Genomic DNA, 57,671 nt, shown 5'->3' with positions numbered 1-57,671 from the left:
CCTGCTGGGGGTCTGGCAGCAGCGCGGCTATCTCGTACACCCGGTTGTTTACCAGGGTACGGGCCAGCAGGTTGGGCTGGTAGTTAAGTTCCTGCGCAATTTCCAGGACTTTTTGCCGCACGTCCTCGGCCACGCGCCCCCGCTCATGCAGCACCCGGTCTACGGTACCCGTTGAAACTCCTGCTTTTTCCGCAATATCCTTAATCCGAACGATGCCTTTCTTTACCATTGACCTTATTTTCTGATACAATCTCTGATGCCTTGCTCACCTGCTCTCATCACTGGGCAAACCAATGCGACATTAGTCACAAGTGGTCCTTTTTAGATTGAGCAAGCCGGAGGGTGATGCACTTATATATGTGTACGAACAAATATACCAATTACCAACAATCCGCTTGCCTCTCACACGAAATGCCAGACCTCTTTTCCCTTATCTCCTAAACCCTAAAGAAGATGCGCCTTTGGTACAGCCAGTAGCAGATGTACCACTCCACCGCCAGCGTAGCAAGGGAGGCCAGCACCGCCTGCACCTGATCTGGCACCCCAAACCAATCGGTAAACCCGTTGGTGAAGATAGCCACTGTTCCATTCAGCCACTGCAGCCCCACGGTTTCAAAGAACAGGTAAATGAAGATGGGGTTCATGCCCACCACCGTGAAAAACAGCACCCAGTGCCCGGCCTTTCTCACGTCAATGCTCCAGTAGCAGAACGCCAGCAGCAGGAACACCCACCCGCCCGAGGCAAGGACGAAGGAAGCGGTACAAATACGTTTGATGATAGGGTCTACGCCGGTGAAGTCCAGGGCATGTCCCACCAGTACCCCCAAGATGCCGGCCAGCACGAAAACCTTGATTTTAGAGGCCGCCGATTTGTGGGAGGCCAGCACTTTCCCGGCCAGGCTTCCCCAGATGGTGTGGGCGGCCGTGGGCAGGAAGTTCATGGCAATCCAATGGCCACTGTTCAGTTTACCCATCAGGAGCAGATCCATCCAGGAGCCGAAGTTCTTGTCTGGGGTAAAAGGCTGGTCAAACCCCGGAATGTGGGCGAACCGGTACAAGGCCTCGCTGAGGCCAATACAGAGAAATGAGACCAGCAACTGGGTTCGGGCCGAGTACGGCAGCAGCACATACGCCACCAGTAACGTAACCGACAGCTGCGCCAGCACATTCCACAGCTCACACACCAACTTACCGGCATACACGCAATGGAGCGCCACCCCCAACAGCAGAAGCTTCAGGCTTCGCTTCAGCACATGATGGGTGATCAGGCTTGGGGCATCGCCTTTCTGGAGCCGGTGCTGCACTGAGAAGTACAGAGAGGTACCCGCAATGGTCATGAAGGCCGGCTGCACCAGGTCCCAGAAATGGAGTCCCTGCCAGGGCACGTGGAAGAACTGCTGCACCAGCTGGCCCGCTATGCCCTCGGTTCCGGCCAGTTCCTGCCAGCGTACATATAATAGTGTGCTTTCGGCGGCCAGCAAAACCATGATGACGCCGCGCATGAAATCCAGAGAAAGGAGCCGGTAGGTGGTCTTCATAGGAAATGCGTCTGTTACCCCGGTTACCGTTGGGGCATGCTTAACCGAAGAGTTGCGAGTGGTATAAGAAGGATTTGCCATCTGTTTTTGGCTTGTTTTTCTTATAATAAGGTAAAATCAGGCATCCGGCGCCGCTGCCCACCCTGGCCCTGACAGGAAGATTCATCTACTTTCTTGTCCTCTGCGCTTCTCCCCTGCTCCTAGCCTACCAGAAATCGGGTGCGGAAAACCCGATATTTTCTCAAAGATGGGGATTAAAAGATAGCAAACAAGTTTTTTACCTTTCTTTCATGTGTTCGAACACATATAGGAAAAATCTTTGCGTCTACGAACACATTTTACCTAAAACTTCTTGCTTATCTAATTTATAGTAGCTATGTTTAATACACCGAGACAAGAAATCTCCACAAAAGAGAGGTAGCTATGCAGCCAGGAGATGCCCGTCTTACCGCTGCACAGCAAGGGCCAGAGGGCAGGTTGGAGAAAGAAGTACCGTTCCGTGGCGGAGTTGGCCCTAAATATGCGGCCTGGCTCCCTAACCATTATCCAAGACAGGCGCCGGCTCTATTTACTTTGCAGCTGGCCACCCGTCTGAGACATATTCTGCGCTTACAACACAACCAGAGTGATACTTAACAAACAGACCTCTATGGAACCAAATTGCAGCCCTTTGTCTCTGTTCAGGCACACCAATGTGCCTGTTCCTTCCTGACTACGGCCAGTCTCCCGTATCTATGCCCCCAATTACGGGCCAGGCCACTACCGTAACAAGCTGGCAATACCTGCTTTTCTCTCAGAGCAACTCCTTCCTATCTTTTTTTTCAGGAGGAGTTTTCCCTATACCTCATTCCGTTTTGCCCACACCTCACCCAATAAACTGCATCTACATGAAAAAATTGGTACACACATTTCTGAAGCTAACGCTACTGGTGCTTCTCCCGGTGCTGCAAGCCGCCGCCCAGGGCCGCACGGTGACGGGTACCGTTACGGCTAAAGAAGACGGCCAGGCCTTAACCGGTGTTAGCGTAGTGGTAAAAGGCACCACCACCGGAACCACCACCGACACGAACGGTGCTTTCAGCATACAGGTACCCCCTTCAGGGGCAACGCTGGTGTTCTCCTTTATTGGTTTGCTGTCACAGGAAGTGGCGGTCAGCAATGAATCTACCCTGAATGTGCAGATGGCTCAGGATAGAAAAGCCCTGGATGAGGTAGTGGTGGTGGGCTACGGCACCCAGAAGAAAAGGGACTTAACCGGAGCCATCAGTTCTGTGAAAGCAGAAGACTTGGTGGTGAACTCCGGTGCTGCGTCTATCGGGCACATGCTAAAGGGCAAAGCGGCCGGTTTAATGATCCGGGAGAACAGTGCCCAACCCGGTGGCGGACTTGACATTCTGATTCGGGGTGCCGGTTCCATCAACGCCAGCAACGCTCCTCTGATTGTAGTAGACGGCTTCCCCATCTCAGATTTACAGCAACCCGGGAGCGGCGGACGCTACCAAGCCGGCACCCAGAGCATCCTGAACTCCTTCAACCCCAATGACATTGAGTCCATTGAGGTACTCAAAGACGCCAGCGCCACCTCTATCTATGGCGCACGGGCCGCCAATGGGGTTATTCTCATCACCACCAAAAGAGGAAAAACCGGCAAAGCCGAGGTGCAATACTCCAATACCTTTTCCATTCAGAAATACAACAATCCTTTTGATGTATTGCCCCTGAACGAGTGGATGCAGGTGCGCAACGAAGCTGCCTGGGAGCGCTGGAACTTTGACAACAACGTGATTCCTTATGGTAATAGAACCTTGGAGGAAGCCCAGGCCGATCCTATTAATGGGCCGTTTCGCCGATTATACACCCAAAACGCCATCAATAACGTGGGCCGGGGCACCGACTGGATTGGTTTGGTAACCCGTGATGGCTCCATTCAGCAGCACAACCTATCCTTGACGGGCGGCACAGAATCTACCAAGTTCCTGCTTTCGGGTAATTACTACAAGCACAACGGAGTCATCAAAAACTCCGGCATTGAAAGGTTTACTGTACGGGCCAATGTAGACCAGGACGTAAACAAATACATCAAGTTCGGCCTGAACCTTACGGCCAGCCGCATCAATAATGACAACAGCCAGCTAGGAGGTGATCAATTTGAGAACTCAGGCATCATTCGGGCCGCCATGCAGATGGGGCCGCACATCAAACCCATTGATGAGAACGGCAACTACCCCGTAAACCCGCTCCTGGCTCTGCAGCCTAATCCGTACTCCCTGCTCACCATTTCAGATGAAGGCCGCATTGAGCGCATGTTGCTCAACTCATTTATAGACATTATTCCCATCCCAGACCTCACCATCCGGTTGAAAGGAGGCATGGACCGCGGCATCACCAAGCGCTGGAATTATCTTCCCAAAACCACCATCCACGGAGCACTGGAATTTGGCCGGGCTTCCATTGCCGAGATTGATAAAAACGAATACCTGATGGAGGCAACTGCCTCCTATGTCAAGACGATTGCTACCCACCACCGCATTAACCTATTGGCCGGTGCCTCGCAGCAGAATTTCTACAATGACTTTACTAACGTTGGCAACACCAACTTTATCTCAGACGCTTTCCTGTGGAACAACCTAGGGGCTGGCAGCAGCACCAAAACCGTGGGCTCTTCCCGCTCAGAAAATGTAATGGCCTCCTACTTTGGACGCTTGAACTACACCCTGAAAGACCGGTACCTGCTCACCCTGACCGTGCGGACCGATGGGGCCAGCGTGTTTGCCCGAAACAACAAGTGGGGTACTTTTCCGTCGGTAGCCGTGGGCTGGAACATAGCCGAGGAGCCGTTCTTCGGGGGCCTGGCTAACACCGTCTCGCAGTTTAAACTGAGAGCCAGTTATGGTCAAACCGGGAACGCCTCTATTGGCAGCAACGCCTTCGCGGCCTACTATGCTTACCCCGCCTGGCTTTCGGGTAATGACACCAGAGAGATCGGGGTATCCCTATCCCGCCTGGAAAACCCTGATCTGAAATGGGAAACCACCACTGAGGCCAACTTTGGTCTGGACTTCTCGCTCTTTAACGGGCGCATAGACGGCTCCTTGGAGGTGTACAACCGGGTAATTTCAGACCTGCTGGCCTTCAAACCCATCAACTCCTACCACCCCATCAACACCATCATGGCCAACGTGGGCAAGACTCAGAGCAAAGGCTTTGAATTGACCGTAAGCACCCGCAACTTCCAGCGCAATGACTTTGAGTGGAGATCCATCTTCACGTTCTCAAGGTTCAAAGACACCTGGAAAGAAAGAGCCCCAGACTGGAAGCCTGCCGTGTACGAGAACGTCAATGATCCTATCAGAGCCATTTACGCGCGGGTAGCAGACGGTATCATGCAGGTGGGCGAAGAGGTGCCTTCTCAGCCAGAATTGAGACCCGGCATGATCAAGATCAAAGACATCAACGGCTACCAGCGCGACGCCAACGGCAACCCCATGGTAGACGAGAATGGCCGTTTCCTGCGCACCGGCGCCCCAGACGGAATCATTGATGACGCCGATACCAGACTCATCGGGACCTCAGACCCCAGCCTGATTGTGGGCATGACCAACATCTTCACCTACAAAGGCTTCACCCTCAACTTTGACTTCAATGGCATGTTCGGGCGTAAAATGGCCGATCCTAACTACACCACCTACGGCATCAGCGCAGATGGTATTTACACCTACGGGTACAATGCCTTACGCACCGTGAAGAACCGCTGGACTCCGGAAAATCCATCCACTACCCAGCCCAGCTCCTTTTATGGCTGGTCTCCGTACAGCGTAGGCGATTTCTTCCTGCAGGATGCCTGGTTTGTCCGGTTGCAGAACGTTGCGCTGGCCTATACCCTGCCTACCAAGTGGACCGGCAAAGTGTTCTCCAGAGCCTCCATCCACGTGACCGCTCAAAACCTGTTCGTGATCACGCCTTATGAGGGCATTGATCCCGAGACCGATGCCTACACAGCGGCTTACCCCAATGTAAAAACGTTCACCACCGGCATTAACCTGACTTTCTAATGAACCAGCACCCATTAATTTATAAGACCATGCGCAAAGTATTTCTTTCTCTTGCACTACTCTTCCTGCTGGGCGGTTGCACAGATGATTTAGAGTCCATTGATTATTCTGAGATAAACCCCAGCATTTTCCCGCAGTCTGAGGCAGACGTAGAGGCCATGGTAAACGCCTGCTACTATCCTCTGCGTGGCTCGTGGGGCGACGGCATTCATACCACCTCTGAGAACGGCATCATGTACATCAACGATGCCACCACTGAGATCCTGAACGGTTCCTACGGTCCTCAGCTGGCGGCCTCCCTCCACAACTACAAACCCACCGATGCGGGCATTACCCGTTTCTATGATGTTTTCTACAACAAAATCAGCCTGATGACGCTCACCATTGACCTGATCACCAAATCAGAGGTGAGCGAGGCGGTGAAGAAGAAAGCCATCGCTGAGATCAGGTGCGCCCGTGGCTTGCTCGCCTACGAGCTGTTTGACATGTACGGCCCCCTGGTGATTGCCCCGCTGGAAGTATTGCAGAAACCAATGGAAGAAGTGCCCCTGGCCCGCCTGTCACACGAGGAAACGGTGGCCTTCATTGAGGCCGATCTGGTAGCCGCGGCCGAAGATCTGCCCCACCCTGCCCAGGCAGAATACGGCCGTTTTAGCAAAGGTTTAGCGAAAATGGTGCAAATACGGCTCAACCTGCACGAGAAGAAGTGGAACAGGGTAGTGGAACTGGCGAATGATATCATCGGCTATAACTACTACACCCTTACCCAGGACTACGAGAGCATGTGGGATCTGGAAGGCGCCAAGAACAGCCGCGAGGTGATCTGGGCCGTTCCGTGCGACTACGAAGGCACCAGTGAAAACCAGTGGCAATTGATGGTGCTGCCGTCTAACTATCCGGTAAAAGGCGGTTGGGGCACCATCCAAAGCACCTGGTGGTTCTATGACACATTTGAAGAAAATGATGAGCGGAAAACCATGCTGATTGCCGAATACACCGGCACAGATGGCAACACTTACAACCGGGCTAACCCGGGTACGGTCATGAACCTGGGCCCTATTCCACTGAAGATGAACCCAGACGCTAACAGAACCACCGCCGTCTCTACCGTTGACATCATCATGTACCGCTACGCCGATGTGCTGCTGTCAAAGGCTGAAGCCTTGGCAAACGCCACCGGTGCCCCAACTGCCGAAGCCATGGAACTGGTCAACGTCATCAGAAGAAGGGCTGATCTGCCGGACAAAGACTTGGCAGACTACAGTTCGCTGGCGGCCTTCAATGACCTCATCCTAACAGAGAGAAGCCATGAGTTCTGGTGCGAGAACGGCCAGTACCGCGCCGACCTTATCCGCCACGGCAAGTTCGTGGAGCGGGCCCGGGAGGTGAAAGGCTCTGTCTACACCAATGAGGACAAAGTACTTTATCCGTTCTCCTTGAGAACCGTGAGCGAAGGCAAAGGGAAATTCATTCAGAACAAAGGGTACAATTAACAACCCTTCGGGGAGAAACCAGCTTTACCGGGTTCTCCCCCGAAGTTTAGCCCAAAGCACTGCTTCCCGGCCCTTGGCTGAAAGCGGCTGCTACCCTTACTTCAAAAAAAATCAATTAAGTGAATTTGACGCAATGAGAGGAAGAAACATGCTTACGGTACTAGCCTTACATTTCCTGCTTGGGTGTTTTTCTGGTTGCTCTGGCAGCAAGGAAGAATCAGACCCAACGCCGGAAACCAAGCCCAACATCACCTATGCCGCGTCTAACGAGATCTTCCCCAATCCGGAAAGAGGTTTCATGCGCCTGTTCTCGGTTTATTCAGAAGGAGCCCCGTTAAACGTTACTACACTCGGTTCTCTCAAGAATAACAACATCACCCTCGTCCACCGAGTCTATTACCTGGAGAAGTTCAAAGACGCTCCGCTCAGTGCCGCCCAGCTTACCCTCTTCCAGACCGACATGGACTTGATCAGGCAGGCCGGCCTTAAATGCGTGCTCCGGTTTGCCTACACCGACCAGATGAACGGCACCGATGCTCCACTGGCCATCATTGAGCAGCACTTGGATCAGTTGAAACCTGCCTTTGAAGCCAACAAAGACATCATCGCCTTTGTGCAGGCCGGCTTCATTGGGGCCTGGGGCGAGTGGCACGGGTCTACCAACGGCCTCAACACCACCGAAAACGAAAGAAAGGTGCTGTTCAAACTGTTGGACGTGCTGCCCACCGAGTTGATGGTGCAGGTAAGGACTCCTACTAAAAAGCAGCAGATCTTTGGCACCACCACGCCCCTGAGCCAGGCAATGGCGTATTCTGCGGAGAAAATTGCCCGGGTAGGCCATCACAACGACTGTTTCATGTCTGGCGGCACCAATTACGGTACCTACACCAACATTCAGCCAGAGAAAAACTACATCAGCAACGAAGCCCTGTACGTGCCCACCGGTGGAGAAACCTGCCCTCCGCAGAACGGCTACAATCCTACCTGCCCCGAGGGCCGCACCGAGATGCAGCTTCTGAAGTGGACCTACCTGAACCTGGACTATTACCAGCCTACCCTCAACGCCTGGCGGAATTCGGGCTGTTTTGACGAATTCCAGCGAAATCTGGGGTACCGGTTAGCTTTGGTAGATGCCACGTTAGCCACTCAGGTGGGGCTCAACCAAGCTTATCAGGTAAAAATCAATCTCACCAATAAAGGGTACGCGCCGGTCTACAAGCAAAAGAATACCTTTCTGGTGCTCAGAAATAAGGCCTCCGGCGCTCTCCACCAAGTACCGCTCCCCGTTGATGTTCGCGCGTGCAAGCCGGGCACCAACCTTACCATTGACCAAAGCGTGAGCTTAACGGGCATTCCGGCAGGCAATTATGACCTGTACCTCAAGATTGCTGACCGGGCAGAAGCGTTGCAAAACCGACCCGAGTACAGCATCCGGCTGGCGAATCCCCAAACGTGGGAAGCGGAAACCGGCCTCAACAACCTCAAGCACCAGGTAACCATCGGGAATCTCTAGGCAGGCTCCCGCTACGGCAAATAGAATCGAACTTTTAAAGCATCAGCGACATGAAAAACAAACTTTTACTCTTCTTGGGCTTGGGCTTTTTGCTGCTGGCCACTTTCTCCTGCGAGGAAGACGACGAAAATTCAGGACCTAAAGCGGTGTTCAGTTACGTGGCCGATGGTTTTGTGGTCAATTTTACTGATTTCTCGCAAAACGCCTCTGAATACCTCTGGGACTTCGGTGACGAGAGTGAGCAGTCTTTTCAGTCCAACCCCACGCACATCTATTCCAAGAAAGGCGACTACCTGGTTACCCTCACAGTGAAGAGCAATGGCCAGACCAGCACCTTCCAGGACTCTGTGTATGTGCTGGGTCCTAACATCAAAATTGACGGCGATTTCACCGATTGGGAGCACGTTTCCTACACCCATACCAATAACGAGGGCACCGGCGGCACCCTGTTGGCTGTGAAAACTTTTGCCTCTGCCGGGCACCTCAACTTCTACCTGGAAGGTACCCAGGACTTCTCGCTGGCAGTAATGGACTTGTACCTGGATGCCGACAACAACCCCGAAACCGGATTTAAAACCTGGATGTACCCAGCTGCTTCAGGCGCCGATTTCCTCTTTGAAGGCAACCCCACTGGAGGCAGTGTCTTTGCGCACGTGGGTCCCGGCAATGGCTGGTCCTGGAACGAGGTAGCCAACTTTGGCGAGCGCATGCAGTTCTCGGCCATCAAAACCGTGGGCGGCAAAAAAGTGGTGGAGTTCTCCATCAAGCGCGAAGGTTTGGGTAGCATGAGGAATGCCGCCAATTTCGCCATCCTGGAAATGAACTCCGGCTGGACCGAGGTGGGCAACATTCCTCATAGCCAGCAGGCCAGCTCTAAGTTTGCCTCCATTGACCTATAATCTGCCCTGATTGGGATTTGGGCCTGTTTTCTGGAAAACAGGCCCAAATCCTGGTTGTGTCCGCCAGCTCCAGGGCTGACGCCCAGCGCTTCGTTCGTTTTGTTCCACCCAACTCCCCCGCTTCATGGCCTTACACTCTACTCCCCCGTCCCTCTGGAAAAGCATTGCTACGCTGTGTTTCTTGCTTACGGCGCAGCTAACCACCCCGCCCACGCTTCTTGCCCAAACCAGGAAAATCACCTACATGGAGAGCTCAGAGGATTTCGCCAACCCTGAGCGAGGCTTTTACCTGGCCGCCGGCGGCAAACCCGGAACACTCTCCGCAGAGGAACTGGTGAAACTGAGAACCCTGCCGGCCAACCAGAACATTACCAACAGCGCCAAGTACTCGGCCAAGCTCTCGTTGGTGTACCGCGGCTACCTGCTCGCTGATTTTAAGAACAAGCCGCTCAGCCCCGAATTCCTGGAAAACCTGCAGAAAGATTTTGACGCTACCAGAGCCGCAGGCATGAAAATGATTCTGCGGTTTGCGTACACCAATGACACCAAAGCCGGTGACTGCAAAGACGACTACAAAATCTGCCCACCATACGGCGATGCGCCCAAAGCCGTTGTGCTGCAGCATATCTCTCAGCTGAAACCGGTTTTCCAAAAGAACGCCGATGTCATTGCCGTACTGCAACAAGGCTTTATTGGCATCTGGGGCGAGAATTACTTTACAGATTATTTCGGGGATGCCTCTACCAACGGCCTGGGCGTAGTGGCAGACAGCAGTTGGCAAGACCGCAACGACATGCTGAAAGCCTTGCTGGATGCTTTGCCTCAGGACCGCATGGTGCAGGTAAGAACGCCCCAGATCAAGCAACGGTTTGTGTACGGCCCCAAAGCTCCGGTGACCTCGGCGGCTATCACGGAGCAGGAAGCATTTACCAACGCAGACCGTGCGCGGGTAGGCTTGCACAATGACTGCTTCCTGGCCAGCGAGGATGATTACGGTACTTTCTATGACTACGGCAACTCTTCCACTAAACGGGGTCCAGCCAACGAAACGCTCCGTAAATACTTTGAAGCCGAAAGCAAGTACGTTGCCGTAGGCGGCGAAACCTGCGACAACGCCTATAGTCCCCAAAACGATTGTGCTCCCGCCGGACGCGCCGAGCAGGAAATGGCCGCTATGCACTACAGCTATCTCAATAGTTCTTACAACAACCAAGTGAATAATGACTGGGTAACCGGCGGCTGCATGGACAACATCAAGCGCCGGTTAGGCTACCGGTTCACCTTGAAATCAGCCTCTTTACCGGAAAAGGTTAGAAAAGGAAGTTCGTTGCCAATTGCTCTACAGCTGGAAAACGTAGGTTTCGCCGCTCCCTTCAACCCACGTTCCGTGCAGGTGGTGTTGCGGCATAAGAAATCGGGGCAAACGTATGCGCTGCCCTTAAGTACAGAAATCAGGAGATGGTTTCCGGGCCAGATCACCGTTTCAGAGGAAATCCCCTTGCCCTCTAACCTGCAGAAAGGCGAGTACGATGTGCTGCTTCATCTGCCAGATGGCTACGAGAGCCTCGCCAAACGTCCTGAGTACAGCATCAGGTTTGCCAACAACGATGTCTGGGAAGAGAACACCGGCTATAACCGCTTGAATCATACCATCAAGGTAAATTAAGCGCATGTTTCGTTTTGGGGCTGTTTTGAAGAAATCAGGCCAAAAACGTAACAGCCTCTGTTATTGGGGGTGAATAGTCTCAGCGACTACCTGAAAATACGCTTCAACCAAGATTCTCCCCTTGAGGGGAGCGCAGAGGGGTGTCTACACCTGCCGGTCTGCGAATTGCTGAACAACCACTTTGACCAATATCTGGAAAGTAATATAGGTGCGCTGGAATGCGTGCTCTTCAGGGTAAACACCCCTACGCTCCTCCTGAGGGGAGAATCTGCGGTAAGCAGACGCACTTAGCGGTGCTTAACAGCATCCTTCAATTTCAGGGTTCATATTCAACATAAAGCCCGATGCCGTTTCGGGGCAGTTTTTACGAAAACTGCCCCGAAACGGCATCGGGCTTTATCGGCCTTAAATGTTTGCTACGCCTTCACGTTAGTAGTACCGCCGCCTTGCAAGGTTAGCTCTACCGGTTTGTTATGCTGCCAAGCCCCCACGGTGAAATCAGGCACGTCAATGGAGTTAGAACGGTTGGCAACTGACCACTCGCTCAACGGAGCTACGGCGCTCCACAGGGCGGCATCGTATACGTCCTGATCCAAGGGTAGACCGTTGCGCAGGCAATCTACCAGACGCCATTCCATCAAGAAATCCATGCCGCCGTGCCCGCCAATTTTCCTAGCCATTTCGCCTAGCTTCTTGGTAAGAGGCGGGGTGTATTGTTCTTCAATTTTGGCGAATTCCTCTTTGGACAGCCAATCGTGCCCGGTAGCAATGCGAGCCGGATCTGGCCACTTCTGGGCCATGGCTTTGGAACCACTGACCAGGTGAATACGGGAGTAAGGTCGCGGCGAGGACACATCGTGCTGAATCATAATGGTGCGGCCCTTTTTAGTGCGGATGGTGGTGGTATTCATGTTCCCCCGAAAATTCATCTGCGCGAAATCCTGGTAGAAGTTGTCTTTAGAGGCCAGTTCCTTCGCCTTGGCGCCCATGTTGAAATCATTGGAGGAGACAGATACCAGGTAATCCATCTGGTCGCCCCGGTTAATGTCCATCACCTGGCAGATGGGACCCAAACCGTGCGTAGGATACAAGCTTCCGTTGCGCCCGTTCTCTTTCAGGCGCCACATGTTGTAATAGGCTTCCTCAGTATCGCTGGTCTTGGCAAAATTCAAGTCTATTAGATTATGGATGTAGGCCCCCTCGCCGTGCACAATCTCCCCAAAGAATCCTTGCCGGGCCATGTTTAAAGTGAGCATCTCAAAAAAATCATAGCAGCAGTTCTCCAGCATCATGCAGTGCTTTTTGGTGCGCTCAGAGGTTTCTACCAACTGCCAGCATTCCTCCAAGGTTTTCGCGGCGGGCACTTCCACGGCCACGTGTTTGCCGTGCTCCATGGCGTACACGGCCATGGGCGTGTGCAGGTGCCAGGGCGTGGCAATGTACACCAGGTCAATGTCATTGCGGTTGCACAGCTCCTTCCAAGCGTCTTCCTTACCTGAATAGGTGGTTGGTTTATGGCTGGAGCCCTCTATCTTCTTTAAGGTAGCGGCAACCCTGTCTGGTCTTATGTCACACAAGGCATTGATCTCCACCCCATCAATATGGTTCATCCGGACCACCGAGGCCGGACCGCGCATGCCTAGCCCAATATAACCTACCCGCACTTTGTCCAGGCGGGGAGCGGCATACCCGCTCATGTTGAAGTGCTGCCGGTGCGTTTTTTTAGCCTGCGCCTGAATCTGGTCAAGCGAGGTTGCGGCTGCCGAGGAGGCACAGCCGCTCACAAAACCTGTACTGGCCAGTCCTACGCCCGCCAGACCGGCTAACTTCAAAAAGTCTCTCCTGTTAGTACTCATAGATGTGTTTCTTTATGGGGTGAAAGAGCAAAACGTGGTTCAGAAGTAAGAAAAGCGGCAGAATTGTTTGTGCCTAGCCTTGCAGGATGCTCACGGGCGGAGGACTCCCCCACCGTTTTGGGCCTGTCTTCCCTAAAGTAGCCCTAAAACGCAACAAACTGCCACCTGGCGCAGAAGCCCGCTATAGGAACTGTAATTCGCCGAAGTACTCTGGCAAGTGGAAATCTGGGGCAGCAGCCCAGATGCGGTTCCAGGTGAGGTAATGCGGGGTGGGCAGATCATCGCCGCATTTATAAAAGTTCACCCGGCACTGCTGCTCATGCAAAGAAGACCCAAACCGATGGAAGCAGAACACCTCCTCGGGTATCACCAGTGTCAGTTCCCATTTTACCGGGGTGTCTGAAGGGGCGGCCTCGCCCACCGTCATCTGGGCATACCGCTTTATCTCTCTGATTACCGCCTCTGAGAGAAACTGGCGGTTTTCTCTTTCCGGGCCGTAAGCCATCAAGCAGGAACCAAGGCTATTGAACTCCAGATTGTAGTAGGCCTTCTCCTGGTTGAAGGCAATGAAAAGCTCCACGCAACTGTCTTTGTACACCGGGTCATTGGTGCGGCGGAACACCGCCCTGATGGCCTCCTCCTCCACATAGAACTTCACAAACAGACAGTCCTTGCTGTGGGCCACCGAGAAAGACACCCGGGGTTTGTAGTTGTAAGAGGGCCACGGCACGGCATCAATGGCGTTTTTCTCCAATCTATCCAACTGCTCAGACACGTCGGGTAAGGGCGTGTCTTTCTGGAGCAAAGGCAAATACGGCACTTCCAGCTGTTTCATGGCGCTTTCAGGCTTTTGAGTCGATTTCTGTCAGGCGGGTTTCCTGCACCACCCGCTCAATGATTTCCTGGAACTGCGGAAGCTTCGCCTCCAGCTGCCGTACCAACTGAAACTGCGCCCGGCAGCGTTGCAGGTTATGCTCTGGGAAGTGGATTTTATAGTAATGGTCGCCCTCCAGGTAATCGGTCAGGAACCGTAGGCCCATGATAAAAGGCAGCAGCAGCACGCCGTGTATGAGCGAGGCGATTTCTTGGTCCGTCAATGAACTGCTGGTTTCCTCTAAGAACCCTTTGGCAAATCCTTCAAACAGCGAAACGTCTACCTGAATCTTCTCCAACTGCGGCTCATCCTCGGGAGCGGTGTTAACCGTGGTCCTGATCGCATCCCCGAAATCATAGGCCACGTAGCCGGGCATGACCGTATCCAGGTCTATCACGCACTGGGCTTTGCCGGTTTGGTCTAATAAGACGTTGTTGAATTTGGTATCATTGTGCGTGATGCGCAAGGGCAGCTCACCGCGTTCGCCCAGGTGGTAAATGGCGCTCATGGCTTCGGCTTTCTCTTCCACAAACGCTATCTCGGGCCCGGTTTCGCGCACCCGTCCCACCGCATCTTTGGCTACGGCCTCCCTGAAAAGCCGTAGCCGGTTTACTACGTTGTGGAAATTAGGGATGGTATCGTGCAGCAGGTCCACGGGTAAATCGGCCAACAGCGCCTGGAAACGGCCAAACGCCTTGCCGCCTTCGTAGGCTTGCTGCGGGGTGCTCACCAAGTCATAGCTCATGGTGCCGTACAGGAAATAGTACATGCGCCAGTAATTGCCCTGTTCATCCTGGTAAAACCATTTCTGGTCTTGGGTAGGAATGAGGGTAAGCACTTCTGCCGAAGGTTGGGTTTCTGAGGTGTTTTCCAGTTTTTGGCGCAAATGCGTGGTCACCACATGGATGTTCTCCATGAGGGCCGGCACATTCTTGAAAACGTGGTGGTTCACCCGCTGCAACAGATAATCCGGACAGTCGGGCTGGGCATTTGCCACATGGTAGGTGTCATGTATATGCCCCGAGCCGTGCGGCACAATGGAGGCGGCGGTCCCTTGCAGGTTGAACCGGGAAACGATGAACGATAACGTAGCGTCTTGTCCTGCTGTTTGTACCATCTTATTTGCTGTTAACGGGGGTGTTCCAAAGATTTTGGGGGTAGGTACCGGCCTCAATGAGTTTTTTGAGGGCTTCCACCACCAAGGGCTTGTCAGCGGGATAGGTCACCCCGAACCACTTCTCCGGGGTAGGCAGCACGTTCACCTGCGTGGCACCTTCTTTTACCAACTTATCCAACACTAGGGGCAGAAAGAATTCCGCCTTGGGCAAGTGGGCCTTTTCCCGCAGGAACTCTTCCAGGTATTTACCAAAGTAAGGCAGCAAGGAAGGCGCAAACCCCATGAGGTTCATAGACACCATCTGGTCTGGGGCCAGCGGAATGGGTTGCTGATCTGGGCCAATGGCCACAATGCCGTCCTGGGTTTTCTCTATATGGGTCTGCTCCGTGATGCTCACCAGGTTCCCGGCTGCATCCACTTCGCAGATGCCTCTTGACACCGCGCCGTGCTCAGACAGCGTGTTGGCCAGCAGATACCCCACCAAGCCGCATTCTTGCCCGCTTTTTAGAAAATCTGCCATGATCTGGAAAGACTGGTAACCGTAGAAATCGTCGCCGTTGATGACCGCAAAAGGCTCTGTGAGCTTACCTGCAGCCACCCAAACGGCGTGCGCGGTTCCCCAGGGCTTCACTCGGTCCTGAGGCACCGAAAAACCTTCCGGTAGTATATCCAGTTCCTGCAGCACAAAGTCTACTTCTACTGCCCGGCTGAACTTATCCTGCATGGCGGCTTTAAACTCGGCTTCAATTGACTTCCGGATGATGAAAACAACCTTCTTGAAACCCGCCTTGATGGCATCATAAATGGAATAGTCAATGATGGTTTCTCCGTGAGGCCCAAAGGCCACTATCTGTTTCAGGCTGCCGTACCGGGTAGCCATACCGGCCGCCAGGACCAGCAACGTTGGTTTTATCTCCATTGCAATCTGAAGTCTTAGTCTGAGTTTCTTTTATGAAAAAGCCTTTTCCCGCCCGGCCTAAAGAGTTCTAAGTGCGTCTGCCTTAGACAGTGCGCCACTTTAAGGCTGCTATGGCCTTCTATTCGGGTCACCCATGGGTACCGTAGCTTCTGGCTGCTCACCTGTTTTCGGGCTGTTTTGGGGAAAACAGGCAAGAACGGGAGCCCCGCGTTTGTTTCCTTCGGCAGGTAAATCAGGACTGACCGGATGTAATTCCAGCGCAGGAGTAGAATAGGTTCGTGTTTCCATAAGCAACCAGGAGTAGAAAAGCGTAACCAGAAGGGAGAAACCTAGAAATTTGATTTCTTATCTAAACATAAAAACATAAAAGTAGAATTACAAAGAAAATCGTCATAAATGTGTTCGAACACGCTAAATAAATTATTATTTGTGCACGTACACATAAAGAGCTACTCCAATGCTACTAGCTGTTTCTGTTTCCGGCCCGTTTTGAACAAATCTAACCTAAAACGCTCCTTAGGGAAGAACCTGCCAGAGAGCACTGCGCTCAAATTGGCTACCGCACGGCCAGGGAATGGCGCGGGTGTATGGGTGCGTAAAAACATTTCAGGCGTGGGCCTAGTATCTGTAAAAGCACAACAAACCAAGTAGACATGGAAGCAGCAAACGCGAAACGCTTACAGAATCAGGTAGCTATAGTGACCGGGGCCAGTTCGGGTATTGGGCAGGGCATTGCCATTAGGCTGGGGCAGCACGGGGCCAACGTGGTGGTCAACTACCATTCTGATGACGAAGGTGCCCAAGCCACCAAAGACCAGATTGAAGCCGCGGGCGGGAAAGCCCTGGTGATAAAAGCCGATGTCTCCAAAGAGGAAGAGGTAGAGGCCATGTTCCAGACTGCCCTGGATACGTTTGGCACCCTGGACATTCTGGTGAACAATGCCGGTATCCAAAAGGACGCCGCGCTGGTAGACATGACGCTGGACCAGTGGAACAAAGTAATAGGCACCAACCTCACCGGACCTTTCCTGTGCGCCCGGGCAGCCAGCAAGATCTTTTTAAAGCAGGGCATCAGAAAAGAGGTGTCCAGGGCCGCGGGCAAAATCATCTTCATCAGCTCGGTGCATGACATTATTCCGTGGGCGGGGCACGTTAATTACGCTACGTCTAAAGGCGGGGTGGCTATGATGATGAAAACCATGGCGCAGGAGTTGGCACCGCAGGGCATCAGGGTGAACAGCATTTCGCCGGGGGCCATCAAGACCGATATCAACAAAGAAGACTGGAGTTCCAGGGAAGGCGAAGAGAAGATGCTGTCGCAGATTCCGTACGGCCGTATTGGCGAACCAGATGATATTGCCCGCGTAGCCGCGTGGCTGGCCTCAGACGAAGCCGATTACGTGGCAGGCGCCACCATTTACGTTGACGGGGGCATGACGCTCTTCCCCTCGTTTGCGGAGTAAACCCGCTGTTTGGTCACTGCCTGGGAAAGGAGATTACTGCCGCGAGAGCGGCGGCGGGCAACAGGCTAGTGCCATACCTTTACGTAAGACCAAGGCTAAGGAAAAGCGGGACGCAGGGCGGTGGAGCTCCAAAGAGAAGCCTTCAGAGTTGGGGTACTTTTGCTGGTAAGAGGGAGGTTACAGAGAGACCTACTACAGGTTGTTGTTCTTCAGTTCTAGCTGCTCCATGGCGTCTTCTAACCACTTAACCGCTTCCTGCTCGGTGAGGAAGGCCCGGCGTTTCACATCGGGGCTGTCGGCGGAGATGGCGGTGAGGGTGGCCCCTTCCTGCAGGCGCTGCATCTGTCTGGGGTTGAGCAACCAGGCAATGACCACGTGCGAGGCCACCAGCTGCAGGGCTTTGGGATAGAACTCCTTGCTGAGCCAATCGCTTTCCTCCTGCGTGACCTCGCCCTTAGACCGGCAGTCAAACAACCAGCAACACGCGGTATGCTCTTTGGCCAGGGAAAGGATGGCCAGGCAGTTCATCTTGAACTCAGTGAACGTGACAGGCTGCTGCCAACGGATGATAACCGTCTGCATGTCCGCCCGATAGGAGATCTTGATATGTTTGCTAAATCCTATCTGCATAACGCTAGGGACTACGCACTACAAGGTAGCGCTTGGGTTTAACTCATACGTTGTTGCTTGTCTGTCTTGAATTGAATTTAGGCTATGCTTCTGGCAATTGCAAGTTCTCCACAGCATTTTCCACAGTTTCCTCTAAAATAAGGTAAAAATACGCGGGCCCAGATTAAATATCATGGCGCCGGCGGGTCTCGTGCAGGTTTTTCCGCATGGCCAGAAAAAGTTCAATACTTGCCTGCAGAAACTCCTCATCCAGCCAGGTTTTTACTTCTTCATCGCCGCCGGTTACCTCCATCTCGCTCACCTTGTAGGTCTGCTCAAAGGGGCCCAGCTCCAGTTTCAGCAGGTACTTGCCGTTCCAGGCTAGGAGGGTGATTTTAAGGTCGGGGTGAGGGATGTCGGCTACAACGCGCATGGTTCAAAGGGTATAAAGGAACAAAAACTACGGTTTGCAAAGGTAACCCCCAGCGGGACACAAATGTTTGCCGAAGGTTAAGTTTTAGCGCTGATTCGCTTTTATCCGCTAGAAAACAGGTAAACCATGGTGCTCCTTCTTAAAGGCACATTTCCCAAAGGCTTTCCTGTTTCGGGCCTGTTTTTACCTAAAAGCAGCTAAACTAGAGCTCAATGCCCATCTGGCGCATGAGCTGGCTGGCGTTGAAGCTCTGGCAGATGCCGGGGCGCAGGGTATAGTCAAAGCGCAGCTGGCCGTCTTCAAAGTAGCTGTTGAAGCTGAAGTTCTGCACGGAGCCGGGCAGTTCCTGCTCCATGTTGCCTAGCTCCAGGTCATGCGTAGACACAAACCCGGCCGCCTGCCGCTGGTGCAGTTGCCTGATGAGGGCCATGGCCCCCTGGTGGCGGTCATGCGAGTTGGTGCCTTTCAGGATCTCGTCCAGGAAGAAGTACACGGGTTGGCCGGTGGCCGTTAAGTCAATGAGCAGCTTCAGGCGCTTGAGCTCAGCGTAGAAAGACGAGGTGTTCTCGGCCAGGTTGTCCTCGGTGCGCATGCTGGTGTACACCTGGGCGGGGAACACCGTGAGACGCCGGGCGCACACGGCGGCTCCCGTGAAGGCCAGCACCATGTTCACGCCCACGGCCCGCAGAAACGTACTCTTCCCCGACATGTTGGAGCCTGTAATGAGCACCGTGTGCCCCACCCCACTGAACGCGATGCTGTTGGCCCTGCGCCCCGGGCTGAAGATGAGCGGATGACTCAGGTCTTCGGCGGAAAACTCAAACGGTTGGCTGCTGATGCGCGGCACCGCGTACCCGGGATTGGCGTACTGGAAAGCCGCCAGGCTGGCCAGCGCCTCAAACTCGGCGGCGGTGTTGAGCACCTGCCCAATGTTGCCCGACATGGTCTTCTTCCAGCGCTCCAGGCGCCACATCCAGATAAAGTCCCACATGAGCACGTGGTTGAGGATAAAGTTGAGGTAAGTGTTGAGCCGCGCCGAAAGGTACTGGATGATGGAGGCCAGCTTGCGCACGTGCGCCGAGGCCAGTTGCTCGTCTACCTTCAGTTGCTGCTGCAGGGCCCGGGCTTTGGCACTCTGGAACGTGCGGCCCTCAATGTGCACCAGCAGGTCTGTATAGCTCCGCAGGGTCTCATACATGCCGGTACTTTCATCATAGAACGCATCGCGCTCCTTCAGGTACTTGGTGGCAATGAGGAACTGCACCAGCACCAGCCCCAGAAACGGGTAGTGCGAGTGCCCCTGGCCCCAGTAGATAGCGGCGGCCAGGGTGAGCAGGGGCAACAGAAAGGTAGCCGCCACCAGCCAGGCCTTGCCCGTGAAGAAGTTGGGGCTGCGCAGCCACAAGAGAAAAGGCTGGGGCAGTTGCTGCGTCTTGCGCAGGTGGTGCATGGCCCGGGCCTCCAGGTTCTGCCGCCACTCCAGGTCGGGCACCAGCTCGGCCACGGCCTCCTGCCGGGCCAGGATCTCCTCGGCCGAAGCCGGGGCCTTCAGCCACTCGGCCAGGCGCTGCTGCCCCAGCCGGGTCACAGACCGGTTTAGCAGCTGAAAAATGGAATTGGGGCCAAAAACGTCCAGGTCGGCGGTGTAGTAGTGGTTGGGTTCCTGAAACTCCTCGCCGCCGGGGAAATCGGTGAGTTCACCGCGCAGGCGCTCGCCCTCCCGGCGGTTGATCAGGCCCAGGTAGAGCTGGTGCTTGCGGGCGTACTCAATCTTGTTGTGCCAATGGATGAGCGCCGCGAAGATAAAGTAACCACTGAGCAGCAGGCCCAGACCCGCCCCGTTCTTGCCGTAATAAAACAACAGCACGCAGCCCAACACCGACCCCACGAAGAACGCTAACCTGAGCCACCCCACCCACCGGTATTTGTTGGCCTGCCGCTCCTCGGCGGCGAAAAAGCGCTGCTCGCGTTCGGCAAACAGGGCTTCTGGAGAATTCTGTATCATTAAAATTTCAACTCAGTCTATGAAAGAACCCGCGGCAGACGTTACCGCCGGCCCCTTGGGTTCTGTACCGCAGCCAGGCAAAATAGGAAACTGCCCGCAGTTATTCCTGTTCTAAGGCTATTTTTTGGAAAACGCCGGCAAAACCCCGGCCTACCTTCAGAAAGGGAAAACGGTCAAGTTATTGCCTCGCTCACCCACATTATAACCAGAGGCGGGGCTAGGGCTCCCAAGGGCCACGGCCCTATCAAGGAACAACTCCTCAAAACAAGCCTTATCAAAAGTAACAGAACGCTGGCGCGAGCGTCCCGCTCGTGTCCGCACGCATGCCGGATGGCTCTTTCTGTGGTTCACAAAGCCGTTACGCTGCCCTATTTCAATGGTTCCCCCTTCTCTTTGTCATCTTGAAAAGATCTTGTGGGCGAACCAGACAAGCCCTGGAGAAACGCTACTGCCGTTCGCGCACAAGATCCTTTCAGGATGACAAAATAGGGGTAACCAATTTGCAAAAATGCCCCAAAGCTACTTTTATGATGGCGCGGAAGTTAATCCTTGACTTGTGCATAAAAGGCACGGAAGTAACTTTCGCGCCATAGAGGTGCAGGGTAAATGCAATCCAAATCACAGAAAGAACCAGCAATGCGTGCGGACACGAGCGGAACGCTCGCGCCAGCGTACTGGAAAGTGTTTAGGGCCTGCTTTCAGTAAAATAGCGCCTAGACGGTTTAAATAGTGGCAATGCACTTCAGTTCAATGGCGATGGGCGTGGGCAGGGCGTTCACCTCTACGGTGGTGCGGCAGGGCTGGCAGTCTTGGAAGTACTCGGCGTAAAGGCGGTTGTAGGTCGGGAAATCGGCTTTCATGTTGGTGAGGAACACCGTCACGTCTACCAGGTTTTCCCAGGCCGAGCCGGCCTCCTCCAGAATGGTGCGCACGTTCTTGAACACCGAGTGGCACTGCGCCTCTATGTCATAGCTGAGGAGGTTGCCTTCGGGGTCCAGGGTTACCCCGGGTATTTGTTTGGTGCCTTTCTCGCGGGGGCCCACGCCTGAAAGGAACAAGAGATTGCCCACGCGGCGGGCGTGCGGGTACAAGCCCACGGGCTCGGGCGCCTTGGAGGCATGCACCCTCTCGGCCTGATTCTGGTCCATAGTCTTAGTAGGTTTACGGGCTGTTTCTTCTAAATTAACCTAAAAACAGGCTAATAAAAAAAAGCAGGCCCGCCGGGGACCTGCTCTCTCTGTACACACGTTACACCAATGGATCAATAGAACTGCACGTTGCCGTACCGGCTGTTCACGCTTACGGTTCCTCTGGGCGAGGCTTTGCCGTACTTGCCCTTGTAGGAGGCAGAGGTGTTCTTTACCTCCCTGAAGCTAAAGTCTACCAGGTTCTGGTCTACCTTCAGGTTGCTGTAATCGGTGTTCACGTCAAAGTTGAAGGCGCTTTTATCGGCGAAGCCCAGTTTCACAGAGGTGTAGCCGCTGGTCACGTCTACTTTCTTGAAATTCTGGTCAATGCTGCCAATCTCAAACTTAGAGCAGTACTTCACCTCCATGCCGGCCGAGCCCTTGAGGTTATCAATCACGAAGGACGAGTAACTGCCCTTGCCATTCACCTGGTTCACGCTGCCCACCTTGAACACGCGGTCATAGCGGCTCTCCACGTTCAGGTCTTCCACGCGGTCAATGCTCACGGCGCTGTAGGCGGTGTAGGCGTTGATGGTCTCGCCCCCGTTCAGGCGCAGGGCCGAGTACTTGATGGCCAGGTCGCCTCCCCTCAGGTACCCAATCTGGCACTCGCCGCTGCTGTAATCAATGGAGATTTTATTGGCGCGGTTGTTCAGGCGGCCGGCGGTGAGCTTGCCGTAGCGGGTGCACAGTTCGGTGGGGCCGTCCAGGTCGGGGAGCTGCACGGAGCCGTACTTGTTGGTGACCCGCAACGGGTTGGCCCGGGGCATTTTCACCAGGTAATTGATCTCAAAGCTCTTCTGGGTGCTGCTTCTGATGTGCATGGGCTCGCGCTCGGTCACAAAGGAAATCAAACCACTCGCCCGCTCATCACTCACCCGCACATTAATCTTGTCCAGGATTTCCTGCGCCTTGGACTCCATTTCGGCCCGGGCAATGATGGTCACTTCCACCACCACTTCGGGGCGGGTCCAGGTCTGCACGTTCACCAGGCCAAACTGGTTGTCAATGCTCAGTTTGTCTGAGCTCTTCACCTTGAACGAGCGGTTCACGCTTTTCACTTTCTCATGCGGGAAAGCTGGTGAAGGCTGCGCCGAAGTCTGGCCCGTGCCGGAGGTGGGCTCCGGGTCTGGCTGGCCCGTAACGGGCGTATGGTCTTGCGAATACAGGGCTCCCAGCGAGGCCAGGGCGTGGCCCACGGCGGCCGAAGCCTGCACATTGACGGTACCAGGGCACCTGGCGGGGGCCTTTACCACCACCGCCACCTTAGGGGCCGGTGCAACCTCTGGCACAGGAACCATCTGGGCCTGTCCGCTTGCCGAGGAGGAAAAGAGACTGGCCGCAAACAGGAGGGTTATACTAGATAGAAGTAGTTTCATTGGGTACTTGTTTTTTCACTTGCTGTATGTTTTCAAGAACCTGTAACTGCCGGTTCAGAATGGCGATTCGCATTTTTAAGTTGTCACGCATAGCCTCTACTACCACATCTTTGTTAGGCGTGGTGTAAAGTTCTTTTTTAAGCTCTGTGTAAGCCGAGTCCAGGGTGGCTGCTTCCCGCTCCCACTCCTTGTCCATGCCCAAGGCTTTCAGGTCATACTCTCTCAGTTGGGCTTCCTTCTGTTCAATCACACTGGCAAAGCGGGTTTCAAGCTGAGGCACCTCCGGGGCTATTTTCTCCAGCGGAACGGGTTGCGTGGCAGCCACCGTTCCCGATGGCTGCGCCCCATTGTTCATGTAATAGTAGGCCGAAAAGGCTACCATAATCAGCATGGCCACGGCGGCGGCGTACCGCCAGGCATGGTGCCAATTGATGGAGATCACCCTGGCTTCTCTCTCTGGTTCAACGGCCATAGTGGGCTTCACCTCCTCCTGCTGCAGCTCGGCGGCAATGTCCTGCCAGAGATCCGGTCGAGGGGTGAAGGTGTCAAACTCGTCTCGGTGGGCCTGTACAAAATCCTTTAATCTATCTTTCATATGCACTTACTCGTTTTTGAGGTATTTTCTCTAAATCAGCTAAAAAATGACTGTTCCTGCATGAGGCTCAGCAATTTCTTGCGGGCCCTGCTGTACTGCGACTTGGAGGTAGCCTCACTTATACTCAGGATCTCGGCTATCTCGCCGTGATCGTAACCTTCCAATAGGTACAAGGTGAGCACCACCCGATAGCCATCAGGCAAGGACTGAATGGCTTTCTTGATGGTCTCCACTTTGTAATCCATGTCTTCCTGGTCATACTCCGGGGCTTCCTCGGCGAAGTCCTGGAAATCGTCCATCGGTTCTACCTGCAGGCGCCGGCTGCGCACTTTGGTGATGGACTTGTTAATGACGATGCGCTTTAGCCAACTGCCAAAGGTGGAATCTCCCTTGAAGGTGTGCAGCTCCCTGAACGCGCTCAGGAACGATTCCTGCAAGACATCCTCTGCCTCTGTATAATCATTGGTAATGCGCATGCTCACGTTGAACATGGACTTACTGTAGAGCTTGTACAGCTCATACTGCGCCTTACGGTCGCCCTCCTTGCAGCGGGCTACTATATGCGCGTTAACGTCGGTGTATTCCAGCGTCTCCAAATTGCTACCTTTTAAGGCTCATCATGATGGTAATCTAGTAACAGCAAAACCCGGAACAACACCAACCTCACGCAGAGCCTTCAGACGCTCTCTTGTTCCTAACTTCTACCCTAAAGACACCCGTTTATGCCAAGGGTTGCACGGTGCTCCAAAAAATTTATGGGGTATTTCTCTACATCAATTTATCTATTTTATTTCTCACTTTTGCCTAAAATCTAACCCTATTTGAACCTATGAAAGCTCGTTTTTCCTTTATTCTGATGTTCGTGCTGGGCATCAGTCTCTCTGCCGCCTTGGCGCAGACCAAACCAACCGCTTCTGCCCCAAAGGAAATGCGCCTGACAATGACCGACGGTACCGAACTGTATGTGAAAGTCTCGGGCAAGGGCCGGCCCTGCCTGTTCATCCACGGCGGACCGGGCGCGTGGAGCCACTCGTTTGAAGTGCTGGGCATCAACTCCCTGGAAGATTCTCTGCAGATGATTTATGTAGACCAGCGCGGCAGCGGCCGGTCTGGCAAATCGCCCAGCGGTAACTACAGCCTGCACCGCGTAGCCCAGGACTTTGACGAGGTACGCCAGCAGTTAGGCCATAGCAAATGGACGGTGCTGGCTCATTCGTTCGGGGGCATTCTGGCCACGGAGTACGCCTATTACTATCCGCAGACCATCTCCAGAATGGTTTTATTGAGCGCCACCCTGCACCTAGAGCCGTCTATGCACGCCCAGATCAACCGCGGCGTGGAACTGCTGAAACCCGAGGACACCGCTCCGTTCCTGGACACCAACAAACCAATCTTTGACCGTTTTATGGCCATTATCCAGACCTTGAACCAAAAAGACATGTACCACCAGCTCATGTACACTACCAGTGATGGATTGAAGAAGATGAACGAGGAAGACGCCAAACGCCCCGGCAACTACAGTTTTGGACAGGCCTGGTCTAATTACCCCGAGTATTTCCAGGACTTCACCGAAGTCTCAAGACACCTGAAAATGCCGGTGCTGGTGATTTCCGGCCAGCAGGATTTCTCCATCGGGCCAAACCACTACAAGAGCTTCAAATTCCCGAACCAGACCACCGTTTCCATGCCGGGTGGCCACGTGATTTACCTGGAGCAGAATGCCCAGTTCCAGAAGGTAGTGAAAGAGTTCTTGAAGAAAACCAGCCGTAAGTCTTAACCTTTTTTGGTTCTGGCTTTGTAGGACCACGTGATGCGGAAGCGGGCCACTTCCTCGCCTTGCGCATCACGGCCAATGCTGAGCGCCTGCACCTGCTGCCCCTCGCCGGTAACCTGGGCCTGGTGCACGGCGGCGGCGATGGCCGCACCATCGGTGCAGGTGAAGGTGATAGTACCCACGGCTTTTTTGGTGAACTCGGCCTCCATGTGCACCACCAGCATAGACACTGACGGATGAGCCCGGTACAAATACATCAAGCTCAACACCCCGGAGGCCATTTCGGCGGCCATGCTCAGACAAGCGAAGTAGATGGATTTGAACGGATTTTTAGTGAGATAGCCGTACTCAACGGTCACCTGCGCCTCATGGTCGGTGAGTTTCTTCATCCTGACGCCCGCCAGATACGCCATGGGTAGGTTCTTGAACAAGAACAGCCTCAGTTTCACGGGCCGGGAAATTAACCGGCGGAAAGCGGCGGTGGAAGAAACAGGCGTTGAGGTAGGCATAGGCAAAGGCTGAAGTTCAATAGTAAAATAGCGATTCTGCTGCACTTTAAGAAATTACGCCTAACTGTTAAGCAGCGTTTTCTGTCCCTTTTCTGATAAACTGCCCTAAAACAGGAAAGCCCAAGCCGTTTGCACCGACTTGGGCTTTCCTGTTTACTTCCCAGATAACTTAACAAGTAGTAGCGATCTCGGCTTGCCACAACTTTTCTGAGCTGTTTTCGCGAAAACAAGGCTAAAACAGCTTCTTTTTAGGGTGAAGCAAAAGCTTCAATTCCCGCCTTTCACCTTCATTTTCACTCCGTACACAGCTCCCATGGCCGTGATAAAGAGCGTGGAGCGGTCTTTTCCGCCGAACGTCACGTTGGCAGTCCAGTTCTCGGGAACGGGAATCTGCGCAATCTGCTGGCCCTCTTTGTCAAACACGGTCACGCCCTTGCCAGTGAGGTACACGTTGCCTTGGTTGTCAATCGTCATCCCGTCAGAACCCATATTGGCAAACAGCTTCTTGTTAGCCAGAGAACCATCGGCATTGATGGTGTACACATAGGTTTTATTGGCGTCAATATCTGCCACGTACAGCTTCTTGCCGTCAGGGGTGCCTATGATTCCGTTGGGCTTCACCAAGCTTTCTTCTACGGGGATAAACCGCGACCTATCTGGACTGAGATAGTACACGTACTCGCCATTTTGCTGACGTTCGGGATTTCGGGTCCAGTAGTCTCGTTTGTACAAGGGATCTGTGAGGTACATAGCCCCCGAGGGAGCAATCCAGAGGTCGTTGGGTCCGTTGAGCAGTTTGCCTGCATAGTCCTTCACCAGCACCGTGGGTTTACCCGCCTGGTCAAAAGACCAGAGCTGGTTGTCCATATCGGCGGCAGCGATGAGGTTGCCTTTCCGGTCAAAATACAGCCCGTTGGAACGACCCGCCTGATCTGTGAACAAGCTGATTTTCCCCGTTTCCGCCGACCATTTGAAGATCTTGTTATTCGGCTGATCGGTGAAGTACACATTTCCTTCACGGTCCACCGCCGGCCCCTCGGTAAAGGAGAAACCATCGCTCAACTTTTCCAGCTTGGCTCCCTTGGCTATTATTGAATTCTTGTCCACCATCTGGGCCGGGAGCAAGGTGGGCAGCAGCAGGATTAAGGCAGCACCCGCCAATACCAGTAAACCAGTTCGTTTCTTCATTGGGTTAGTTTAGAGTCAGTAGTACGAGAAACAAGACACGAAGGCCATTGCCCGTAAACTTTTGAAGGGATAACGGCGCCGTAACTTTTAGCCGCAGCGGGGCTGAAATGACCAAGGGGCCTCAGCAACGAATGCGAGGCCCCTTGGTTCTGGAAACAGGGCAATGGGATTGGAGAAGGGCGGCACATCCTTGCGTGCCCCTGCCTTTCGCTGCAGGATTACAGGTCAAATTTGATACCCTGCGCCAAGGGCAGTTCCCGCCCGAAATTGATGGTATTGGTTTGCCGGCGCATGTAGAACCGCCACGCATCGGAACCCGATTCGCGTCCGCCACCAGTGTCTTTTTCGCCGCCAAACGCCCCGCCAATCTCGGCCCCGGAGGTTCCGATGTTCACGTTGGCAATACCGCAGTCAGAACCCCAGTGGCTCAGGAAGGCTTCGGTTTCAAGTAAATTGGTGGAGAAGATGGACGAGGATAAGCCCTGGCGCACGCCGTTCTGGATTTCGATGGCGTCTTCCACCGAGCCGCTATATTTGATGAGGTACAGAATAGGCGCGAAGGTCTCTTCCTGCACGGTATGGTAATGGTTCTCGGCTTCCACAAGGGCCGGGGTTACGTAGGTGCCGGTGGCGTATTCCTCGCCTTCCAGCACGGTGCCGCCGGTCAACAACTTGCCTCCCTCCTGCTGCACCGTTTCCAGCGCTTTCAGGAAAGCCGCCGTAGCGTCTTTGTCAATGAGCGGGCCTACCAGAATGCCGTCTTTCAACGGGTCCCCGATGGGCAGATTTGGGTACACCTTCAACAGGCGCTCTTTTACTTCGTCATAGATATTCTCGTGGATGATCAGGCGGCGGGTAGAGGTACAGCGCTGTCCGCAGGTACCCACGGCCCCAAACACCACGGCCCGGATGGCCATTTCCAGATCAGCGTTCTCGGTAAGGATGATAGCGTTGTTTCCGCCCAGTTCCAGCAAAGACTTGCCTAAGCGGCGGCCCACGGCCTCGCCTACTTTCTTGCCCATGCGGGTAGACCCGGTAGCCGATACCAATGGTACGCGCTCATCGTGCGCCATTCTACTTCCAATGACCGCATCACCTATGATCACGTTGAACACACCCTCGGGTACCTGGTTCTGCTCCAGCACTTCCTTGATGATGTGCTGACAAGCCACGGCCGTCAAAGGCGTTTTCTCAGAGGGTTTCCACACCACCACATCGCCGCAGATAGCGGCTAGCATGGCGTTCCAGCTCCACACCGCCACCGGGAAGTTGAACGCCGAGATCACGCCCACTACGCCCAACGGATGATACTGCTCATACATGCGGTGCGTAGGGCGCTCTGAGTGCATGGTGTAGCCGTGCAGCTGCCTGGACAAGCCCACCGCGAAATCACAGATGTCAATCATTTCCTGCACTTCGCCCAAGCCTTCCTGCAGGATCTTGCCCATCTCATAGCTCACCAGTTTGCCCAATGGCTCTTTGTACTCGCGCAGCTTCTGGCCTATCTGGCGCACTACTTCGCCACGCTTGGGCGAAGGCCATTTGCGCCACTCCAGAAATGCCTTCTGCGCTACCGTAATGACCTGGTCGTAGTCTTCTTCCGTTGCCATGTTTACAGAGGCGATCAGCTCGCCGTTGGTAGGAGAATGGATGGCGCGGGTTTCAGCGTTATTTTGGCCGCCCCAGTTCAGGCCGGTACTATAGGCGGGATTGGTTTCCTGGATTCCCAATTGGGCCAGCAGGTTGGTTATTGTTTCTTGCAGCGGGGCTGCCTGGGTGAGTTGTGCCATAGTTTATCAGGATTGGAGAAATGAAAGCTCTAGTTTAGGCCTTTCCGGCAACATAAGAAAACAAAAAAGCTCCTGCCTTGGGGCAGGAGCTTTAAGAAGCCGTTTACAGGCTATTTTTCTAAAAAGAGGCCCAAATTAGCGGCCAATGGCATAGTATGCTCTGCGACCGTCTGGGTAGACCCCTTCAATGAGCAGACCGCCTCTACGGGTGCTTTTCAGGATCTTGTCTACGTCTTGCGGCGTGCTCACCGGATTACGGTCAATGCTGGTGATAATGAAACCGTCTTTCATGCCGGTCTCGGCAAAGCCGCTCTTCGCCACGCCTTCCACCTTCACCCCGCCGGTGATGTCCAGCTTGTTGAGTTCCTGCTTGCTGGCGGCCTCAAACCGGGCACCGTCAATGGTCATGGACTTGGCGGAGTTTGGATCACGCTTCACAATCTCGGTGCTGCCGCTGGCGTTGCGCAGGGTTACGTTGGCAGTTTTGGTGCTGCCGCCTCTCATGTAGGTTACCTTGATCTTATCGCCGGGGCGGTAACGGGTTACCTGCTCCTGCAGCTGGGCCCCGGTGTTTATTTTCACGCCGTTGATTTCGGTGATCACGTCGCCTTCCTCAATACCGGCGGTTTTGGCGGCACTGTTCTCAGAGAATCCTGCCACGTACACCCCGTTCAGGGTTTTCAGGCTTTTCTCCTTGGCCAGTTCGGCGTTCACTTCCTGCATCTGCACGCCTAACAGGGCGCGCTGCACTTCACCGTATTTGAGGAGGTCATCCACTACCTTGCTTACAATGGAAGAAGGTACGGCAAACGAGTATCCGGCAAAGGAACCAGTCTGCGAGGCAATGGCCGTGTTGATCCCGATAAGGTCACCGTTCAGGTTCACCAGGGCGCCGCCGCTGTTACCGGGGTTCACGGCCGCATCGGTCTGGATGAAGGATTCTACGCTGTAGCTGCCGGCTCCTTGCAAGATGCCTACGTTACGGCCTTTGGCACTCACAATACCGGCCGTTACGGTAGAGTTCAGGTTGAACGGGTTACCCACGGCCAACACCCACTCGCCTACCCGCACGTTGTCTGAGTTGCCGTAGCGCAGCGCCGGCAGGTTATCGGCGTTGATCTTCAGCAGCGCGATGTCGGTATTTGGGTCAGTGCCCACCAGGGTGGCATCAAAGGTGCGTTTGTCGTCCAGGATCACCTGGATTTTATCGGCGCGGTCAATTACGTGGTTGTTGGTCACGATGTAGCCGTTGGAGGCAATGATCACCCCGGAACCGGAGCCCATGGCCGGACCCTGCTGGCGCTGATAGCCCTCAAACTCATCGCCGAAGAAATCACGGAAGAAAGGGTGGATATCGCTTGGGGCCCGGCGGGCCTGCACTTTGTATTCAGTGGTTACGTGCACCACGGCCGGGGTCACCAGCTCCGCGGAGGTAACAAAGTTTAATCCTTCGGGTACGATCACGTTAGACTCGCGCATGGCGCTGGTGTACCGCACATTGGTGTTAGGAAGCTGTTGCCCGGTAGCGGGCGCGTCATCATCCAGCAGTTTATAACTCCCAACGGCAACACCTCCACCTACCATAGCGGAAAGCGCCAGTCCTAACATAAACTGTTTCGTTCTCATATCTTAAGTCAGCTATATAGGTTAATTACTGTAAATTATCTATCTCAGCGTTCAGGAACCCCGTGGTACCGCGTCTTCATAGGTACGTGGGAAACGCTAAAATAGTGAAACTAGTATGGTTAAATCAACAAAGACTAAGCCAAAAAGGCCCCCGAAGGCGCCTTTTTAACTTTTTTTTAACACCGCTGTTATTTCACGGAGATCTGGTGTTTCACCACTTTCTCCTCTACTTTAGGCACCGAGATATGCAGCATGCCATTGTCAAACTGCGCGTCTATGGCGGCCGCGTCTACGTTCTCGGGCAGTTGGAAAGAGCGTCTGAACTTGCCGTACAGGTTCTCTACGCGGTGGAATTTCTGGTCTTTGTTTTCCTGGTTGAACAGGCGCTCACCGCTCACGCGCAGCACGCCCTCCTCAAACTCCACGTTGATGTTTTCTTTCTTCAGGCCCGGTAAGGCCATGTCCAGTTCATAGCTTTTCTCGGTCTCCCACAGGTCTACGGCCGGGGCAAAGCCCTGCACTCTACGCGGACTTACTGCGTCCTGGAAGAAGGTATCAAGCAGGCTGCTGAAGGTCTGGGGAACTCTGTTTGGTACTACCGGATGTTGTTTTACAGTTGCCATTGTCTTTATTTCTAATGTTTTATGTTGCCATTTCAATTGGATACTTACCTATCTATAAATTCTGTACCAATTGGAAAACCAAGGCATTTACTGCCATAAAGACATATAAAAATCACATCAATTTCGCATATTAAGACATTCTGTCTTTAACAAAGCCTTTCTTCGGCACCGACCCAGGCCAGATAGGCTTCTAATGCTTAAGGCACCCTACCTAAGCAGTGCCGAGTTCACTAATTGAGCGGCGGCAAATTCTGGGTTTCTTGATTCGTTGGGTTAGGTTGAACACCAAGGATCAACCTGGCAAACGTGCGAAGGGCGAGTACTGATTTACGTAACAGGAGTTAACGGCTTGAGGTAACCGGAGGAGCAGATGGGATTGTTGGTGAGAACACCAACAACGGCGAAGATGGCGAAACGGCGAACAGAAATAAAAGATTAGAAAGGACGGCAGTAGGAAGAAATCTCGCTTTAAGTGTTCTTGAGGTTTTCGCTTCATTGATTTACAAACTTCAGCCTATGGTAGGTCCAAGTCACAGACATGAACTAGAATCAGAAGGACAAGAAAACGTCATCATCTCTCCTGCCCACTTTAAAGAGGGTCTCTGCTTTAGGAAGCGTAGTTCAGATTGTTGGTGAGAACATTTACAAGGTCAGACTACCAGACAAAAAAGACTCCTGCGTTTTCAGGCTCATTTCTGAAATAAAGCCTGAAAACGCGGGAGTCTTTTTGACCTAATTATTGACCTAAAAAAAACTATGCTTTGGAAGCCAGTTCCTGAAGTTCATGGATGGCCAGCCAGGCCATGAGGCCGCTGCCTACTTCCAGGGCAGCTTCGTCAATATTGAACGTGGGGGTGTGCACGCCCGAGGTAATGCCCTGCTCTTCGTTACGCGTACCCAGGCGGTAGAAGCAGGCATCGGTTTGCTGGGAGTAATAGGCGAAGTCCTCGGCGGCCATCCACATGTCCAGTTCCACCACGTTCTCGGGGCCCAAATACGCCTCGGCGGCGGCGCGCGCGCGGGAAACCAGGGCCGGATCGTTCTTCAGGAAGGGGTAGCCGTCCATGATGTTGATCTCGCAGGAACCGCCCATGCTTTCGCACAGCCCCTCGGCCAGCTTCCTGATCTTCTGCTTGGCCTCGGCGCGCCAGCTTTCGTCCATGGTTCTAAAGGTGCCTTCTATTTTCACCTCGCCGGGAATCACGTTGGTAGCGCCGTTGGCGATCACTTTTCCAAACGACAGCACCGATGGTACCTTTGGGTTGGCCCGGCGGCTCACAATCTGCTGCAGCGCCACCAACAGGTGCGCCGAGATCAACACCGGGTCCACCAGCTGCTCGGGCAAGCCGCCGTGGCCGCCTTTGCCTTTCACGGTGATGTAAATTTCATCGGCCGAGGCCATGTACATGCCTGAGCGGAACCCCACTTTGCCGGCGGGCAAGAACGGAAACACGTGCTGGCCCAGGATGCTCTGCGGCGCGGGGTTCTGCAGCACGCCTTCCTTGATCATGAGAGAAGCGCCTCCCGGAAATTTTTCCTCGCCGGGTTGGAAGATCAGCTTCACCGTGCCCTCAAACTCATCTTTGAGTTCCTGCAGAATGCGGGCGGTGGTCAGGAGCGAAGACGTGTGCACGTCATGGCCGCAGGCGTGCATCACGCCTTGGTTCTTAGATTTGTACGCCACGTCATTAGTCTCCAGGATGGGCAGGGCATCCAGGTCGGCGCGCAGGGCGGTGGTGGCTTTCTCGGGGTTCCGGCCTTTGACCAAGGCCACTACGCCGGTTTCGGTGAGGCGCTGCGGCTCCAGCCCGTATTCCTGCAGTTTCCGGAACACGTACGCCGAGGTCTCAAACTCCTGGAAAGAAAGCTCGGGGTGCTGGTGCAGGTGGTGCCGGGTGGCAATGGTGTCCTGGGCGTATTTTTGAGCGAGTTGCTGGATATGACGTGCAAGTTGTGGCATGGTAGAAACAAGATTCTGTGCCCGCAAAGGTACGGCTATAAACCGAAAGTGCTGTTTTTACTGGGTTTTCCTGAAAACCCCGCTAAAACAGGGAGTGCTCTGGATAGCGGTAGCATTCTGGTTCTTCAGAGCTTTTGGAGGCCTAGCGCAGTCTTCTGGCCCGGGCCACTCCCGTGATGGTTAAGTATACCAAGGGTGGGCTGCTCAGCGGACTGAGGGACAAAAAGCCTTCCTCGGCCAGCTCCTGGCAAAGCGACAGTACCTGCTCCAGGGAAAGCTGGGTATCCAGGGCCAACTGGCGGGAAGACGTAGGGTGATCTTCCGGCTCCGGGAAATCCCTCACTTTCTGAAACAAGTGTGCCAAAATCAAGTCCCTTTCGTTCATAGCGTTTCAGGCTCCCTGCCTTTGTATAAAGCTACGGGGTAACCTGCTCCGCTTCTGCACTTGGTTAGCACAATTAAGTATTTACCTCTTAATTTTCCGTATCTCCCCCCCCCCGCCATACGTACATTTCGCGGTTCTCTGGTGTATGTACCTAGCTGCATTGGCTGCGGGTGGCCATACACACCTCTGTCCGCTGCTTGAGCCCCAAAAAACACAACCGCCGTTTTAGGGCTGTTTTCTGAGAAATTGTCCTAAAACGGCGGTTGTGGCCAGGCGGCGTAGCCTTACTTGGGTATGTTGATGGTTTCCTGCACCAGCAGGGCATTGGGCAACAGGTCCTGGATCTTGGCCAGGGCGGCCTGTGCCTCCACGCGGGTAAAGAAGTCTCCTATCTTTAGCTGGTACGTGGGCTGCTTGTACGTGAGGTAGTCCTTGGCTTCGGGCAACCGCTGAATTAAGTTGTTGCGCAGGGTCATGGCCGTGTTGCGCTCAATGCCGGTGTAGGCCAGAATGCGGTACCCCGCCGCGTACTTGATGTTTTTGTTGGCCTGCGCCACGCTGTCCATGAGCACACTTACCTGCTCCCGCACGTGGTGGGTGGGCGCCGCTGGTGCCGCCGGGGCTGAGGCGTGCGAAGGGGCTGCCGGAAAGGTGGTGCGGTATTTCCTGGTGTCTATGTTGGGAGCCGTGCCGCTGCCCCGTTTCTCTGCACGCGTCTCTTCCGTCACCGACCCATTGCCGTTGGAGGTGCTGGTACTGCTGCTGGTGGCCGCGCAACTCATCATGGCGCCCAGGCAGAGGAAGGTAAAAAATCTGGCTGTCATGTTTCTCCAAGTCATAGCAATGAAACGCCGGAGGATGTTCCAATCCGGTCTGCTCCTGCGTTCACCAACGCAAGGGCGGCTTCCTTGGTTTTGATTCCGCCCGAGGCTTTGATCTTTATGTGTTTGGGTAGGTTGGCGCGCATGAGCAGCACGTCTTCAATCTGGGCACCGGCAGCAGCAAACCCGGTAGAGGTTTTCACGTAGTCTACCTCGGCCTCTACGCAAAGCCGGCAGACCTGCACAATTTCCTCCGGGGTGAGCAAGGCGGTTTCAATGATCACCTTCAGGATGGAATTGCGGAAGTGGCACAGCGTGCTGAGTTCCTGCAGTTCAGACACCACCTCCTCATGCTTGCCCGACTTGAACGCGGCGATGTTCATGACCACGTCAATCTCGTTGGCGCCTTCAGACAGGGCCTGGTGCGCCTCAAAGAACTTCACCTTGGTTAGCTGGTAGCCCAGCGGGAAACCCACTACGGTGGCCACTTTCACGCCGGTGTCCTGCAGGGCGGCTACCGCCTGCCGCACAAAGCAAGGTGGCACGCACACTGCCGCGAACCGATGCTGAATCGCTTCCTGGCAGAGTTGTGCCACCATGGCTTGGGTGGTATCAGGCCTGAGCACCGTATGGTCTATGTACGGTGCCAGGCTCTGTTCCGGAAAAATGGGTACGTTTACGTTAGTCTTCAATGAGTACGCAACGGTTGTTGAGCAAATCGTTTTCTACGTTTTTGAACTTTACGTCTTTGAGCACGCGGCCGTCTGAGTACATCACGTTCACGCGGTCGTTGCGGCCGGCATGCTTCTCTGCTCTGATGGGCATCTGCTTGGGAGCAGCGGCCTGGGGCATAGACGGCATGCCTTGCGTTGGTTCTTCCAGCGTAGAATGCACTTCTTCTTTCTGCTCATGCAGCTTAGGCATTTTAGGCGCCTGCGGCTGACGGGCTTCCTGCACCGGGGCGGGTTGCTCCTGCTGGATTGGAAGGTCTGCCTTGAACAGGAAGGAAACGGTTTCTTCGTTCACCTTGCTGATCATGCGCTTGAACAGCTCAAAAGACTCAAATTTGTAGATCAACAACGGATCTTTCTGCTCATACACCGCATTCTGCACGCTCTGCTTCAGGTCGTCCATCTCACGCAGGTGCTGCGTCCAGGCTTGGTCAATGGTAGCCAGCGTGATCACTTTCTCTACCGTCTTGATCAGCTCACGGCCGTGGGTGTTCACCACTTTCTCCAGGTTGGCAATGGCGGTGATTTGTCTGCGCCCATCGGTGAACGGCACGGCAATGTTCTCAATCATAGGCCCGCGGTTCTCGTAGATATCGGCCATGATGGGGGCCGAGTTCTCCATGATCTGCTGGTTCTTGGCCAGGTAGAAATCAAGCGCCTCGTTGTACAGGCGGTCCATCAGCACGTCAGCCGACTGGTTGGTTAACTCAGAGGCCGTGATGCCGGAGTTGAAGCCGTATACCCTGATGATGTGCAGCAGGAAGTCTTCGTGGTTGCCGGTGGCTTTGTAGGTTTGCACGATGTCCTCGGCCACGTCATAGATCATGTTCCAGATGTCCAGCTCCAGACGCTCGCCGTAGAGGGCGTTGCGGCGGCGCTTGTACACCACCTCGCGCTGGGCGTTCATCACGTCATCGTACTCCAACAGGCGCTTGCGGGTACCGAAGTTGTTCTCCTCCACTTTCTTCTGCGCTCTCTCAATAGAGTTGGTGATCATGGAGTGCTGAATCACTTCGCCTTCCTCTAGCCCCATGCGGTCCATCAGGCGGGCAATGCGGTCAGACCCGAACAGGCGCATCAGGCTGTCCTCCAAAGACACGAAGAACTGCGAAGATCCCGGGTCACCCTGACGACCGGCCCGACCACGCAACTGACGGTCTACGCGGCGCGACTCGTGGCGCTCGGTACCAATAATAGCCAGACCACCCGCCGCTTTGGACTCTGGGGTCAGCTTGATGTCGGTACCACGGCCGGCCATGTTGGTGGCAATGGTCACGGTGCTTGGTTTACCGGCCTCGGCCACAATCTCGGCCTCGCGCTGGTGCTGTTTCGCGTTCAGGACCTGGTGCGGAATGCCGCGCATCTTCAACATACGGCTTACCAGTTCAGAGATCTCTACCGAAGTGGTACCCACCAGCACCGGACGCCCGGCCTGGGTCAACTGCTGAATCTCTTCGGCCACGGCGTTGTATTTCTCACGGGTGGTTTTGTATACCTTGTCGTGCTCGTCTTTGCGCTGGGCCGGGCGGTTGGTTGGAATCACCACCACGTCCAGTTTATAGATTTCCCAGAACTCACCGGCTTCGGTCTCGGCGGTACCGGTCATACCGGCCAGTTTGTGGTACATTCTAAAGTAGTTCTGCAAGGTCACCGTCGCGTAGGTTTGCGTGGCGTCTTCCACGCGCACGTTTTCCTTGGCTTCAATGGCCTGGTGCAACCCGTCTGAGTAACGACGGCCTTCCATCACGCGGCCAGTCTGCTCGTCTACGATCTTCACCTTGCGGTCTTCGGTCACGATGTACTCTACATCTTTCTCAAACAAGGTGTAGGCTTTGAGCAACTGGTTGATGGTGTGCACCCGCTGCGACTTCTCCTGGTACTCCTGAATCAGGCGCTCTTTCTGGTGCAGTTTCTCATCGGCAGACAGCTCTTTGTGGTTTTCTATGTTAGCCAACTCCGTCCCGATGTCTGGCAGGATGAACAGGTGCGGGTCTTCGCCCTGACCGGTGATCAGGTCAATGCCTTTCTCGGTGAGCTCAATCTGGTTGTGCTTCTCGTCAATGGTGAAAAACAAAGGCTTGTCGGCCTCCGGCATCTGACGGGCGTGGTCCTGCAGGTAGAAGGCTTCGGTCTTCAACAGGATCTGGCGCACGCCGGTCTCGCTCAGGAACTTGATCAGGGGCTTGTTTTTAGGCAAACCACGGTAGGCTCTGAACAGGGCCAGACCGCCTTCTTTCTCGTTTCCTTCTTTGATGAGGCGCTTGGCTTCCACCAGGTAGTTCCCCACCAGTTTCCGCTGGGCTTCTACCAAGGCAGCCACACGGGGCTTCAGCACGTAGAATTCGTGCTCATCGCCGCGCGGCACGGGGCCGGAGATGATCAACGGCGTACGGGCATCGTCAATCAACACAGAGTCTACCTCATCCACCATGGCGTAGTGGTGCTTGCGCTGCACCAGTTCACCCGGCTCGCGGGACATGTTGTCGCGGAGGTAGTCAAACCCGAACTCGTTGTTGGTACCGTAGGTGATGTCTGCTAAATACGCGTTGCGGCGGGCGTCGGTGTTGGGCTGGTGCTTGTCAATGCAGTCAATGGTGATGCCGTGGAACTCAAACAGGGGCGCCATCCACTCAGAGTCACGCTTGGCCAGGTAGTCGTTCACGGTTACCACGTGCACGCCGCGTTTGGCCAGGGCGTTCAGGAACGAGGGCAGCGTTGCCACCAGGGTTTTCCCTTCACCCGTAGCCATCTCGGCAATCTTGCCCTGGTGCAGCACAATACCGCCAATCAGCTGTACGTCATAGTGCACCATGTCCCAGGTTACCTCGTTGCCGGCGGCAATCCATTTGTTCAGCCACACGGCTTTATCGCCCTGAATCTGCACGTTAGGCTTGCGGGCGGCCAGGTTGCGGTCAAAGTCGGTGGCGGTAACCACCAGTTGCCCGTTCTCTTTGTAGCGGCGGGCCGTTTCCTTTACAATGGCAAAGGCCTGGGGCAGTACTTCCATGAGCACCACTTCCAGGTCTTTGTTGCGGTCTTTCTCAAGCTCGTCAATCTGGATGAAGATCTCCTCTTTGGCGGCGATGTCCAGCTCGGGCTCGTTCTCAATGCGCTGGTGCAGCGCGGCTATTTTATCATCAATGGGCTTCAGGCGCTCGGCAATGGTGGCTTGCACCTCCTGCGTACGGTTCCGCAATTGGTCATCAGTGAGAGAAGCCAACTGGGCAAACTCCTGGTTGATGAGCGTCACATACGGCAGTACGCCCTTGATATCCCGGTCCGATTTGGTTCCGAAAATCTTAGCGACCGTCTTCCCAAAAAAATCAAACATAAAGTGTTATTTAAAATGTACTTGATTCAATCTCAAAAATACGCGGTTTTTCCGACAATTTTCTATCTAGCTAAAACAATACCAGTTACGCAATAGTGCCCAGCACCTGACGGAACGTCAGAGAAAGTTGAAATCTGCTAAAAATGCCGAACAAAGACAATATCGTCCCGGTTTTAGGGCCTATTTTTCTGAAAAGGCAAAAAAACGGGAGATACTCAGGTCCCCGCCCCTACCCTCCTGAGTAAGCTCGGCGGGTTGCCTAACGGGTAGGAAGTAAGCCGCTGCTCCCGCACAGACCAGTGCTGAAAAACCAGGATCAGTTGTGGCGCTGCCCCAAAAGCAAAAGCTCCGTTTTCGGCCTGTTTCGCGCGAAACAGGCCGAAAACGGAGCAAAGAAGGGGGAAATGGATTACGCGCCGGCAGACAGTCTTTTCTCTACCGGTACTTCTTCTTCCTGCGGCGGCAAAGACGGCCGCACCGGGAACTCAGTCACCCTCAGGTACCGGTTGAGCGCGTCTTCCACCCCGGGAAGAATGGCCCGTTTGGTGGTGCCCAGCGCAGCGTACGCAGGCCTGGCGGCCGGCCATTGGAAGCTTTCTTTAGGGACAGGTTTCAGCCAGGGACTTGGTTCTAAACCGGCCAGCCTGGCAGCCAGCTCGGCCAATTCGGCCCAGGTGTAGCTGCCCTGGTTGGCCAGGTGCCAGATGCCGCTTTCGCCGTCCAGGAGTAAATCAAGGGTGGCGTTCACCAGGTCGGGCACGTAGGTAGGCGTGATCACCACATCGTTGGCGGCCTGGAACGGGCTCTGCCGTGAGATGGCCCGCAGGGCGTGGTATACAAAGTTGTGCTCGTCCCAGGGCCCGAAGAACGCGCTGGTTCTGATGACCAGGGCCTCGGGCATGACGGCCAGCACCTGCTCCTCGGCCTGGGCCTTGCTGCGCCCGTACACGTTCAGCGGACGGGGTTGGTCTTCCTCGGTGTAAGGGCTCTTTTTTTCACCATCAAACACCAGGTCAGAGGAAAACGTGACCAACCCGATGCCGCGGGCCTGGCAAGCCTGGGCCAGCAGTACCGGACCGGCGGTGTTGCCTTGGAGGCAAGCGTCGGGCTCTTGTTCGGCCTCGTCTACCCGCACGTAGCCGGCGGCGTTGATCACGGCCCAGGGCTTGAATTTAATCAGGGCCTTTTCTACCGATGACGCCTCTGCGATGTTCAGGTCTTGCCGCGTGAGAAGCACATACGGGATGCCCCGCAGGTCACAGATGCGGGCGAAGGCCCGGCCCAGGGTGCCCGTGGCGCCGGTGATCAGGAGCGGCGGCACGGCGGTGCGCTTGGTGAGTTTTGGCGCAGCGCGTATGTCCCACACCTCGGGGCACTCGGCCAGGGGCGGGTATTCGCTGCGGCAGGCGCGCTTCCACCAGCCGGCAATCTTGAGCAAGGGGTGGCGCTCTTGGTTGGTGGTTAGCCCGCTCAGGAACTTAGAGATGGCGGTGCGGGCAGGCACGCCGCCTTTCAGGTCAAACACGCCCACCTCGTAATGGCCGTTTTGCTGGGTAAGCAGGCTGTTCCAGTCATAGGCACCCAGCAGGGTCCAGGCGGTAACGGCCACTATGTTTTTGCCCTGTTTTTGTAAAAACGAAGCAGAATCCCAGACTTCGGCCAGCCAGCGCATCTGTTCCTCTCGGGTGCAACAGAGGTGGGCCTCGGTCACCGCCACCGGAAGGTCATACCGCTCGCACACCTGTTCCAGAATCTTTTGGGCGCCCAAGGGGTTGGCGGCCTGCACGCGCACGGCCTCCACATCGGCGTAGCGTTGCTGGTGGTTGCTGCCGTGCGTGTGCCAGGGATAGTCAATGATGTGTTCGTCCAGGTAGCGCTCACTGGTTACGTAGTAGTTGACCCCAATCACGTCGGGCGGGCAGGGGTTCGCCACCAGGTCCAGCAATACTGCCTCAGGCACCTGGCCGTGCCGCAGGTACTGCCACAACGGGTGCTGCCGGTCTACCTTTCCACAGAGCAGGTCCCAGGAAAGCCAGCGGCGGTGGTTCTCAAAGGCTGCCTGGTACTGCAACGCGGGCGTGCTGTGGGAAAAGCCCAGATCATCGGTCTGGATCAGTTTGGCGTTGGGGTTGATTTCCCTGATGGCCTGCATGGCCAGTTTGGTGGCCACGACCTGGTTGAGCAGGGCTTTCAGGAAGGAGGCATCGTCTTTGGCGTGCGGGTACCATAGCCCGTACAGGGCGCTGAACCGGGCCGTGGTGAGGGGCTCGTTGATGGGGGTGTAATACGTTACCCAGGGAAACTGCTGGGCCACGGCGCGCGCGTACTGCGCAAATTTCTGGGGGAATTCCTCGTCTACGAGGCTGGTATACCGGGGGCCGCTGCCATGATGCAGCAGCCCCACAATAGGTTCTATGCCCAGTTCCCGGAGTCTGGTGAGGCGCTCAGTAGCCCAGGTCCAGTCGTGCTGGTCTGGCTGGTCTGGCGCCACGCTCTCCCACAACACCGGGTACCGGATCTTTTGGATGCCCAGCTCGGCAAACAGATCTAAATCTGAGATCCGCTGGGCATGCCCGCTTTGGACCAACTGATCAAAGTACTGCTCTCCTACTCGGTTTACGGTACACTCAACGCCGCCCCAAAGCTCAATGTTTGCCATTCGTACTCAGTTTGGTGGAACTTCCGTTTAAAGCCTCCCGCACTACTTTGGGCAGCACATCTACGCCATCTACCACCGGCAGGGTGATTTTCTCCTTCTCGGTGAGCTTCTTGTGCAGGGTGAGCGCCTGGGCCACTACCTGGTCCATGTTGTAGTATTTGTAGGTGGCCAGGCGGCCCACAAAGTGTACGTTGGGCGTGGCGTCGGCCAGCTTCTTGTACTTATTGTAGAGCTCGGCGTTCTCTGGCTTTGGCACCGGATAGTAAGGATCTCCCTCAGCCCGTGGGAATTCATACACCAGGCTGGTTTTAGGGTGCTGCTGCCCGGTGAGGTACTTGAACTCGGTGACGCGGGTGTAGAGCTGCTCATTTGGATAATTCACCACGGCTACCGGCTGGAACACTTCTTTGTTCACGGTCTCGTGTTTGAACTCCAGGGAGCGGTACGGCAATTTGCCGTACTTAAAGTCAAAGAACTCGTCTACCGGGCCGGTGTAGATCATCTCCTTGAACGGGATCACGTCTATGATCTCGTGGTAGTCGGTGTTGAGCATGATCTTGATGTTGGGATGGCTGAGCATGTTCTCAAACATCTTGGTGAAGCCGTGCAAGGGCATGGCCTGGTAGGTGTCTGTGAAGTAGCGGTCATCGCGGTTGGTGCGGGTGGGCACGCGCGAGGTCACCGACTTGTCCAACTCAGAGGGGTCCATGCCCCACTGCTTGCGGGTGTAGTTGCGGAAGAACTTCTCATAGAGCTCGCGGCCTACCTTGCTCACCACCACATCTTCTGAGGTCTTCACCACCGGCACCTTCTCGGCCACCGACTCAAACCACTTGTCCAGCTCAAAGGAGGTGAGGTTAAGGCCGTACAGTTTGTTGATGGTGTCCAGGTTGATGGGGATGGGCACCTGCTGCCCGTCTACGCTGGCCAGCACGCGGTGCTCATAGGGGCGCCACTCAGTGAACTGGCCCAGGTACTCAAACACCTCTTTGGAGTTGGTGTGGAAGATATGTGGGCCGTACTTGTGCACCAGAATCCCGTCTTCGTTATAATGATCATAGGCGTTCCCGCCAATGTGGGGGCGTTTATCTATGATTAATACCTTTTTATTGGAATACGTAGCTAATCGCTCGGCTAGTACGCTCCCGGCAAATCCTGCTCCTACAATCAGATAGTCGAACATATAATTATTTGGCTAATTTTTTACATCAGATACTTTTGTTAACGTCATACCAATGCTACTCCTACCCGGGCGGGAGCAAGAGGTAGCCAGGCGTTTTCTGCTGCTTTTGGGGAAATGGCCCCAAAACAGCCGGCAAACGCGCAGATCCTTTTTTAAACTGTACTTTAACTAAGAGGCAGAGCGTTTCTTTTTCTCCTGTGATACGCACTGCATCAGGCGCACCATGTTCTGCCAGGTTTTGTCCCAGGAGATGCCCGCCAGGTAATCGTCGGTCTTGCGCATCCAGCCCTTGTCGTCTTTCTGGCGTAAGGCTTTCTCAATGGCGGCCTCAAACTCTGGGGCCCCGTCTGCTATGTGCACCAAGTTCAGCTCCCCGTAAGGGCGCACCACGTCGCGGATGGAGGTGGACACCACCGGCTTGCCGGCTGCCAGGTACTCTGGGGTTTTAGTAGGGCTGATGTACTTGGTAGAGTCATTATGGGCGAACAGCAGCATGGCCACATCCCAGCCGGCCAGGTAAGCGGGCAGTTCCTGGTAAGATTTACCGCCCAGGTAGTGGATGTTGGCACTGGAAGGCAGGACAGCCGGATCTATTTTCACAACAGGTCCTATGATCACAAACTGCCACTCTGGGTGGGCGGCAGCCACTTCGCGTAGCAATTCAATGTCAAACCGCTCGTCTACCACGCCAAAGAAGCCCATGCGCGGGTGCGGGATGTGGGCCTGGTCGGCGGGGTCTTCCTGCGGTTGGCGGGCCTTGGCAAAGTGCGCCTTGTCAATGCTGCTGGGGAAGGCGTACACTTCTTTGTGCCGGTGCTTTTTGGCCTCATACAGGCTTTGCCCGCCGGTAAACAAGATATCGGCCTTATTGATGAGTTCCTGCTCCAGCTCCAGCAGGCGGGGCGGCGCAAACTTGAACGCCGACAGCTCATCCATGACGTCAAACACCGTGAGCGCGGGCTCAAACTGCCGGGTAAACTCCAGGGCCATGGGCGTATAATACCAGAAAACGGTCTTCTGCAGGTCATGGTCTGCCAGGAAAGCGTTGAGCAGTTCGGCCTGTTTTGCATCTATCTCTGCCGGCGTAAGCCCGGTGGGCAAGTGGGCTACTACAATAGACAGCCGGCCATTCTCCCGCTCCTGCAGCTCCAACCGGGGTTGGGCCCCTTCATGGAAGTAGGGCTCCTCAAAAAAGAAGATGCGGGTATGTTTCGCAAATCTGGACAAAAGGTGCTGCGGACGCTGGTACACAAAGTCCCACCGGAGGTGCGATAAACAGATGATGGCCGAGACAGACGCGAGGTACGTCTCCAGGGTTTGCCCAGAAGCGGGCGCGGGAGACGCTTTAGGAGTATTGGTGGTGATAGAAGAATAGGCACTGGAAGAAGTTACCTCAGATTCAGACGAAGAAGCGCTACTTCCCCTGCCGGGGATGAAATCTGTGTCTAGGTCAAACATACGAAAGCGAGTTAGGATGAGTGGGTTCTTCTAAGAAGACGCAACAAGCGTCTTTTCATTTTCTAACCTAGCTTACGTACACAACTTAAAAAAGGCTACGTTCTTTTGTATTTAGCCTTGAAACCTATAGAAAAACGGGGTGAATTCAGTATAAATTCGCCAATTTTAGATGTGGTTTATTCTGCATGAAAGCTTCCGTATTTGGCACATTCTGTGCCATTACTGGGGCAAAACAGCCGGCAAAATCTTCTGGAATTCCACCACATCCTGCCAGCCCTGGGGTGTTCTCAGCCAATCTTTCCGGATGCCTACCTCCTGGAAACCGGCTTGTTGAAACAGCTTCAGGCTGCCTGCATTGGCTTTGGAAACCGAGCAGTAGAGCTGGTGCAGCTGCAGCGCCTGGGTTACGTATGCCTCCAGCACCTGCAGGGTCTCTGCCCCGTAGCCCTGCCCTCGGTGGCCCTGGGTCAGGGCAATGCCAATGCCGGCGCGCCGGTGCAGGGGCTCAAAGTCAAACAGGTCCACGGTGCCGATGGTGGTGCCGTCCTGCTGCAGGCAGACCATCAGCCGGAGCTGGCGCATGGCATAGATGTCGGCGGAGGCGTTCTCCAGGTACTGCCTCAGTACTTCCCTTGAAAACGGCGCCACCGATAAGCTCACCGGCCACAGGGTGGTGTCGTTCTCAAACTGGTAGAGGAACTCCACATCGGTGGGCTCTGGGGCGCGCAGAAAGATTCTGGGGGTTTGCAGCATGGCGCAGCGGCAGGTTAGAAAAGTTAGGGTAAGGAGATTTCGCGACGTTTTCAGGAAAACGGCCTAAAAACAAGCGTCTGCTTTTGCGGCTAAAGATACTGGTCCAGGCCGCTCTGGCAATAGGTGACGTTGTCTTTGATGGTGGTGCGCAGCAGTTCCTCATTGATGGCCTTGCGGCTGGCATCTACGTACGGGTGGTGCAGGTGAAAACAAACGCCGCCCATTTTCAGGGCCCTTTTCCTAACGCCATTGTTCATCAGGCGGGCCGCCAGTTCACTGTCCTCGGGTCCCCAGCCGGTGTAGCATTCATTGTACCCGTTCACGGCCAGCAGGTCTGCCCGCCAGAATGACATGTTACAGCCCTTGGCGTAGTACTTATTCTTGCCCTTCAGCTTGTAGCGGTCGGCCAGCAGGTGCCGCAGGAACCCAATGCGCAGGCCGTTAAACAAGTTGCTGGTCTTGAAGATAGCCGACAGGCTGAAGTGGGTGGTGGCGTTCTGGAGCACTTCCTGGGTATTCTGCTCAGAAAGGTTGATGCGGCCGCCCGCCAGAAACTTACCCCGCTTGGCCAGGGCCAGGTGGTCCTGCACAAACCTGGGGTGCAGGATCACGTCGCCGTCTATCTGCACTAGGTAGGGCTGCCGCGCCCGGGCGATGGCCTTGTTCAGAATCTTGGTCTTCTGAAAACCATGGTCGGGTTGCCACAGGTGAATGAGGGGCACCGGGAACTGTTGCTGGTAGCACTCAATCAAGGCCCTGGTTTCCTCGCCAGAGCCATCATCGGCAATGAGTACCTCCTGGGGCATGACCACCTGCCGCAGCACACTCTGCAGGCAAAGGTCTAGCGCGGCGGGCCAGTTATAGGTAGCAATGATAAGCGAACACGAGAGCGATGCCATGGAGAGCGCTGGGTTGACGGTGGAACTACTGGGAGGCCGGCTGGAAACCAGATTTATTGAAGCGTGATCTCGCCTTTGAACACCTGCACGGCGGGCCCAATGAGAAACACGTTCCGGAAGCTGCTGCCCTCCTTCTCAAAGCTTACCTGCAGGTTGCCGCCCAGCACCTGAATGGCAACGGGGCTGGTGTAGCCCGTGCGGCTGGCGGCCAGCGCCGCTGCCGTAACGCCCGTACCGCAGGAAAACGTCTCATCTTCCACGCCGCGCTCATAGGTGCGCACAAACAACTGGTTCTCGGGCAGGTGCTCCACAAAGTTCACGTTGGTGCCCTCGGCCCTGAACCGGTCTGAGTAGCGCACGGCCCGGCCCTCAGAGAACACGTCCAGGTCCTGCAAAGCTTCTACCTGCTTCACGTAGTGCGGCGAGCCCGTGTTCAGGAAACAGGCCCCCTCCAGGTCCTCTACCTCGTCTACGTCTTTCATCTGCAGGTGCACCAATCCCTCTTTCAGGTAAGCCAGGTGCGGACCATCGGCGGCAATGAAATAAGCCTCGTTCTCCACCACCCCCAGGAACTGCGCGAAAGCCACCAGGCAGCGCCCGCCGTTGCCGCACATAGAGCTGGGGCGGCCGTCTGCGTTGTAGTACACCATCTCAAAGTCATAGCCCTCTTTCTGCTGCAGCAGCATGAGCCCGTCGGCCCCAACGCCCTTGCGCCTGTCGCAGAGGAACGCCACTTGGTCTTGGGTAAGTTGAATGGTTCCGGCCCGGTTGTCCAGCACCACGAAGTCGTTACCGGTGCCCTGATATTTATAGAAGGTAAGGTTCATGTGGTTTAATACGATGGTTATTAGGCCGAAAGACGCAGCCTTCGGTCTGAAAAATTCTAGAAAAATAGCAAAAAAAGAAACGCCGCGCTACTTTACATAAGTATGCCGGAAGCATTTCCCCCAAGGCGTGCCTGCGCGCTCCCCCGGTTTCCTGTTTTTACGCGCTTTTCCGCAAAACAGCCCCGAAACAAATCTTGTGCCCCACAGCCCTAAAAAGGCGGTACCGGCCCGGCACAATCCCGTAAGAAGCACTGCGCCGCTCACCGTAAAAGCGTACCTTTGCCCCATTACTTTACCTGACCCTATGTACACTTTCCTGACCACCAGCGCCTGGACCGATTATGAACTGATAGACTGCGGCAATTTTGAGAAGCTGGAGCGCTTTGGCGAGTATGTGCTGGCCCGCCCCGAGCCCCAGGCCGCCTGGGACAAACACCTGCCCGAGCGCGAGTGGGACCGCCTGGCCCAGGCCGTGTTCAAACGCGAGAAAGGCAACCAGGAGAAAGGCCAGTGGCAACTGAAGAAAGGCATGGCCGAGCAGTGGTTCATCAACTACCGCTACAACGACCTGAAGCTTAGGTTCCGGCTGGGGCTGTCGTCCTTCAAGCACGTGGGCCTGTTCCCCGAGCAGGACCCCAACTGGCAGTTTATCTTTGACCGCACCCGCGCGCTGCCCGGCAAACCCAAAGTGCTGAACATGTTCGCCTACACCGGTGGCGCCTCTCTGGCAGCGAACGCCGGCGGCGCCGATGTCACCCACCTGGACTCCGTGAAGCAGGTGAACTTCTGGGCCCGCCAGAACATGGAAGCCAGCAACCTGGACAACATCAGGTGGCTGGTGGAAGACGCCATGAAATACGCCCGCCGCGAGGTGAAACGGGGCAACAAATACCAGGGCATCATCCTGGACCCGCCTGCGTACGGCCGCGGCCCCGATGGTGAGAAATGGCTCCTGGAGGAACAGATCAACGAGCTCATCAAACTCTGCGCTGAGCTGCTGGACCCCGAGCACAACTTCTTCGTGATCAACCTGTACTCCCTGGGCTTCTCGGCCCTCATCCTGGACAACCTCATCAGAGCCTCCTTCGGCCCCACCGTGCGCAACGAAGAACTGGGTGAACTGTACCTGCAAGACCAGGGCAAGCGCAAACTCCCGCTGGGTACCTTCTTTCGGTTCAGCTCGGTGAAGTAGGTCCGTCCGTCAGGAGGTTAACGCATCTACCGCTTCCCTCCTCTTTTGTCATCCTGAAAGGATCTTGTGGACCAGCTAGAATAACCATGTCTTACACGCTGTTGCCGTTTGCCCTCAAGATCCTTGCAGGATGACAGAAAAAAGGATAAGGATTACATAGATGATTCTATTAACAAGCTCACAGCCATTTCCAGGCTGCTTTTTGAAAAATAGGCCGGAAACAGCTTCCTTCATTTTTTACTAAAATTGTATCGGCGTAGCCACATGATTTACGTACTGCCTTTGTTACCAAGAACAGAGGCAGCCTGAGCGTACACAATCACAGCCGCTCCCGTTCCTAATTCTTACTTTCTAATTTAAAAAGATGTCCCGCCGATTAGCTTTTATTGACCTTGGCACCAATACCTTTCACCTGCTCATTGTGGAACTAGATGCCCAGGGCGTTCAGAACACGCTCTATAAAACCAAAGTCCCGGTGAAGCTGGGCGAAGGCGGCATCAGCAAAGGCGAGATTACAGCCGCCGCCCAGGACAGGGCGCTGCGCACCCTAGGCGAGTTTAAGGAGACCATGACGCAGCATGGCGTGGAAGCGGTAAAAGCCACCGCCACCAGCGCCCTGCGCAACGCCAGCAACGGGGCCGAGGTGGTGCAGGCCATTAAGGAGCAGACCGGCATTGACGTGGAGGTGATCTCCGGGGCCCGCGAGGCCGAGCTCATCTTCAAAGGGGTACAGATGGCCATGCAGGTGGGCCCCAAGCCCGTACTGGTCATGGACATTGGCGGCGGCAGCGTGGAGTTCATCCTTGGCACCGACAAAGGCATTCTCTGGAAGAAGAGCTTCGAGATTGGGGCCCAGCGCCTGCTGGACAAATTCTACCCCGACCAGGAACAGCCCATCAAACCCGAACAGGTGAAAGCCCTGCGCCACTACCTGCAAGACCAGTTACAGAAGCTCACCGCCGCCGTGCTGCAGCACCAACCCGAGGTCCTGATTGGTTCCTCCGGCACCTTCGACACGCTGGTAGACATGGATTTGGCCGCTCAGGGCCTCACCCGTGATTTGGACGCCAGTCCTGAGGCCGAATTGTCTGTCAACACTTTCCTGAACCAGTACAAAGCGCTCCTGCAAAAAAGCCGTGCCGAACGCCTGGCCATTCCGGGCATGCTGGCCATGCGGGTAGACATGATTGTAGTGGCGTCTGTGGCCATTGCCTGGGTGCTGGAGAAGTACAACTTGGAGAAGATTCGGGTATCGGCGTATGCGTTGAAGGAAGGGATGCTGGCGGAGTTGTTGCAGCAATAATTTGTTTGCTGCATTGTGCGTATTGTTTTTTGCTTTCGCTAACGTAGCTTCTGCTTGTCTATGGATTTATGGGCAGCTCTTTGCATAGCTGCCCTCCGTGCGCTCACGGCCGCGGGGCCCCGTCTTTGCCCCTCGCACTGCCCTTGCGGCCCACGCTTGCCCTCTTCTCTTAGTTTCTGTTCTTCAAGGGCCACAAGCGAGGCGCTCGAGCCAAAGACTGGAATCGGGATCTTCCGGCTGTGGACTTGCATAGCAGCGGTGTTGCTAATCCATCTTTAATTGACTCCTACATTATTCTCTATTCTCTATGGCGCGGAAGTTACTTCCGTGCCTTTCCACTTTCTAGAGGAGATCTATTGCACGGATTTACTTCCGCGCCATAGGTTCTTCTATTTCCTTTATATTTTCCATGGTTCAAGTCTGTGACTTGGACCTACCATGAAGGCAGTTTACAACTGCCTTGGGGCAAGAGCCCCATAAAAATATTTGGAATATAAAACGGCACAGCCTCTCTTCTTACTCAAGAGAGGCTGTGCCGTTTTATACTATCACCAAAGAGCTAAGTCAGTTTCTTGAACTGCTTCTGGTAAGCCTTGTTCAGCTTTTTCAAGTCTTTGTTGCCAGCGGTGTAGGTGTTGGCCAATTGCTTGTAATCGGCTTTGGGGTTGGTTTGGGCGTCTCGGGTGGCGAGTTGCTGGCCTACTTGTTCCTGCAGTTGGTTCAGGTTATATTTGGTGTATTTTAAGGAAACCAGGCGTTTTACCAAATCTAAGGAACCAGCGGCATCTCCGTTGGCCGCGGCGTGCCGGGCCGCCTCTGCTACGAAGGCTTTGTTTTCGTGGGCCATGGCAAAGGTGAGCAGCGGCTGGTGCCCGAGGCTAAAACGAGCCACCTCGGTTTCTTCAAAATGGCGGCTGGCTTGCTGGTACACTTTTACCGCCTCGGTCATGTTGTTCTGGCCGATCAACTCATTGGCTTTCTGCAGCAGCTCCTGGTAATGGGCCGGGGCATCAATGCGGGTCAACTCCACATCGGCGGTAGCGAAGGCAATGGCGCAGCCTCCGTTTTGTTTGGCGGCGGCAATGGCTTTGTCCAGCTCGGCGGCGGCTTGGGCAAACTGGCGTTGGCCGCTCAATTGCAGAGAGCGTTGGTAGTGCTGATCATAGGCAGCCTGGGCATTGGCACACTCCTGCGAGAAGATACCTTGGCTCAGCGCCCGGAACTTACCATCCAATTCTTTGTCATTCACCAGTCCGTAACGGATCTGCAGGTTCGTCACCTCTGAGGCGATGGTGCGGGCCTGGGGCAGTTTGTTCGCGTTGGCCTGAAGCTGACCTTCGGCAATTTTGGCCAGGATTACCGGACGGGCGGCCTGCCGAAGCAGTTTCTCCGCATCGGCTTGCGGGGTCAGGTTATACTCGCTGGCCAGGCTTTTGCCTTTCTCAAAGGCTGTCAACGCAGCACTGTATTGCTTCGTTTGAAGCGCTTTGCGGCCCTCGGCCATGTAGCCAAGATAGAACTGCTGCTGCACATCGCGCATTAACGTGGTTGCAGCGGCATCTGAATCAATGGCGGTTTTGTTGGTACGGGCGTACTGCTGGGCCTCCTTGGCCAGTTTCTCAGCCTGGCTCAGGTTTTTCTGGTTCAGAGCCTGGCGACCGTCTTGCAGCAAATCGTCGTAAATCCCGTTTTTGGCGAAGACAATGCCTTTCTCCCACAACTCTGCCCGGCAGCGCAGGCTGGAGATGCTTCGGCAGAAATCCTGGGCTTGCTCAAACTGCTCCAGCGCCTGACGGTATTTGCCTTGGTTGTTCAGTTGCTCGCCCTCCTGCACGTACTCGTTCTGGATGTCCAACGCCAACTCCTGCCCAAACTGATAGGTCTCCGGATCAACCTGCATGCGGTTCAAAAGATCACGGGTGCGTTGGGCGGCTTCTTTCAGGTAACCGGCTTTGAAGTCCAGACGGGCAAGTTGCAGGTGCGCCGGCGCGAAGGCGGGGTTAGCCTGCAAAGAGCGCTCAAAGAACTCCCTACCGGCCCGGGTGTTGCCGTTCATGGCTAGTTCCAGACCACGGGTGTAGTAGATCTCGGGCAGGCGCGCCCACATCTGATCCAAGGCCAACCGGCGCTCTCTCATGCGCACTTCCAGGTCTTTTGCCCGACGGCGTAACTGCACCGGGTCATGCCGGTTCAAGCCTAGTTCCCGCTCCATGCGGCTGTCGTATAATTGGCTCAGATCCCGCTCCAGGCTCTTTAACCGATCGCCGTGCACGGCCAGATGGTCTATGTCATTCGGGTTGATGGTCTGCAGTCCCCGGGACAGTTCGGCTAACCGGGCATCGGCGTCATAATAGCGGTCCACCAAGGTTAATCGGTTCCGTACGGCACCGTCGTTCCCCGCAGAAAAGCCGAGCTTTCTCTCCACCACCCGCACCTTGTATCCCGCGAAATCTGAGGTGTCTTTGAGGGTAGTCTGCACCAGCATGGTGGCGCCATCTTCGCTGATGTGCTTGTTGGAAACATCAAAAGTCTGCAGCACTTTGTCTTCGCGGCCTAGCAACTGCACCCTGGCATTGATCACGGTGGGCGTTAACGCATCAGCAAAATCGAACTCCCGGAATAGCACTTGTTCCCGCACCCGCACGTTCCGTACCGAGGCGTTCACCGTTACCTGGTCTCCGGTACGCGTGATTTTCTCCTGCTGCTCAAATTCCACGGGTAGCACCAGTTTCCCCGACCGGTGATGGTTGTCTCTCCCCAGTTGCTGCACCAACGCATTGAGTTGCGAATTGGCGAAGCTGGAAATAGACATCGTTTCCTGCCGGTTCTGCTCATAGAGCACTTTGGTAGAAGACTGCGCCTCGGCCTGCCCGCTCCAGAAGAGCAGCGAAACGAAGAGGTAGGAGAGTAAGCGTGCTTTCATAATATTAGCAGTTTCTGATATTCAGCAAAAGGCAAAATCCGTTCCAGAAAAATCAGCGGCGGGGTTGCTTTTACCAGGAAGATGCGAAAGTACGGCGGCGGGTTGCTTCATCAGCTTTTCCTGGTCTAATTAATTGGTTTTAGAACGATTTTCCGGAAAACAGGCCTGAAACAGTACCAGGAGGACAGCCAACTATCTTACACCCCTACGGGTGAAAAGCGCAGGACAGTGGCAGCCTGCTACATCTTACAGGAAGCCTCGCTTTGCAGGCGGTTCCCGCACTTCCTACTCAGAAGCCGGCACAAAGCCTGCAATCTTACTGGTAACATTTCTTTGGATTGCCTTACCTTTGACCGTTTCAAATGAATTTGCGCATGTACTCTTACCAACGCCTTTTTGATTTCTCCCGCCAGATATTCCTAGCCATCGGCTGCCCCCCAGATGACGCCCAAACGGCCACCGAAACCCTGCTCTCTGCCGATCTGCGCGGCGTGGATTCGCACGGCGTAGCCCGCCTCATTGGCTACGTTCGGTTGTGGGAAGCAGGGCGCATCAACGCTACGCCTAATGTGCGTGTGGTGCATGAGACGCCCAGCACTGCCACGGTAGACGGCGACGGCGGTCTTGGCCTGGTAGTGGCTCCAAAGGCGATGCAGATTGCGCTGGAGAAAGCCAAAGTAGCCGGCAGCGGCTGGGTGAGCGTGAAGAATTCCAACCATTACGGCATTGCCGGGTACCACGCCATGAAAGCCCTGGAGCACGACATGATTGGCCTGGCTATGACTAACGCCAGTCCGCTCGTGGCCCCTACTTATTCCTTGGAACGATTGCTGGGCACCAACCCCATCGCCGTGGCGATTCCGGCCAATGAACAACCGCCCTTCGTCGCCGATTTAGCCACCACCACCGCCGCCAATGGCAAGCTGGAGATGCTGCAGCGCAAGAACCTGGAAGCGCCCCTGGGCTGGATTCAGGCCGCCGATGGCTCGGCCTCCGTTAATCCGCATGAACTGAAAGACGGCGGCGCGCTGCTCCCCTTGGGCGGCGATACCGGCAGCCACAAAGGCTACGCGCTGGGTGCCGTGGTAGACATTTTCTCGGCCGTCTTGTCCGGGGCCAATTACGGGCCGTGGGTGCCTCCGTTCGTGAGTTTCCTGGCGCCGCCCGCAGATCCGGTGGGCGAAGGCATCGGGCACTTCTTCGGGGCCATGAGGGTAGACGCCTTCCGCCCCGCCGAGGACTTCAAACACCACATGGACAACTGGATTACCCGCTTCAGAAGCTCCAAAGCCAAAGAAGGCCACCAAGTCCTCATCCCCGGCGATCCGGAGCGCATTTTTACCGAGCAGCGCCTGAAAGAAGGTATTCCGCTGCTGCCCCCGGTGGTGAAGGATCTGGAAGGCTTGGGCGAGAAATTTGGGGTGACGTTGTAGCCATTTCCGTTTTGGGCCTCTCTTATAGAAAAGAGGCCCAAAACGGAAGTTCCTCTTACATTCTTGAATGTTTTCCTTCGGCTTTGTTCCGCCGCTTCTTTACGCTACACCTGTTCTGCAAAGCCAAGGAGAAACACATGGCGCTGCGGCTTGTTTGCACCGGCAAGCAGAAAAGTGCCCACCAGGAATTGCCTCATTCTTATTCCTCCATTAATTGATATTATTGTCTTTTTATACCCTTACATTTTTATACCCTTTTACCAACCCTACATGAAAAAATTTTTACTCCTGTCGTTCTTTAGTTGCTTCCTCTTTTCCTTTGCCAATGCCCAGGCAACGCTTAGCGCCACCGAAAAAAAGTTATCTGATAATCTGTGCGCCTGCCTTTCTAAGGTTGACTTAGAGCAGATCACAGACAAACCCAGCGCCGAAAAGGCGGTGGTAGACTGTTTCAGTCAGCAACTTAGTTTGATGGTTCAGTACGCCGAGGAGAAAAATGTGGAAATTTCTGACCAGGCTGCCATGAAAAAGGTGGGCGAAGAGGTAGCCAAGAACCTTTTCAAGGACAATTGCCAGAGCTTCATTGCTTTGTCGGTGAAAATGGCCAAGGCCAACGAAGCAGGCTCCCTGGCTGGCACTACCGAAGGCACCCTGAAGCGCATTGACACCAAAGACTTCAACTACTTCATTCTCACAGACGACAAGAACAATGAAAAGTCTTTTATCTGGCTCAGGTAGTTTACGGGTTCAGAGAAATTTGTGGCGGGTTCTAACAAGTTTGTCAACAGCAAAGTGAAGGTAAAATGGCAGGAGATTGAGGTGTATGTCCCCTCGGCCAAGAACTACTACAAGATCAAGGAAGTAGTAGGCATAGAGGTGCTTTAAGGGGGGCAGAACCCTGGTTACTTGGCATCCTGCTGGTTAAATCAATACAAGCGGCGGTCACTTCCTTTCCAGAGGTGATCGCCGTTTTTTTTAGCTTCTTTCTATAAAACAGGCCTAAAACAGAGTACCAGCTGTTGCTTTCACCGCAAGTTCTTCGCCATTCTCCGGCTTACCCAATAATTCACCACCGCAAAAAGAAGAACAAAGATGGTCAGTTCCCAAAGGCCCGGGAAAGTGGAAGGGCCTTCTTCTACTTTTAGCACATCCTGTCCCAAACGGTACACAATGTTGCCGGCCCAGTGCGCGCCCACGGTGTACCACAGGTTCCTGGTATAAACCAGCGGAATAGCCAGCATGATGCCTAGCGCAGACAGATACGCCAACGCAGCGAAACCGTCATCAAGGGAATAGATGTGGTTCAGGACGTAGACCGCGGAAGACACTAGCACAAAGCCCCACTTGCTCAACTTCCCTTGCAAATGCCCAAACAGGTAGCCGCGGGTGAGAATATCCTCGGCCAGAGAAGGCAGGAAGGTACCCACTGCGAAAAGCAACGTCTGGGTGAGCAACGTGGCGGTATCGGGTACCAGGCTCACCACCTCAATGCCCATCCACAGCCGCACCGCGAAGGCCAGTCCGTTTACCAGCAAGCCCAGCGACAAGCCTACCAGCAGCAGCAACGCGTACTTTTTGTTGAACTGCATGCCCCAGGCTTTCAAACCCGGGAAGCCCTGCAACCGGGCCACCACATAGGCTACCGGCACCACGGCCAGCATCAACCCCAGGAACAGCGGAATATGCTGGTGGAAACGCATAGCATATTCAGCGGCATGGTACGTGAGTGCCAGGGCCAGGTATCCGCCCAGAACAGTCCCCCACGAACGACGGCTAGTGATAGGAGACGAGGTTGTTTGGACGAGTGCCATTTTTTCAACAAGGTTTGATTAGTGCGTTCAGATCGGTTTCAACGCAAATATAGGGGTATTATGATATTGCTTCCACGGACGTTCTCAGGAGCTAACAGATAAAACCTAAGGCAACCAGCCAGAACATAGCCTTGCCCCTATGTTTCAAATTCGCTACCTTATCCAGCTCATTCCGTTTCAGGCTTACTTTTCCAAAAACATGCGCAAAACGCTCCTCTCCTTTCTGTTCGCTTTTCTGGCATTTTCCCACATCTGGGCCCTAAACAAACCCGCAGGAATCGCCGGTAAAACTGCTGGCATGCAGAAATTCAGCGGCTATTTTCCGTTTTACTGGGACGAGGCTACCGGCCGAATCCTGCTGGAGATTGACAAACTGGATCAGCAATTCTTCTACGTAAACTCCCTGGCCGCTGGCCTCGGCTCCAATGATATCGGGCTGGACCGTGGACAGCTGGGCGGCGAGCACGTGGTGTATTTCCACAAGGTTGGCCCCAAGGTGCTGCTCATTGAACCCAACCAGGGCTACCGCGCCATGAACGGCAACCCCGCCGAGGAACAGGCCGTGGCCCAGTCTTTCGCTCAATCCGCGTTGTGGGGCTTCAAGGTGGAAGCCACCGAGGGAGACAAAGTGCTGGTTGATGCTACTCAATTTCTGCTTCGCGATGCCCATGACGTGGTGGGCAGCATCAAGCGCAGTCGGCAGGGCTCTTACCGCCTGGATGCAGATCGCTCGGTCATGTATTTGCCCCGCACCAAGAACTTTCCGCAGAACACCGAGTTTGAAGCCACGCTCACGTTTGTGGGCGGTGAGGACGCGGGCGGTTTCGTGCGCAGCGTTACGCCCTCGGTACAAGCTATCACCTTGCGCCAGCACCACTCTTTCATCCAGCTACCGGATAAGAACTACACGCCCAGAGCCATGGACCCGCGGGCTGGCTATTTCGGGATTGAGTACATGGATTTCAGCACGCCCGTTGATGAGCCCATTGTGAAGCGGTTCATTGCCCGCCACCGGTTACAAAAAAAGAACCCCGCTGCGCCGATTTCTGAGGCGGTGGAACCCATTGTGTGCTACGTAGACCATGCCGCGCCAGAATCTATCAGAACCGCTTTACTGGAGGGTGCCCGCTGGTGGGCGCAGGCGTTTGAGGCCGCCGGGTACAAAGACGCCTTCAAAGTGGAAATCCTGCCCGCAGACGCTGATCCCATGGATGTGCGCTACAACGTGATTCAGTGGGTGCACCGCAGCACCAGGGGCTGGAGTTACGGGGCCTCGGTCACCGACCCGCGCACCGGAGAAATCATCAAAGGCCACGTAAGTTTGGGATCGCTGCGCGTGCGCCAGGATTTCCTCATCGCCGAAGGTCTGCTGGCTCCATATGAACAAGGCAAACCCGCCAATCCCGAGATGATGAAAATGGCCCTGGCCCGGTTAAGACAACTATCAGCGCACGAGTTAGGCCACACGTTGGGCATCATGCACAACTACGCCGCCAGCGTGAGCAACCGCGCCTCCGTGATGGATTACCCGCACCCTACTGTGAAACTCACCTCCAACGGGCAGATCGACTTGTCTGATGCCTACGCCGTGGGCATTGGCGAATGGGACAAACTGGCCGTGACCTACGGCTACCAGGATTTCCCGCAAGGCACCAACGAGAAACAAGCCTTAGACCAATTACTGCGCGCAGGTCACCAGAAAGGCCTGCAATTCATCTCGGACCGTGACTCACGGGCTCCCGGCGGAGCGCATCCGCAGGCCCACCTCTGGGACAACGGACCTAACGCTGCCGAGGAACTGAGAAACGTACTCGCCATCCGGCAGAAAGCCCTGGAGCGTTTCGGGGAAAACAACATCAAACCTGGCGTGCCGATGGCCATGCTGGAAGACGTGCTGGTGCCCATCTACAATTACCACCGCTACCAGGTAGAAGCTGCCGCCAAAGTAGTAGGTGGCCTGAACTACACCTACGCCTCCCGCGGCGACGGACAAGTGGTCACCGAGTTCGTACCCAAAGCCGAGCAGCAGCAAGCCCTGGATGCCCTACTCGCCACGTTACAACCCAACGTACTCACCCTGCCGGAGAAGATCATCTCCGCCATTCCACCCCGCCCAGCGGGTTGGTCGCCCACGCGGGAGTTGTTTGACAAACGCACCGGCCTCACCTTTGACCCACTGGCCGCCGCCGAAGCCTCCGCTGATTTCACGTTGTCCTTCCTGTTCCATCCCGAACGCGCTGCCCGTCTGGTAGAACTGAAAGCCCGCGGCAGCAAGCTGGGATTGGACGAAGTCTGGAACCAGGTGATTGAACAGACGTGGGCCAAACCCGCCTCGGGGCTGGACGGCCAAATTCAATTGCTCACCCAACAACTGGTACTCACGCACCTGCTGGCGCTCTCTCAGGATGAAAACGCCGCCTATCCGGTACGCGCTGCCGCCCTGTTGCATTTAGAGAACTTAGAGAAAACAGCCAAGAAACAGGCGAAATCCTCAAACGAGGCAGTGAAAGCCAATGCCCTGCTAGCCTTAGATCGCCTGCAGAAACCGGTAGAAGCCAAACCGCAACTGCACAAAGACCTTCCGCCCGGTGCCCCCATCGGCTCTGGTGGAGCTATCGGCTGCGAATAACGTTTTACTGCCGTTTTCCCGAAAACAGGTCAAAATCCCACTTCTTTAGGAGTGGGATTTTTGTTTGTGGATACTACGGCAAAATGCCTTTGGTAAGATTCTGCTAGACATTCTCATTTTGTACGCGTTCCGTCCCCCTTTGAAGGGGGTAGGGGGATGATTCTCTCTTGTTGATAATCGCGTTTATATCTAATTCTCAACTATGGCGCGGTATGTTAAACACAGAAATAAATAAACCCCAAATCAAAAAAAACCACTAAAAAAA

Annotated in this window: 44 protein-coding genes (1 of these 44 running past the window's edge); 13 read left to right on the top strand and 31 right to left on the bottom strand. The window is 54.9% G+C overall.

The genetic code is table 11. The features are described from left to right. Positions 1-229 carry the start of a LacI family DNA-binding transcriptional regulator gene (locus tag JT718_RS08370; RefSeq protein WP_205501777.1) on the bottom strand. Its footprint begins 842 nt before the window's first position, so only the first 229 of its 1,071 coding nucleotides appear in the window; its start codon is at positions 227-229; the stop codon falls past the left edge of the window. Positions 230-437: 208 nt separating this feature from the next. Further along, a complete protein-coding gene (locus tag JT718_RS08365) occupies positions 438-1,538 on the bottom strand; it encodes an acyltransferase family protein (protein WP_205501776.1) in 1,101 nt (366 codons plus the stop codon). Positions 1,539-2,425: 887 nt separating this feature from the next. Here JT718_RS08365 and JT718_RS08360 point away from each other — a divergent pair. The 5 genes from JT718_RS08360 (at position 2,426) to JT718_RS08340 (ending at position 11,161) form a co-directional block, all read left to right on the top strand. Continuing rightward, positions 2,426-5,590, top strand: coding sequence for a SusC/RagA family TonB-linked outer membrane protein (locus JT718_RS08360; protein ID WP_205501775.1), 3,165 nt, complete (start codon positions 2,426-2,428; stop codon positions 5,588-5,590). Between the two features lie 29 nt (positions 5,591-5,619). Further along, positions 5,620-7,083 carry a RagB/SusD family nutrient uptake outer membrane protein gene (locus tag JT718_RS08355; RefSeq protein WP_205501774.1) on the top strand — a complete coding sequence of 488 codons (1,464 nt, stop codon included), beginning with the start codon at positions 5,620-5,622 and terminating at the stop codon, positions 7,081-7,083. Between the two features lie 148 nt (positions 7,084-7,231). After that, on the top strand, positions 7,232-8,596 hold the full coding sequence (locus tag JT718_RS08350; RefSeq protein ID WP_205501773.1) for a DUF4832 domain-containing protein: 1,365 nt from the start codon (positions 7,232-7,234) through the stop codon (positions 8,594-8,596). 50 nt (positions 8,597-8,646) lie between these two features. Then, the gene (locus tag JT718_RS08345) at positions 8,647-9,495 is read left to right on the top strand and encodes a PKD domain-containing protein (protein ID WP_205501772.1); all 849 of its coding nucleotides are present in this window, start codon (positions 8,647-8,649) and stop codon (positions 9,493-9,495) included. Between the two features lie 124 nt (positions 9,496-9,619). Next, positions 9,620-11,161, top strand: coding sequence for a DUF4832 domain-containing protein (locus JT718_RS08340; protein ID WP_205501771.1), 1,542 nt, complete (start codon positions 9,620-9,622; stop codon positions 11,159-11,161). 416 nt (positions 11,162-11,577) lie between these two features. On the opposite strand, the gene JT718_RS08335 is transcribed toward JT718_RS08340, so the two are convergent. From JT718_RS08335 to JT718_RS08320, 4 genes are all read right to left on the bottom strand, one after another. Then, a complete protein-coding gene (locus JT718_RS08335; RefSeq protein ID WP_205501770.1) occupies positions 11,578-13,017 on the bottom strand; it encodes a Gfo/Idh/MocA family oxidoreductase in 1,440 nt (479 codons plus the stop codon). A 181-nt stretch (positions 13,018-13,198) separates the two neighbouring features. Continuing rightward, positions 13,199-13,852: a carbohydrate-binding family 9-like protein gene (locus JT718_RS08330; RefSeq protein WP_205501769.1), complete on the bottom strand. Its 654-nt coding sequence runs from the start codon at positions 13,850-13,852 to the stop codon at positions 13,199-13,201. A 7-nt stretch (positions 13,853-13,859) separates the two neighbouring features. Beyond that, complete coding sequence (locus tag JT718_RS08325; protein WP_205501768.1) at positions 13,860-15,008, bottom strand: phosphotransferase enzyme family protein; 1,149 nt, start codon at positions 15,006-15,008, stop codon at positions 13,860-13,862. Between the two features lies 1 nt (position 15,009). Continuing rightward, positions 15,010-15,927 carry a nucleotidyltransferase family protein gene (locus JT718_RS08320; protein WP_205501767.1) on the bottom strand — a complete coding sequence of 306 codons (918 nt, stop codon included), beginning with the start codon at positions 15,925-15,927 and terminating at the stop codon, positions 15,010-15,012. Between the two features lie 653 nt (positions 15,928-16,580). Between JT718_RS08320 and JT718_RS08315 the strand changes: the two genes are divergently transcribed. Further along, the gene (locus tag JT718_RS08315; RefSeq protein ID WP_205501766.1) at positions 16,581-17,390 is read left to right on the top strand and encodes an SDR family oxidoreductase; all 810 of its coding nucleotides are present in this window, start codon (positions 16,581-16,583) and stop codon (positions 17,388-17,390) included. 192 nt (positions 17,391-17,582) lie between these two features. Here JT718_RS08315 and JT718_RS08310 read toward each other — a convergent pair whose 3' ends face one another. From JT718_RS08310 to JT718_RS08280, 7 genes are all read right to left on the bottom strand, one after another. After that, a complete protein-coding gene (locus tag JT718_RS08310) occupies positions 17,583-18,020 on the bottom strand; it encodes a hypothetical protein (protein ID WP_205501765.1) in 438 nt (145 codons plus the stop codon). Between the two features lie 163 nt (positions 18,021-18,183). Beyond that, positions 18,184-18,432, bottom strand: a complete 249-nt coding sequence (locus JT718_RS08305) for a hypothetical protein (RefSeq protein WP_205501764.1) — start codon at positions 18,430-18,432, stop codon at positions 18,184-18,186. Between the two features lie 202 nt (positions 18,433-18,634). After that, positions 18,635-20,437 carry a MutS-related protein gene (locus JT718_RS08300; protein ID WP_205501763.1) on the bottom strand — a complete coding sequence of 601 codons (1,803 nt, stop codon included), beginning with the start codon at positions 20,435-20,437 and terminating at the stop codon, positions 18,635-18,637. A 722-nt stretch (positions 20,438-21,159) separates the two neighbouring features. Then, positions 21,160-21,585 carry a RidA family protein gene (locus JT718_RS08295; RefSeq protein ID WP_205501762.1) on the bottom strand — a complete coding sequence of 142 codons (426 nt, stop codon included), beginning with the start codon at positions 21,583-21,585 and terminating at the stop codon, positions 21,160-21,162. Positions 21,586-21,698: 113 nt separating this feature from the next. Beyond that, positions 21,699-23,003 (bottom strand): hypothetical protein, encoded by a 1,305-nt coding sequence (locus JT718_RS08290; protein ID WP_205501761.1) that lies wholly within the window; start codon positions 23,001-23,003, stop codon positions 21,699-21,701. Then, positions 22,984-23,598: an anti-sigma factor gene (locus JT718_RS08285; protein ID WP_205501760.1), complete on the bottom strand. Its 615-nt coding sequence runs from the start codon at positions 23,596-23,598 to the stop codon at positions 22,984-22,986. Before JT718_RS08285 ends, JT718_RS08290 begins: the two co-directional genes overlap by 20 nt. Positions 23,599-23,633: 35 nt before the next feature. Then, entirely contained in the window at positions 23,634-24,194 is a 561-nt protein-coding gene (locus tag JT718_RS08280; protein ID WP_205501759.1) for an RNA polymerase sigma factor, read from the bottom strand. Between the two features lie 233 nt (positions 24,195-24,427). Between JT718_RS08280 and JT718_RS08275 the strand changes: the two genes are divergently transcribed. Then, entirely contained in the window at positions 24,428-25,375 is a 948-nt protein-coding gene (locus JT718_RS08275) for an alpha/beta fold hydrolase (RefSeq protein ID WP_205501758.1), read from the top strand. Here the strand turns inward: JT718_RS08275 and JT718_RS08270 are convergent. The 16 genes from JT718_RS08270 to dapF form a co-directional block, all read right to left on the bottom strand. Beyond that, a complete protein-coding gene (locus JT718_RS08270; RefSeq protein WP_205501757.1) occupies positions 25,372-25,881 on the bottom strand; it encodes a DUF4442 domain-containing protein in 510 nt (169 codons plus the stop codon). The genes JT718_RS08275 and JT718_RS08270 overlap by 4 nt on opposite strands. A gap of 267 nt (positions 25,882-26,148) precedes the next feature. Then, a complete protein-coding gene (locus tag JT718_RS08265) occupies positions 26,149-27,069 on the bottom strand; it encodes an SMP-30/gluconolactonase/LRE family protein (protein ID WP_205501756.1) in 921 nt (306 codons plus the stop codon). Positions 27,070-27,287: 218 nt separating this feature from the next. Next, positions 27,288-28,859 carry an L-piperidine-6-carboxylate dehydrogenase gene (amaB, locus tag JT718_RS08260; RefSeq protein ID WP_205501755.1) on the bottom strand — a complete coding sequence of 524 codons (1,572 nt, stop codon included), beginning with the start codon at positions 28,857-28,859 and terminating at the stop codon, positions 27,288-27,290. 135 nt (positions 28,860-28,994) lie between these two features. Then, on the bottom strand, positions 28,995-30,485 hold the full coding sequence (locus tag JT718_RS08255) for a Do family serine endopeptidase (protein ID WP_205501754.1): 1,491 nt from the start codon (positions 30,483-30,485) through the stop codon (positions 28,995-28,997). Between the two features lie 188 nt (positions 30,486-30,673). Continuing rightward, a complete protein-coding gene (locus JT718_RS08250) occupies positions 30,674-31,108 on the bottom strand; it encodes an Hsp20/alpha crystallin family protein (RefSeq protein WP_205501753.1) in 435 nt (144 codons plus the stop codon). Positions 31,109-31,862: 754 nt separating this feature from the next. Next, entirely contained in the window at positions 31,863-33,068 is a 1,206-nt protein-coding gene (locus JT718_RS08245) for a M20 metallopeptidase family protein (protein WP_205501752.1), read from the bottom strand. A 142-nt stretch (positions 33,069-33,210) separates the two neighbouring features. Further along, on the bottom strand, positions 33,211-33,453 hold the full coding sequence (locus tag JT718_RS08240; protein ID WP_205501751.1) for a hypothetical protein: 243 nt from the start codon (positions 33,451-33,453) through the stop codon (positions 33,211-33,213). Between the two features lie 284 nt (positions 33,454-33,737). Further along, on the bottom strand, positions 33,738-34,277 hold the full coding sequence (locus tag JT718_RS08235; protein ID WP_205501750.1) for a sporulation protein: 540 nt from the start codon (positions 34,275-34,277) through the stop codon (positions 33,738-33,740). An 11-nt stretch (positions 34,278-34,288) separates the two neighbouring features. Next, on the bottom strand, positions 34,289-34,966 hold the full coding sequence (deoC, locus tag JT718_RS08230) for a deoxyribose-phosphate aldolase (RefSeq protein WP_240337002.1): 678 nt from the start codon (positions 34,964-34,966) through the stop codon (positions 34,289-34,291). After that, entirely contained in the window at positions 34,956-38,336 is a 3,381-nt protein-coding gene (secA, locus tag JT718_RS08225) for a preprotein translocase subunit SecA (protein WP_205501749.1), read from the bottom strand. Before secA ends, deoC begins: the two co-directional genes overlap by 11 nt. A 409-nt stretch (positions 38,337-38,745) precedes the next feature. Continuing rightward, a complete protein-coding gene (locus JT718_RS08220) occupies positions 38,746-40,995 on the bottom strand; it encodes an SDR family oxidoreductase (protein WP_205501748.1) in 2,250 nt (749 codons plus the stop codon). Further along, positions 40,982-42,178 carry a UDP-galactopyranose mutase gene (glf, locus tag JT718_RS08215; RefSeq protein ID WP_205501747.1) on the bottom strand — a complete coding sequence of 399 codons (1,197 nt, stop codon included), beginning with the start codon at positions 42,176-42,178 and terminating at the stop codon, positions 40,982-40,984. The genes JT718_RS08220 and glf overlap by 14 nt, the downstream gene beginning before the upstream one ends. 168 nt (positions 42,179-42,346) lie before the next feature. Then, positions 42,347-43,636, bottom strand: a complete 1,290-nt coding sequence (locus tag JT718_RS08210) for a glycosyltransferase family 1 protein (RefSeq protein ID WP_205501746.1) — start codon at positions 43,634-43,636, stop codon at positions 42,347-42,349. A gap of 219 nt (positions 43,637-43,855) precedes the next feature. Continuing rightward, positions 43,856-44,389 carry a GNAT family N-acetyltransferase gene (locus JT718_RS08205; protein ID WP_205501745.1) on the bottom strand — a complete coding sequence of 178 codons (534 nt, stop codon included), beginning with the start codon at positions 44,387-44,389 and terminating at the stop codon, positions 43,856-43,858. 89 nt (positions 44,390-44,478) lie between these two features. Then, positions 44,479-45,288 (bottom strand): glycosyltransferase family 2 protein, encoded by an 810-nt coding sequence (locus tag JT718_RS08200; RefSeq protein ID WP_205501744.1) that lies wholly within the window; start codon positions 45,286-45,288, stop codon positions 44,479-44,481. A 53-nt stretch (positions 45,289-45,341) separates the two neighbouring features. Continuing rightward, positions 45,342-46,115, bottom strand: a complete 774-nt coding sequence (dapF, locus tag JT718_RS08195; RefSeq protein ID WP_205501743.1) for a diaminopimelate epimerase — start codon at positions 46,113-46,115, stop codon at positions 45,342-45,344. A gap of 304 nt (positions 46,116-46,419) precedes the next feature. Between dapF and JT718_RS08190 the strand changes: the two genes are divergently transcribed. Both JT718_RS08190 and JT718_RS08185 read left to right on the top strand, forming a co-directional pair. Continuing rightward, positions 46,420-47,307, top strand: coding sequence for a class I SAM-dependent methyltransferase (locus tag JT718_RS08190; RefSeq protein ID WP_205501742.1), 888 nt, complete (start codon positions 46,420-46,422; stop codon positions 47,305-47,307). Positions 47,308-47,671: 364 nt separating this feature from the next. Further along, positions 47,672-48,610 carry a Ppx/GppA phosphatase family protein gene (locus JT718_RS08185; RefSeq protein WP_205501741.1) on the top strand — a complete coding sequence of 313 codons (939 nt, stop codon included), beginning with the start codon at positions 47,672-47,674 and terminating at the stop codon, positions 48,608-48,610. A gap of 559 nt (positions 48,611-49,169) precedes the next feature. Here the strand turns inward: JT718_RS08185 and JT718_RS08180 are convergent. Then, complete coding sequence (locus tag JT718_RS08180; RefSeq protein WP_205501740.1) at positions 49,170-51,533, bottom strand: tetratricopeptide repeat protein; 2,364 nt, start codon at positions 51,531-51,533, stop codon at positions 49,170-49,172. Between the two features lie 362 nt (positions 51,534-51,895). On the opposite strand from JT718_RS08180, the gene JT718_RS08175 reads away from it, so the two are divergent. From JT718_RS08175 to JT718_RS20645, 3 genes are all read left to right on the top strand, one after another. Then, entirely contained in the window at positions 51,896-52,966 is a 1,071-nt protein-coding gene (locus JT718_RS08175; protein WP_240337001.1) for an Ldh family oxidoreductase, read from the top strand. A gap of 270 nt (positions 52,967-53,236) precedes the next feature. Continuing rightward, on the top strand, positions 53,237-53,704 hold the full coding sequence (locus JT718_RS08170) for a hypothetical protein (RefSeq protein ID WP_205501739.1): 468 nt from the start codon (positions 53,237-53,239) through the stop codon (positions 53,702-53,704). A gap of 21 nt (positions 53,705-53,725) precedes the next feature. Next, positions 53,726-53,851 (top strand): hypothetical protein, encoded by a 126-nt coding sequence (locus JT718_RS20645; protein ID WP_262897344.1) that lies wholly within the window; start codon positions 53,726-53,728, stop codon positions 53,849-53,851. Positions 53,852-53,991: 140 nt separating this feature from the next. On the opposite strand, the gene JT718_RS08165 is transcribed toward JT718_RS20645, so the two are convergent. Next, on the bottom strand, positions 53,992-54,777 hold the full coding sequence (locus JT718_RS08165; protein WP_205501738.1) for a CPBP family intramembrane glutamic endopeptidase: 786 nt from the start codon (positions 54,775-54,777) through the stop codon (positions 53,992-53,994). 199 nt (positions 54,778-54,976) lie between these two features. Between JT718_RS08165 and JT718_RS08160 the strand changes: the two genes are divergently transcribed. After that, complete coding sequence (locus tag JT718_RS08160) at positions 54,977-57,406, top strand: zinc-dependent metalloprotease (RefSeq protein ID WP_205501818.1); 2,430 nt, start codon at positions 54,977-54,979, stop codon at positions 57,404-57,406. Positions 57,407-57,671: the final 265 nt, after the last annotated feature.

It is taken from the genome of Rufibacter psychrotolerans (assembly GCF_016924645.1).
GTDB lineage: Bacteria > Bacteroidota > Bacteroidia > Cytophagales > Hymenobacteraceae > Nibribacter > Nibribacter psychrotolerans.
This window is presented reverse-complemented; position numbering and strand designations above follow the sequence as displayed.

Excerpts from the sequence above, each read along its gene's own strand:
- JT718_RS08365 (WP_205501776.1), bottom strand. The coding sequence starts at position 1,538 with ATGAAGACCACCTACCGGCTCCTTTCTCTGGATTTCATGCGCGGCGTC.
- JT718_RS08360 (WP_205501775.1), top strand. The coding sequence starts at position 2,426 with ATGAAAAAATTGGTACACACATTTCTGAAGCTAACGCTACTGGTGCTT.
- JT718_RS08355 (WP_205501774.1), top strand. The coding sequence starts at position 5,620 with ATGCGCAAAGTATTTCTTTCTCTTGCACTACTCTTCCTGCTGGGCGGT.
- JT718_RS08350 (WP_205501773.1), top strand. The coding sequence starts at position 7,232 with ATGCTTACGGTACTAGCCTTACATTTCCTGCTTGGGTGTTTTTCTGGT.
- JT718_RS08345 (WP_205501772.1), top strand. The coding sequence starts at position 8,647 with ATGAAAAACAAACTTTTACTCTTCTTGGGCTTGGGCTTTTTGCTGCTG.
- JT718_RS08340 (WP_205501771.1), top strand. The coding sequence starts at position 9,620 with ATGGCCTTACACTCTACTCCCCCGTCCCTCTGGAAAAGCATTGCTACG.
- JT718_RS08335 (WP_205501770.1), bottom strand. The coding sequence starts at position 13,017 with ATGAGTACTAACAGGAGAGACTTTTTGAAGTTAGCCGGTCTGGCGGGC.
- JT718_RS08330 (WP_205501769.1), bottom strand. The coding sequence starts at position 13,852 with ATGAAACAGCTGGAAGTGCCGTATTTGCCTTTGCTCCAGAAAGACACG.
- JT718_RS08325 (WP_205501768.1), bottom strand. The coding sequence starts at position 15,008 with ATGGTACAAACAGCAGGACAAGACGCTACGTTATCGTTCATCGTTTCC.
- JT718_RS08320 (WP_205501767.1), bottom strand. The coding sequence starts at position 15,927 with ATGGAGATAAAACCAACGTTGCTGGTCCTGGCGGCCGGTATGGCTACC.
- JT718_RS08315 (WP_205501766.1), top strand. The coding sequence starts at position 16,581 with ATGGAAGCAGCAAACGCGAAACGCTTACAGAATCAGGTAGCTATAGTG.
- JT718_RS08310 (WP_205501765.1), bottom strand. The coding sequence starts at position 18,020 with ATGCAGATAGGATTTAGCAAACATATCAAGATCTCCTATCGGGCGGAC.
- JT718_RS08305 (WP_205501764.1), bottom strand. The coding sequence starts at position 18,432 with ATGCGCGTTGTAGCCGACATCCCTCACCCCGACCTTAAAATCACCCTC.
- JT718_RS08300 (WP_205501763.1), bottom strand. The coding sequence starts at position 20,437 with ATGATACAGAATTCTCCAGAAGCCCTGTTTGCCGAACGCGAGCAGCGC.
- JT718_RS08295 (WP_205501762.1), bottom strand. The coding sequence starts at position 21,585 with ATGGACCAGAATCAGGCCGAGAGGGTGCATGCCTCCAAGGCGCCCGAG.
- JT718_RS08290 (WP_205501761.1), bottom strand. The coding sequence starts at position 23,003 with ATGAAACTACTTCTATCTAGTATAACCCTCCTGTTTGCGGCCAGTCTC.
- JT718_RS08285 (WP_205501760.1), bottom strand. The coding sequence starts at position 23,598 with ATGAAAGATAGATTAAAGGATTTTGTACAGGCCCACCGAGACGAGTTT.
- JT718_RS08275 (WP_205501758.1), top strand. The coding sequence starts at position 24,428 with ATGAAAGCTCGTTTTTCCTTTATTCTGATGTTCGTGCTGGGCATCAGT.
- JT718_RS08270 (WP_205501757.1), bottom strand. The coding sequence starts at position 25,881 with ATGCCTACCTCAACGCCTGTTTCTTCCACCGCCGCTTTCCGCCGGTTA.
- JT718_RS08265 (WP_205501756.1), bottom strand. The coding sequence starts at position 27,069 with ATGAAGAAACGAACTGGTTTACTGGTATTGGCGGGTGCTGCCTTAATC.
- amaB (WP_205501755.1), bottom strand. The coding sequence starts at position 28,859 with ATGGCACAACTCACCCAGGCAGCCCCGCTGCAAGAAACAATAACCAAC.
- JT718_RS08255 (WP_205501754.1), bottom strand. The coding sequence starts at position 30,485 with ATGAGAACGAAACAGTTTATGTTAGGACTGGCGCTTTCCGCTATGGTA.
- JT718_RS08250 (WP_205501753.1), bottom strand. The coding sequence starts at position 31,108 with ATGGCAACTGTAAAACAACATCCGGTAGTACCAAACAGAGTTCCCCAG.
- JT718_RS08245 (WP_205501752.1), bottom strand. The coding sequence starts at position 33,068 with ATGCCACAACTTGCACGTCATATCCAGCAACTCGCTCAAAAATACGCC.
- JT718_RS08240 (WP_205501751.1), bottom strand. The coding sequence starts at position 33,453 with ATGAACGAAAGGGACTTGATTTTGGCACACTTGTTTCAGAAAGTGAGG.
- JT718_RS08235 (WP_205501750.1), bottom strand. The coding sequence starts at position 34,277 with ATGACAGCCAGATTTTTTACCTTCCTCTGCCTGGGCGCCATGATGAGT.
- secA (WP_205501749.1), bottom strand. The coding sequence starts at position 38,336 with ATGTTTGATTTTTTTGGGAAGACGGTCGCTAAGATTTTCGGAACCAAA.
- JT718_RS08220 (WP_205501748.1), bottom strand. The coding sequence starts at position 40,995 with ATGGCAAACATTGAGCTTTGGGGCGGCGTTGAGTGTACCGTAAACCGA.
- glf (WP_205501747.1), bottom strand. The coding sequence starts at position 42,178 with ATGTTCGACTATCTGATTGTAGGAGCAGGATTTGCCGGGAGCGTACTA.
- JT718_RS08210 (WP_205501746.1), bottom strand. The coding sequence starts at position 43,636 with ATGTTTGACCTAGACACAGATTTCATCCCCGGCAGGGGAAGTAGCGCT.
- JT718_RS08205 (WP_205501745.1), bottom strand. The coding sequence starts at position 44,389 with ATGCTGCAAACCCCCAGAATCTTTCTGCGCGCCCCAGAGCCCACCGAT.
- JT718_RS08200 (WP_205501744.1), bottom strand. The coding sequence starts at position 45,288 with ATGGCATCGCTCTCGTGTTCGCTTATCATTGCTACCTATAACTGGCCC.
- dapF (WP_205501743.1), bottom strand. The coding sequence starts at position 46,115 with ATGAACCTTACCTTCTATAAATATCAGGGCACCGGTAACGACTTCGTG.
- JT718_RS08190 (WP_205501742.1), top strand. The coding sequence starts at position 46,420 with ATGTACACTTTCCTGACCACCAGCGCCTGGACCGATTATGAACTGATA.
- JT718_RS08185 (WP_205501741.1), top strand. The coding sequence starts at position 47,672 with ATGTCCCGCCGATTAGCTTTTATTGACCTTGGCACCAATACCTTTCAC.
- JT718_RS08180 (WP_205501740.1), bottom strand. The coding sequence starts at position 51,533 with ATGAAAGCACGCTTACTCTCCTACCTCTTCGTTTCGCTGCTCTTCTGG.
- JT718_RS08175 (WP_240337001.1), top strand. The coding sequence starts at position 51,896 with ATGAATTTGCGCATGTACTCTTACCAACGCCTTTTTGATTTCTCCCGC.
- JT718_RS08170 (WP_205501739.1), top strand. The coding sequence starts at position 53,237 with ATGAAAAAATTTTTACTCCTGTCGTTCTTTAGTTGCTTCCTCTTTTCC.
- JT718_RS08165 (WP_205501738.1), bottom strand. The coding sequence starts at position 54,777 with ATGGCACTCGTCCAAACAACCTCGTCTCCTATCACTAGCCGTCGTTCG.
- JT718_RS08160 (WP_205501818.1), top strand. The coding sequence starts at position 54,977 with ATGCGCAAAACGCTCCTCTCCTTTCTGTTCGCTTTTCTGGCATTTTCC.